Origin of the sequence: Aureimonas sp. AU20 (assembly GCF_001442755.1) — a bacterium.
Taxonomy (GTDB): domain Bacteria; phylum Pseudomonadota; class Alphaproteobacteria; order Rhizobiales; family Rhizobiaceae; genus Aureimonas.
In genome coordinates, this window is record NZ_CP006367.1 from 2,214,487 (window position 1) to 2,271,312 (window position 56,826).

Genomic DNA, 56,826 nt, shown 5'->3' on the forward strand with positions numbered 1-56,826 from the left:
GTCCGGGTCCTGATGTCAGGGCTGGATTATGAGCGCGTCGTCCTGTCGGGCATCGGCCTCGGCGTCATGGCCGCCTGCATGGACGAGATCATGCCCTACATGGTCGAGCGCCGGCAGTTCGGCCAGCCGATCGGCTCGTTCCAGATCATGCAGGCCAAGATCGCCGACATCTACACCAAGCTGAACTCGGCGCGAGCCTATGTCTACGAAGTGGCGCGCGCCTGCGACCGGGGGCGGGTGACGCGCCAGGACGCGGCGGCCTGCGTCCTCTATGCCTCCGAGGAGGCGATGAACGTCGCGCATCAGGCCGTGCAGGCCATGGGCGGCGCCGGCTACATGAACGAGATGCCGGTCTCGCGCCTGTTCCGAGACGCCAAGTTGATGGAGATCGGGGCGGGAACCAGCGAAATCCGCCGGATGCTGATCGGCCGCGAACTGGTCGGAGCGCAGCGCTGATGGGCGTTCTCCGATCGAAACTCGTCGCCGGCTCGGCCCAGTTCGCCGCCAACCGGGCCGCCCATCTCGCAAGCATCGCCGAGATCGAGCGGGTCGCCGAGACGGTGCAGGCCGGCGGCAGCCCCTCCGCCCGCGCGCGACATGTCGAGCGCGGCAAGCTCCTGCCGCGCGACAGGGTGAACCATCTTTTAGACCCCGGCTCGCCCTTTCTCGAAATCGGCACCTTCGCCGCGCACGGGCTCTATGACGACGCCGTTCCCTCGGCCGGAATGGTCGCCGGCGTCGGCCGGGTCTCGGGTCGCGAGGTCATGGTTCTCGCCAACGACGCCACGGTTAAGGGCGGCACCTATTTCCCGCTGACCGTGAAGAAGCATTTGCGAGCGCAGGAGATCGCGGCCGAAAATCGCTTGCCCTGCCTCTATCTCGTGGATTCGGGTGGCGCGAACCTGCCCAACCAGGACGAGGTCTTCGCCGATCGCGATCATTTCGGCCGCATCTTCTTTAACCAGGCGCGCATGTCGGCGGCCGGCATTCCGCAGATCGCGGTGGTCATGGGCTCCTGCACGGCGGGCGGCGCCTATGTCCCGGCCATGTCGGACGTCACCATTATCGTGCGGGAGCAGGGCACGATCTTCCTCGCCGGGCCGCCCCTGGTGAAAGCCGCGACGGGCGAGTTGGTTACGGCCGAGGATCTCGGCGGCGGCGACGTTCACACCCGCCTGTCCGGCGTTGCGGACGCTTTGGCCGAAGACGACCGGCACGCGCTGGCGCTGGCGCGCCAAGCGGTCGCCAGCCTCAACTCCGAGAAGTGGGCCGCCCCTGCGCTTCAAGCGCCCGAAGAGCCGGCCTACGACCCGGAGGAGATCCTGGGCGCCGTGCCCGCCGATCTGCGCACCCCCTACGACATTCGCGAGGTGATCGCTCGGATCATCGACGGCTCGCGCTTCGACGAGTTCAAGGCGCGCTATGGCGAGACGCTGGTCTGCGGCTTCGCCCATGTGTTCGGCATTCCCGTCGGCATCGTCGCCAACAATGGCGTTCTCTTTTCCGAAGGCGCGCTCAAGGGCGCGCACTTCGTCGAGCTCTGCTCCCAGCGCTTCATTCCGCTGGTCTTCCTCCAGAACATCACAGGCTTCATGGTCGGGCGCAAATACGAAGCGGGCGGCATAGCCAAGGACGGCGCCAAGCTCGTGACCGCCGTCGCGACCACCGCCGTGCCGAAGGTGACCATGCTGGTCGGCGGCTCCTTCGGCGCCGGCAATTACGGGATGGCCGGTCGGGCCTATTCGCCCCGCTTCCTCTGGACCTGGCCGAACAGCCGCATCTCGGTGATGGGCGGCGAGCAGGCGGCGGGGGTTCTGGCAGATGTGCGCCGCGCCGCCATGGCGAAAGCCGGACGCGACTGGTCCACCGAGGAGGAGGAGGCGTTCAAGCGGCCGACCGTCGATATGTTCGAGACGCAGTCCCGCCCGCTCTACGCCTCCGCTAGGCTTTGGGACGATGGGATCGTGGACCCGCGCAGGAGCCGCGAAGTCCTGGCTCTGTCGCTGTCGGCTTCGCTGAACGCGCCGATCGAGCCGACGCGCTTCGGCTTGTTTCGGATGTGAGGAAAGGCGCGATGTTTCACAAACTCCTCATCGCAAACCGGGGCGAAATCGCCGTTCGGATTATCAAGACGGCCCGGCGTATGGGTATTCGCACGGTCGCCGTCCATTCCGAGGCCGATCGGAACGCGCTGCATGTGCGCGCTGCCGACGAGGCCGTGCTGATCGGCCCAGCGCCCGTCAGTGAGAGCTATCTTAAGGGCGAGGCCATCATCGAGGCCGCGCGCCGGACAGGCGCAGAGGCCATTCACCCCGGCTATGGCTTCCTGTCCGAAAATCCCGGCTTCGTGGAAGCGGTCGAGGCGGCGGGCCTCGTCTTCGTCGGGCCGCCCGCTTCGGCTATTCGCGCCATGGGCCTGAAGGACGCGGCCAAACGCTTGATGGAAGCTGCGGGGGTGCCGGTGGTTCCCGGCTATCACGACGCCGACCAGCAGACGGAGACCCTACGACGCGAGGCCGCCGCGATCGGCTATCCCGTCCTCATCAAGGCGCGGGCCGGCGGCGGCGGCAAGGGCATGCGACTGGTGGAGTGGCCTGAGGATTTCGCGGCCGCGCTCGACGGCGCGCGGCGGGAGGGGCAGGCGAGCTTCGGCGACCCGGCGGTTCTGATCGAGCGTTATGTCACCGCGCCTCGCCATGTCGAGATCCAGGTCTTCGCCGATGGCCATGGCCATGTCGTCCATCTTTTCGAGCGCGACTGCTCGCTGCAGCGCCGGCACCAGAAGGTCATCGAGGAAGCGCCGGCGCCGGGCATGACCGAGGAAGTTCGCGAGGCCATGGGCCGCGCCGCCGTGGAAGCCGCGCGCGCCATCGGCTATCGCGGCGCCGGCACGGTGGAGTTCATCGCCGACGGCTCGGCGGGGCTGAGGCCGGACAGATTCTGGTTCATGGAGATGAACACGCGGCTTCAAGTCGAGCATCCCGTCTCCGAGGCGATCACAGGGCTCGACTTCGTGGAACTCCAACTGCGCGTCGCGGCCGGAGAGGCGCTTCCCTTCCGGCAGGAGGATTTGCGCATTCGCGGCCATGCCATCGAGGCGCGGCTCTACGCCGAGGATGCCGCCAAGGGCTTTCTGCCCGCGACGGGTTGGCTCGACCATCTGCGCTTTCCCCCGGCCACAGCTTTCGAACCCGGCCCCTTGCGCATCGACAGCGGCGTCGAGGAGGGGGACGAGATAACGCCCTGGTACGACCCGATGATCGCCAAGGTGATCGTTCACGGAAGCGATCGGCCGACCGCTCTCAGAGCACTGGCCGATGCGCTGGACGGGATCGAAGTCGCGGGCACGGTTACCAACATCGCTTTCCTCGCCCGCCTCGCGCGGGAGGCGAATTTCGTAGCGGGGGATGTGGATACCGGATTGATCGGGCGCGCCGGGGAAGCGCTGCTTCGAGCGGGCGAACCCTCATTGGACGCGCCCATCGTGGCCGGCCTGGCGCTCGCCGGGCTGCTCGAACCGCCAGACGGAAACGATCCCTGGTCGCGCCTGCGCGGCTTTCGGTCCTGGGGCCGACCGGACCTTGCCTTGCGGCTGGTGCGGGACGGGGAGGAGATCGAACTCTCGTTGAAGTTGATCGAAGGAGGCGTGCGTCTTCCCGACGGTGCAACGGTCCAGCTTCACCGCGACGGCGCGCGGGTCGTGGTGGAACGCGAGGGCCATTGCCGCTCCGTCGGGCTCGTGGTGAAGGGAAGCCGCGCGACGGTCTTCGAGGCCGGGGGTGCGGCGACCTATTCGCTGCCCGACCCGCTCGACAGAACCACGGGGAACGCTGCGGGCGGAAACGCCATCTTGGCCCCGATGCCCGGCCTTGTGACGAAGCTGTGGGTTTGCGCGGGCGAGCGGGTCTTGGCCGGCGATCCCGTTGCGGTGGTCGAGGCCATGAAGATGGAGCACACGCTTAACTCGCCTCGTGACGGGGTGATCGGCGAAATCCTCGTTGCCGAAGGGGTGCAGGTCAGCGACGGCGACAGTCTCGCGATTTTGGAGCCGGCGGCGGATGGGTGAGCGGGTCACACTGTTCGAAATGGGGCCGCGCGACGGGTTGCAGAACGAGGCGCGAGCGAATCCCACAGCGGACAAGATCCGCCTGATCGATCTCCTCTCCGCCACAGGCCTCCCGAAGATCGAGGTGACGAGCTTCGTCAGCCCCAAATGGGTGCCGCAGATGGCGGATGCGGCCGAGGTTCTCGCCGGTATCTCCCGACGCTCCGGCGTCACCTACGCCGCGCTGACGCCCAATCTGCGCGGTCTGGAGAGAGCCATCGCGGCCGGGGCCAATGAGGTCGCGGTCTTCGCCTCCGCCTCGGAAGGCTTTTCCCGCGCCAACATCAATTGCTCGATTGCCGAGAGCCTGGCGCGCTATGCCGGCGTCATCGAGGCGGCGAAAGCGGCGGGGCTGCCGGTGCGCGGCTATGTCTCCTGCATCACGGATTGCCCCTATGACGGGCTTGTAGAGCCAGCGGCCGTAAGCGCTGTCGCGACGGCGCTTCTCGATCTCGGCTGCTACGAGGTGAGCCTTGGCGATACGCTCGGCCGGGCGACGCCGGAGAGAGTCGGCCGGCTCCTGCATCACCTCCTGTCCGAGGTGTCGGCGGCGCGGCTGGCGGGTCATTTCCACGACACGTCGGGCCGGGCGCTCGACAATCTGGAGGTTGCCTTGGAAGTGGGGCTGCGCAGTTTCGATGCCTCCGTGGCGGGGCTGGGCGGCTGCCCCTTCGCGCCCGGGGCCAAGGGCAATGTGGCGACCGAGGCCGTTGTGGCGCGCCTCGCCAAACTCGGTTTCGAGACTGGCATCAACACTTCTCGGCTGGCCGAGGCCGCCGCCTTTGCGCAGAGCTTGAGGAATCCGGCATGAGCTACGAGACCTTGGCCGTGGAGAAGGGCGCGCACGGCGTCGTGACGCTCACCCTGAACCGGCCGGAAAAGCGCAACGCGCTGTCGGCTGCGATGATCGGCGACCTGACGCGGTTTGCCGCCGAGTTGAACGAGGAAACGGGCGTCCGCGCCGTTGTGCTGCGTGGGGCCGGCGAGGTGTTCTGCGCGGGCGGGGATCTGGGCTGGATGAAGGCGCAGGTCGAGGCGGATCGAGCGATGCGCATGGCCGAGGCGCGCAAGCTCGCCGGCATGTTGAAGGCGCTGAACGAGTTGAAGGCTCCGCTGATCGGCGCGATCCACGGCGCGGTCCTGGGCGGTGGCGCGGGTCTCGTCAGCGTCTGCGATGTCGCGGTCGCGACCTCCGACGCGCGCTTCGGCTTCACCGAAACCCGCCTCGGCCTCATCCCAGCGACGATCGGACCCTATGTCATCGCACGGCTCGGCGAAGGCAGGGCGCGGCGGGTTTTCATGTCGGGGCGGGTGTTCGACAGCGAGGAGGCGCTGAGCCTCGGTCTCGTGGCACGCGTGGTCGAGCCTTCGTCGCTCGATCAGGCCATCCGTGAGGAGGTCGCACCCTATCTTGCGGCCGCGCCCGGCGCGGTGGCTCGCGCGAAGGCGCTGGCGCGGCGGTTGGGCTCAGCCATCGACGAGACTGCAATCGAGGCTTCGATCGCGGCTCTCGCGGATTGTTGGGAAACGGAGGAAGCGCGGGCTGGAATCTCCGCGTTTCTGGAGAAGCGTTCGCCGCCTTGGGCGATCGCCTCGGCGGAATAGTCGGGCGGCACCGCCCAACCATCCCGCCTTACGCGTCAGGCCGCCTCGTAGTCCTTCGCGCCCGTCTTGACCGCTGCTGCGCCCCGATCGCCCCGCCAGCCCAGCGCCGGCGCGACATGGGTCAGGATGCTCTCGATCACATGCGCGTTGTAGGCGACGCCGAGCTGGTTCGGCACGGTGAGAAGCAGCGTGTCCGCCTCGGCAATGGCCTCGTCCGCCCTCAAATGCTCGATCAGGCGATCGGGCTCCGCCGCATAGGACCGGCCGAACACCGCGCGCATGTTGTCGATGACACCGACCTGATCGGTGCTGTCGCCGCGACCAAAATAAGCCCGGTCCTCGTCGTTTACGAGCGCGAAGATCGAGCGCGAGACGGACACGCGCGGCGTCCTCGCATGGCCGGCCTCCTTCCACGCTTCGCGATAGGCCCTGATCTGCCGCGCTTGCTGGACATGGAACGGCTCGCCCGTCTCGTCCGCCTTCAGCGTCGAGCTTTGGAGGTTCATGCCCTGCTTGGCCGCCCAGATGGCGGTGGCGTCCGACGCCGAACCCCACCAGATGCGCTCGCGCAGGCCGTCTGAATGCGGTTCGATCCGAAGGAGGCCCGGAAGGTTTGGGAACATCGGACGCGGGCTCGGCTCGGCGAAGCCTTCGCCCTTGAGGAGTTCGAGGAAGACTTCCGCATGGCGACGGCCCATGTCGGCGTCGCTTTCGCCCGGCGCCGGCTGGAAGCCGAAATGACGCCAGCCGTCCACGACCTGTTCGGGCGAGCCCCGGCTGAGGCCGAGCTGAAGCCGGCCGCCGGCGATGAGGTCGGCCGAGCCCGCATCTTCCGCCATGTAGAACGGATTCTCGTAGCGCATGTCGATGACGCCGGTGCCGATCTCGATCCGGCTCGTCTTCGCCCCGACCGCCGCAAGAAGCGGGAAGGGCGAGGCGAGCTGGCGCGCGAAGTGATGGACGCGGAAGTAAGCGCCGTCCGCACCCAGTTCCTCCGCCGCGACGGCGAGGTCGATGGACTGGAGCAGCGTGTCGGCGGCGGAGCGGGTGCCCGATCGCGGCGAGGGCGACCAGTGGCCAAAGGAAAGGAAGCCGATCTTTTTCATGCGATGGTCCTCGCGACAAATCGGGACCGATGCGCAGGCGCTCCGATCACGATGGGAGAACGGACGCCCCGGCGTGCAGATGCGCAGCCAAGACCTCGTCCGTATGCACCGCAACTTAAGCTGCCTCTGGCCCGATATGAACGGCAACCGATGATGAAGCAGTGTTCAGTTCTAGTGAACGATCAACCGGTCATTTGACATTTCGATACTCGTCATTCGTTCGCAGAAGAGCATCACCAACGGCGCGCCCGGCCTCGACCGATCAAGCCGTGTCTTATGCGTCGTCGCCATTCTGGTCTGTCGAGTTTGCCGTGTCGGACTCGCCATTTCGCCGTTCGACCATCGCGGCGTGAATGCCGGGTCGTTTCGCAAGCCGAGCGACGCTGTTGCGAACGCTGTCGGGAGACACGCGGACGAGCTGCACCACGAGATCGTTCTGGCCGTTTTGGCCGATCGTTTCTCTGACGCGCCGGATCTGTCCGCCCCGGACCTGAAGAAGGCTTTTCAGGTCTCCGGGCGAAACCGCATCATGGTCGGCCCGGATGCGCACGACGCAGCTTTGAAGACGCGTGCGATAGGCGTCCTCGAGCGGTTTCATTCCGGCGAGGATCACGAGAATGATGACCGTCGCGGCGCCTGCTGCGAAATACAGCCCGCCGCCTGCGGCAAGCCCCAGCGCCGCCACGGCCCAGATGCTGGCGGCCGTGGTCAGGCCTCGCACGATGTTTCCCTTAAGGAGGATCGCGCCGGCGCCAAGAAAGCCGACTCCGGAGACGACCTGCGCCGCGATACGGGAGGGATCGAGCGTCACATGCTCCATCTCGGTCGCGTGCTGGAAGCCATAGGCCGACACGATCATGAAGAGACATGCGCCGACGCAGACCAGCATGTGCGTGCGTATGCCGGCCGACCAAAGAAGCCGCTCGCGCTCGAAGCCGATGAAACTGCCGAGGGCTGCGGCGGTCAGAAGCCGCAGGACGATGTCGCCATTCGAGATCATGGCCGGCTAACGATCACGCGCGCGTGAGGTTCCCATGGGCGGACTTGAGGGCCGCGTCTGAAGCAGGGCAGCGCTCTCCCACACGATAAGCCAGACCCTCGGCTCTCTCGAAGCCGATGCATTCCCTCAGCCCCGCCGTGCCGCCTCGATCGCGGCGACATCGATCTTGCGCATGGTCATCATCGCCTCAAACGCGCGTCGCGCTTGCTCTCCGCCGGCTGCCAGGGCCTCGGTCAGAACGCGCGGCGTGATCTGCCAGGACAGGTCCCACTTGTCCTTACACCAGCCGCAGGCGCTTTCCTGGCCGCCATTGCCGACGATCGCGTTCCAGTATCGATCGGTTTCCGCCTGGTCCTCCGTCGCGATCTGGAAGGAGAAGGCCTCGCTGTGCTTGAACGCCGGCCCGCCGTTGAGCCCAAGGCACGGCACGCCCGCGACCGTGAATTCGACGGTCAAGACATCGCCCGCCTTGCCGGACGGAAAGTCGCTCGGCGCGCGATGGACGGCCGTCACCGCGCTGTCGGGAAAGGTCTCGGCATAGAAGCGCGCCGCCGCCTCGGCCTCGCGGTCGAACCAAAGGCAGATCGTGGTCTTGGGGCTCATGCGCTCTCCTCCATAACCGAGCCTGAAGGTTAGGCTTTTCCCGTCACGCCGGCCAGATCGTCAGGTCAGATACCGGCGGAACCAGTCGATCGTGCGGGTCCAGGCGAGCTCGGCCGCCGTCTGATCGTAGCGCGGCGTCGAGTCGTTGTGGAAGCCGTGGTTCACGCCGGGATAGATATGAGCCTCATAGGTCTTGCCGTTCGCCTTCAGGGCCGCCTCGTAGGCGGGCCAGCCCTCATTGATGCGCGTGTCGAGTTCGGCATAGTGGATCAGAAGCGGTGCCCGGATGCGGGGCACGTCCTCCGCCCTCGGCTGGCGTCCATAGAAGGGCACGGCGGCGCCGAGATCAGGACGCGCCACGGCCGCCGCGTTGGCGACCCCGCCGCCATAGCAGAAGCCCGTGATGCCGATCCGTCCCGTCGTCGCCTCGTGCGTGGTCAGGAAATCCACGGCCGCGAGGAAGTCGTTCATTAGCTTTTCGGGATCGACCTGCGCCTGCAGTTCGCGCCCCTTCTCGTCGTTTCCGGGATAGAGGCCGACCGACGTGAGCCCATCGGGCGCGAGCGCGACGAAGCCGGCCTTGGCCACGCGGCGCGCGACGTCCTCGATATAGGGGTTGAGTCCCCGGTTCTCGTGCACCACGACAACGCCCGGCACCTTGCCGGTCGCCTTGGCCGGCTTCACGAGATAGGCCCGCACCTCGCCATGCCCGTCGGGCGAGGGGTACATGATGTATTCGGGGACGATCTCGGGATCGGTGAACTCGACCTGAGTGGCCAGCGCGTAGTCCTGGCTGAGAGCCGTGAGGATCGCGGCCGCCGTCAGCCCGCCGACCGCGAACTTGGCCGCTCGCTCCAGAAACTCGCGCTTCGTGACGCGGCCATGGGCATAGCCGTCGTAGAGCTCCAGAAGCTCGGGATGGAAGTCCTTGGCCGTCAGGCGTTGGGTCATGAATCATCCTCCTGCCGAGACTTGAGCATCCTTCGCAATGCTTAGCAACGACGGGAGCGGGGTCGCCGCGTCGCGACCATGCGCGCAATTGTCTCGGAAGGGTTCGGGCGATTCGCCGTCGAAGCGCTCCGAACTTCCATCGCGAGCGGGGCAAGCTCAAGTGTGGAAGTACGCCACATGGAATCTTAAACCGTTTCATTCCGGGTTCTGCGCCTCGTGTGAAGCCGACCCTCCTGACAGGATGGCTCGGTTCGGCCAAAAAAGGGGCCGGGGCTGGCCGTTCGGGAACAGCCGTGCTCAGTTCGTTGCTGGCGAGCCGTCTCGAGGAGGCCTTCCGCAGCCGATGTGCGGCGGGGGATAAGGTGACGGTTCGCCTGATGCGGACGAGGCATCGATCCAAGGTTCGCCTCACCCGGTGGGTCGCGCAGGCGGATCGTGCCGCGTCATGCGACGGCTCGGCGGAGGCTGGTTGCAGGCTTCGCCGCCGGCCGGTTTCGCGCCTGCCTGTGATCCCTGCCGGATCGGGGCCAGCTCGAATGCTATCGACCGCCATTGCGGTCCAGTCTGAGGGAGTGGGAGAGACATGAAATTCGGTGTGCCCCGGGAGGTCCGGGCGGGCGAGCGGCGCGTGGCGCTGACGCCGGAAAGCGTCGGGCGGCTCGGCAAGTTGGGTTACGAATGCCTGGTGGAAACCGGCGCCGGAGACGCCGCGCGCTTTTCCGACGAAGCCTATGCCGCAGCGGGCGCTACGGTGGTGCCCGATGCCGCCGCGCTTTGGGCCGATGCCGACATCGTCGCCAAGGTCCGCCCGCCGGAGTCGGAAGAGGTCGAGAAGGCCCGCTCCGGCCAGATCCTCATATCCTTCCTCTACCCCGCTCAGAGCCCCGAGCTTCTGGAAAGCCTTCGCGAGAAGGGCATCACCGCTCTCGCCATGGACATGGTGCCGCGCATCAGCCGCGCCCAGAAGATGGACGCTCTGTCCTCCATGGCCAACATCGCCGGCTATCGCGCGGTGATCGAGGCGGGCAACCAGTTCGGCCGCTTCTTCACCGGGCAGATCACGGCGGCCGGCAAGGTGCCGCCGGCCAAGGTGCTGGTGATCGGCGCGGGCGTCGCGGGCCTCGCCGCCATCGGCGCCGCGCAGTCGCTGGGCGCGCAGGTGCGCGCCTTCGACGTACGGCCGGAGGTGGCCGAGCAGATCCAGTCCATGGGCGCCGAGTTCCTGTTTCTCGATTTCGCGGATGCCGCCGACGGCGCGGCGACCGGCGGCTATGCCGCCCCCTCCAGCCCGGAGTTCCGCGCCAAGCAGCTCGAACTCTTCCGCGCCCAGGCGCCGGAGGTCGACATCGTCATCACAACGGCCCTCATTCCCGGCCGCGACGCGCCCAAGCTGTGGCTCGCCGACATGGTCGAGGCGATGAAGCCCGGCTCGGTCGTGGTGGATCTCGCCGCCGAACGGGGCGGGAATTGCGATCTGACCGTGCCCGACGAGGTGATCGAGACCGCGAACGGGGTTCGGATCGTCGGCTACACCGACTATCCCAGCCGGATGGCGGCCCAGGCCTCGACGCTCTACGCCACGAATATCCGCCATATGATGGACGATCTGACGCCGAACAAGGACGGCGTGCCGGTGGTCAACATGGAGGACGACGTCATTCGCGGCGCGACGGTGACGCACGCCGGCGCCATCACCTATCCCCCGCCGCCGCCGAAGATCCAGGCCATCGCCCGGCAGCCGGCCAAGAAGGCGGTCGAGGAAACGGCGGGCGAAAAGGCATTGCGGGAGGCGGCAAGCGCCAAGAAGGCGGGCCAGCGTCAGGTCATGCTGCTCGCGGCCGGCGCCGTTCTTCTCATGCTGATCGGCCTCACGGCGCCGCCGAGCTTCCTGCAGCATTTCGTGGTCTTCGCCCTGTCCTGCTTCGTCGGCTACCACGTCATCTGGAACGTCAGCCATGCCCTGCACACGCCGCTGATGGCGGTGACCAACGCGGTCTCCTCCATCATCATTCTCGGCGCGCTGCTGCAGATCGGCTCGTCCGGCTGGATCGTGACGATCCTGGCCGGGCTCGCCATCCTCATGGCGTCCGTCAACATCTTCGGTGGGTTCATGGTGACCCACCGGATGCTGAAAATGTTTCAGAAGAGCTGAGCGGGGAGCCGATCATATGAGCCAAGGTCTCGTCGGCGCGTCCTATATCGTCGCCTCCATCCTCTTCATCCTGTCGCTGGGCGGCCTGTCCAACCAGGAAAGCGCCAAGCGCGCCGTGTGGTACGGCATCGTCGGCATGGCGCTGGCGGTCTTCGCCACCATTACCGGGCCGGCCGTCGGTGCGCTCTGGCTGGTCGTGCCGCTCGTCGTCATCGGCGGCCTCACCGGCGGCTGGCTCGCCGGCCGCGTGCAGATGACGCAGATGCCAGAGCTCGTCGCCGCGCTCCACTCCTTCGTCGGACTGGCCGCCGTGTTCATCGGCTTCAACGCCGATATCGAGGCGGCGCATGTCGCTCATGCGCTGGCCACAGGCACGGGCGACCTTCTCACCGGCTTTGCCGCGACGCTCGCCCACAAGACGCCGGTGGAGCTGTCGATCATGCGTGTCGAGGTGTTCCTCGGCGTGTTCATCGGCGCCGTCACCTTCACCGGCTCGGTGGTGGCCTATGGCAAGCTCTCGGGGCGTCTGGATTCCAAGGCGCTGGTCCTGCCCAATCGGCATGCGATCAATCTGGCCGGCCTCGTCGTCAGCCTGATCCTCGGCCTTCTCTACCTGAACGGGGCCGGCATCTGGACGCTGATCCTCGTCGCGATCCTGGCCGGCGCGCTCGGGTGGCATCTCATCATGGCGATCGGCGGGGCGGACATGCCCGTCGTCGTTTCCATGCTGAACAGCTATTCCGGCTGGGCGGCGGCGGCGATCGGCTTCACCCTGTCGAACGATCTCCTGATCGTCACCGGCGCACTGGTTGGCTCGTCGGGCGCCATCCTCTCCTACATCATGTGCCGCGCAATGAACCGGAACTTCGTGTCGGTCATTCTGGGCGGCTGGGGCGGCACGTCCGGCCCGGCGCAGGAGATCACGGGCGAGCAGGTCGCCATCGATGTCGACGGCGTGGCGCAAGCGCTGGAGGATGCGGACTCGATCGTCATCGTTCCCGGCTACGGCATGGCGGTGGCCCAGGCCCAAGGCTCGATCTCGGAGCTGACCCGGCGCCTCCGGGCCAAGGGCAAGACGGTGCGCTTCGCGATCCACCCCGTCGCCGGGCGCCTGCCCGGGCACATGAACGTGCTTCTGGCTGAAGCCAAGGTCCCCTACGACATCGTTCTGGAAATGGACGAGATCAACGAGGACTTCCCGACCACGGACGTCGCGATCGTCGTCGGCTCGAACGACATCGTGAACCCGGCGGCGGAAGAGGACCCGAACTCCCCGATCGCCGGCATGCCGGTGATCGAGGTTTGGAAGGCACGCCGGGTGATCGTCTCCAAGCGCGGGCAGGGCACGGGCTATTCCGGTATCGAAAATCCGCTTTTCTACAAGGAGAACACGCGGATGTTCTACGGTGACGCCAAGAAGTCCATCGACGACCTGCTGAAGCTGGTCTGAGCCAATAGGGCGGAGCGCCGGGCAACCGCGCTCCGCCTTCTCTTACGCGCTGGGGCGTCTTGACGTTGGCTGGTTCAGGCTCGCGCTACGCTTGCCGGGACGCCAGCGGTAGAGCCGAAATTCGATGGGAGGGGAACGCGGATCGATCGGCAGCCGCTGAGAAGCTGCTTTAGTCCCGAACAGCCGCCATCCCATTACGGAGCAAACGCCTGCCCGCACGGCAGTCCGTCATGAGACAGAACTCGCATTCGTCTGAAGGCACCGAGGAGACGACGCGCAAACCATCGATCGCCTGAAATCAAACGCGGCGCAGCACTCGCGATCGTTTTAGTTACGAGCCGAACGCGCAAGTCCAGCAAACCGCCACGACACTTGCATCTTCGTCGTAAGTGATTGATTGAATGGTGGGCGCGACACGGATCGAACCTGTGACCCCCTCGGTGTGAACGCGGGGGCCGCAACCTGAAATGCCCGCGTGGCCTGGGTTCCCGCTCTCCACTCGATACCATGGATGCCCTTTTGTTCCCGGGCGGCAATTCGCGGTGGTTTCTGTGTTCATGCCGGAGAAAGGCTTACGCGTCATGGTGCCCGTTCCTACATTTGCGAGGAATCATGGCAGACGAAAAAGCCTCGTTTTGGGAGCACCCGGATATCTGGCCTGACGAATATCTCTATATGCAAGCCGTCGCGGAGAGCATGCAGCAGCACGCCCTTATGGATCGCCTTGCCGCCGTCGCCGCCGATCCGGTCTACGAGCTGAAGAGCCTGTTCGGCGTGAACCACCGCACCGCGGAGAGGTGGATCAGCGGGAACACCACGATGCGCCGTCCGCTGCAGCTGAAACTCGCCCATGCTCTAGTCGGAATCGCCGAAGCGCAGGCGAAATTGCAGGCGATGGACGCCCGCGAACGCCTTTTTTTCCGGATTGCGAGCACACGCGTACAATTGAACTCACTCCCTAAAGACTAGGCTCAGGACCTGTTAATTTGTTTTGACCTCTGATTCAGTTCGGCTTTGGGACGGAGGTTTCGATGGCCGGACTGTTTCTGCTGAGCGAGCGTCAGATGGCACGGATATCGCTGTTCTTCCCGCTGTCGCATGGGGTGCCGCGGGTCGACGACCGACGGGTGGTGAGCGGGATCATCTACGTCATCCGCAACGGCTTGCAGTGGAAGGATGCGCCTGCCGGCTACGGTCCGGCGAAGACGCTCTACAACCGCTTCATCCGCTGGTCGCGGCTCGGCGTCTTCGATCGCATCTTTGCCGGGCTCGCGGGTCAGGGCCCCGGACCTGAGCGCATCATGATCGACGCCACGCACCTGAAGGCGCATCGTACGGCGGCGAGCCTTCTCAAAAAGGGGATGTTCCCCGTCGTATCGGGCGAACCAAAGGCGGCCTGAACTCCAAGCTGCACACCGTCTGCGACGGCGACGGACGGCCAATCGTCCTGCTCCTGTCCGAAGGGCAGATGAGCGATCACAGAGGCGCACGCCTCGTGCTCGACGCCCTGCCGCCCGCCATCCACCTGATCGCGGATCGGGGCTACGACAGCGCCTGGCTCCGCACCGAACTCGAAGCGCGAGGCATTCAGCCCTGCATCCCGTCGAGCCGGAGCCGCAAGGTTCCGTTCCCCTATGACGCAGCCCTCTACCGCCAGCGCCATAAGGTCGAGAACCTGTTCGCCAAGCTCAAGGACTGGCGCCGCATCGCCACTCGCTACGACCGATGCGCCCACACCTTCTTCTCGGCCATCTGCATCGCAGCCGCCGTTATCTTTTGGATCTGATCAATGAGTCCTGAGCCTAAGGTCCACCTCTCTGTGTTCTTATCCTTCGCAAGTCGGCACAGGCCGCACTTTGAAGGAATTGAACCGGATGCCCGACCCCACCGCAGAAGACCTGCTTGCGAACGCACGCGCCCATAAGCGCGACCTGACGCACCGCGCCGAGCGCCGCGAGGCGATTCTCGCAGGCGAATTTCCCCGCGACGAGGACTACGTCTCCGGCCTGCCTCCTCTCGGCGGCTCGCTATCCCGCGACATCCGCGCCGCGGCGACGCTGTGGTCCGAGCACCTGGCGACGAAGTCGCACCACACCATCGCCGGCAAGCTCGCGCCGGCCGTCGAGAAGCTCGAGCGCATTCCATCGGCGGTGACCCTGAAGGCCGTGTGGAAGCTCGTCTCCGCCCTTCCGCCGCGCCATGTGGCCTTCCCCCAGACCGGCCACCTGAAGATCCGTTTGGCGTGGTACATGGCGCTGCAACGCGACGTCGCCGCGATCGAGCAGCTCGTCGTCCTGATCGGCCCGACAAGCGACTTCTTCCGCCGCGCCTACCTCGCGGGCGTCACCGGCGCGCAGATCCACGTCGACCCGATCGACCCGCCCTTCGCCTTCCAGGCGGACATACTCGCCTACGGCGTCGCCGAACTCGCAGTGCTCGACGACATGCTCGACCGCTACCTGCCTTTCGCGACGGACAAGTTGAGCGCACGGGACATCCTCGAAGCCGACGAGCAGGGCGCCGGCGAGGTCGAGCATGAGGTGAAGAGCTTATTCGACGACCTGTGCGTCGCTTCCCCGGTCGTCGCGACGCCGACGCCGTTCACGCATCAGGTCCTCCACCGCACCGAGGGGCACAAGACGAGCGAGAAGCGCGACGTCTCGAAGATGTACGAAGCGCTGACGTCCCCGATCCCGCTGCACCGCATGATGTATCAGCATCTGCGCGACTTCGAATGTGCATGGCCGCATGCGGTCGATGTCGTGCGCGCCATTGGGGCTGACCTGCGCTTCGGGAAGCCCATCCGATTCCGCCCGGTCCTCCTCGTCGGCGGCCACGGCACGGGCAAGACCTCGATGGCGATCGCGCTCGCGGAGACGCTCGGGCTGCGCTCCATCGTGTACCCTTGCGCGTCGTCGGCCGACAATTCGTGTGGCGGAACCCAGAGCCGCTGGTCGACGGCGTCGGTCTCGACGCCGCTGGAGCTCATCCGCCAGAGCGGTATCGCCAACCCCGTCGTCATCCTCGACGAGCTGGAGAAGGCGGGTCACCATCATTCCGAGAATCTCGAGGCTGCACTTCTCCCGTTCCTGGAGCCGCATACCGCGAGCCGCTATCACGAGGCCGCACTCGACACGTCGGCCGACCTGTCGATGGTGAACTACGTCGCGACCTGCAACAGCCTCGAAGGGCTGACGAAGCCCCTTCGCGACCGCTTCCGCATCATGAAGATGCCGGATCCGGGACCGCAGCACATCGGCGCGCTCGCCCGCCGCATACTGCTCGATATCGAGGAGGAGACAGGACAGGAGGGCATGATCCCGCCGCTGGCGCCGGACGAGGAGGACGTAGTCCGCCAGGCTTGGGGTGGTGGCACCCTGCGCGAGCTCCGCCGTGCCGTCGAAACGCTTATCGCGGTCCGCGACCGTCTGGAGGTGCGTCAATGATCCTCGCGCTCGCTCCCGACGTCGCGGCCCGCGTGGCCGAGATCGAAGCCCGCGAGGGCATCCCGGCCGTCGAGTTCTGCCATCAAGCAATCTCGGTCTGGAGCCGGCTCCGCACCGACGCGCAGCGGGCCGGCATGGGCCTCTGCATTATCCAGTCGACCATTCGCGAGATCATGAAGGATCGCGACGCGGCCGCCCCGCAGGCCTGAAATCTTTCTACGGCGTAGCTCCCCAACATCGGCGACAGGAGGCCGGCCCATGCGCAACGTGCGACTCTGGATACAGTCCGACATCCACAACGACGTCGTCCCCTACACGCTCCCTCGCGGCGTCGAGGCCGACGTCGCCATCGTCGCCGGGGACGTCGGCGGACGCCTGTCCGGGCAGGCCCGTCTCTGGCTCGAGGCGAATGCACCGGAGGGCATGCCGATGCTCGTCGTCGCGGGCAACCACGACTTCTACGGCGCCTCGCTCGACGACGAGGTCGACCGCGTCCGTCGCAAGACGAGCATGGGCGACCGCATCCAGGTCCTCGACGGCTACAGCACGATCATCGGCGGCGTCCGCTTCGTCGGCGCCACGCTCTGGACCGACGTCAACAGCTACGGCGACGGCTACACGTCGCAGCGCGACTTCATGGCCTACATGACGGACTGGCGGGCGATTCGTTGGCAGGGCCGCAAGCACACGCGGCACATTCGCAATTTCATCGATGCGCACCACCGTCAGATGCGCGCCTTCGAATCTGTCTTGGCGACGCCGTTCGACGGCCCGACCGTCGTGATCACACACCACGCGCCGAGCGCGCGGTCGCTCGAGGACGGCAAGGCGACGAAGCCGTTGGATGCGGCCTACGCCAGCTATTTGGAGGATCTGATTCACAAGCACGAACCTGATCTGTGGGTGCACGGACACGTGCACCACAACCTCGACTACATGATCGGGCGCACACGGGTCGTCTGCAATCCGCGAGGCTACGTCATGCGCCACCAGTCGCCGCGCAGCCTGCCGACGATCGAGAACCACGCCTTCAACCCCGGCCTCGTCCTCGACGTCGCTGTCGATCCGCGTCCGCGCTACGAAGCGGCGAGCGTCGATCACGCATCGGAGCATCCGGACGTCTTCCTGTCCCGCGTCGGGCCCGCCATCGCCTCGACGCCGGCGGACCACGCGGCCTGGCTGCGCGAAGCCGCCGAGGTCCACGACGAAGACGAACCGAAGGGGCCGTCGGTCTGATGCGCGTCCACGTCCTCTCCGACCTGCACCTGGAACACCGTGCCGGCGCCGGTTGGGAACCGCTCGTCGTCGACTGCGACGTCGTCGTGGTCGCGGGCGACGTCGCGTCCCCGCCGGCGGCGTCCCTGCGCTGGCTTTCGGAGCGCTTTCAGGCGCCCGTGATCTTCGTCGCCGGCAACCACGAGTACTACGGCTGCGTGAAGGCCAGAGTGGAAACGCCGGACCCCGTGCCCGGCGTCCATCACCTCGAGGATCGCGCCGTCGTCCTCGGCGGAACCCGCTTCCTCGGCTGCACGCTCTGGACCGACTACGAGCTCTACGGCCCGGCGACGACGAGCTTCGCGATGGAGATCGCGGAGCGCGGGATCAACGACCACCGCATGATCGCGGCGTCGGATCCGGACGAGCACCGCCGCATCCTCCGCTTCATGCCCTAGCATGCGCGCACGCTGTACCTGGCGTCGCGGATCTGGCTGGAGGAGGAGCTGACGAAGCCGTTCGACGGCCCGACGGTGGTGGTGACGCACCATGCGCCGACGCCGCGGTCGATCCATCCGCGCTACGAAGGCGACGTGGCGAACCCCGCGTTCGCGTCCGATCTTACCGACCTTGTAGCCCGCGTCGGCCCGGACCTGTGGATCCACGGGCACGTGCACGACAGCTTCGACTACCGGATCGGGCGGACCCGCGTCCTCGCCAATCCGAAGGGCTACGGCGACGAGAACAAAGCGTTCGATCAGAGCCTGGTGGTGGACGTCCGGTACCATCCGAACTGGCGTGCGCGGATCCAGGACGCGCAGGAGCCGAAGCCGTGAGCCGCGAGGACCACGTCCGTCGGCGCGCCGCGTCGCTCGGCTACGACCGCACGATTCGTGGGACCGGCGTCCTCCCGTCCGACCTCCACGAACTCTATGCGCTCGGAATGATCAGCCGGGAGGACCTCGTCTTCCGGCTGGAGCGCCTGGGCGCGCCGATCCCCGCCGTCGACTGAACCCAACAACACGGAGACGACCATGCGACTGATCCTCGCCACCCTTTCGCTCGCCCTTGTCACGCCGGCGGCGGCCGCGGACCGATACTCCGGACACTACCAGCGCGAATGCGACGACCTGGTCTGCGAGCTGCGCATGCTGCCGGCCGGGCGCGACGCCTGGCATCTGCGCTGGACGGCGACGGACCCGACGGACTTTTCGCTGACGCCGGTGTGCGAATTCGAGACGGAAGTGGAGCTCGGGATCGCGACGATCGGCGGGGCGATCGTGCGCGGCATCGCGGTCGGGAAGGCGGCGGGACGGCCGTTCGGGGTGTTCGATCTCGACCCGGGCCGCGTGTCGGTGTCGGCGGGGTGGGAGGCCTGTGCCGGCATGGGGCCGAAGGGCGTCTACGAAAGCGTCAGAGACCAATAAGGGGCCTCCTCAGAGAGAAGGAGGCCCGAGCGGTGCGCAAAGCGGTGCGCAAAAATGCGCTCATGACCCGTCCGAGGAAGGTCCCGTTAAAGCGAACGATATGACGTGATCGTTCGCTCCGACCCCTTCAGCCGAATGGCGGCCGCTGCTGCGGCTGCGCACCCCCCGCCATCGGACCGCCCGGAGCCGCTGCCGGACCACCTGGCGCGCCCGCGAACGGCACTCCCGGCTTCGGCGGCATCGCCCCGGCCTGACCCGTCGAGCCCGGCATCCCCTGACCCATGGACGGGCCGCCCATCTGCTGAAAAGGCATACCCGGAACGCCACCGGCGGGCGGCTGCGGCTGCTGCATACCCGGCGCCGGCATGCCTCCGGGCATCGCGCCCGGCATGGCCGGAGCGGGCATGAAGCCGGCGCCGAGCGGCGGGGCCGAGCGCATCGCGGCCGGGCCCGGGCTGGCGGTCTGAATCGGGGCCATCAAGCCTTCCTTGGCGAGGGCTTCGGCGAGCGGGGAGGCGGTGCCGCTGGCGGGCGCGGGCGGGGCGGACTGGAACGGCATCATCGTGATCTACTCCTAGTTCTGGAAAGGTGCGCGGGAACGGGGCTCGGCGCCGCTCTCGATGTTGGTGGTCGTCGTGCCGGCGCGGGCGAAGGCCTGCGCCAGCTTCTCCCACTCGACGGGAGACGCGTTCGGGTCGAGGCGCTGCAGCAGGATCTTGGCGCGGTCGGGGTTGAGGACTGCGTCCTCGAGGATGTCCTCGACTTTCGACAGCCCGTTCGCCTTCATGATCGACAGCATCTTCGCAGTGCCGGCCGCGAGACCGCCCGCGACGGCGCCCGGCAGCCCGCCGGCGAGGAAGCCCACGCCGCCGAGACCGAGTCCACCGCCCTTCGATCCGGACGCCTGCAGGACGCGGGACAGCACCGAGCCGACGTCCTGCGCCGTGTTCGACTGGCTCGGGATCTTCACGGCCGCCAGGGACCGGTTCGACCGCTGGATGTCCGCTGCGATCGCGCCGAACGTGTCGAGCTCCGCGTCCGTAAACCCCGCGGCCTTCAGCGTGGCACGGTTGCTGCCGACGAACGTCTGGAAGGCGTCGCCCTTCAGGAGCGCCTCGCCCGACGTCGCCGCCTCGGTGTTGGAGACCAGCCGCTGCTTCATGTGGTCGACCACCGCACGGCGTAGACCCTGCTGCGCGTCCGGATCGCCGGCGACGGCTGCCGAGATTTTCGACATCCTGGAGACGCCGTCGCGGGCGTTGAAGATCCCGCCGATCGTCTTCGTTACATCGGCCGGGTCGTCGAGCTTCATCAGCGTGCCGAGGACGCGAGGTTGGCGTCGCCGAGGATCTCGTCGATCGTCCCCATCACGGCGTCCGCCGCGATGATGGACTTCGGCGCGTCCGCGATCGACTGCGCGGCCAGACCGCCGGCCTTCTTGCCGCCTTCGGTCTCGAACGCCTTCTCGTAGAGCGACGTGGGATTCACGCCCTCCGGCGTCGCCAGGCAACGGAGCTTGCCGTCCTTGGTCTGCTGGAGCGCGACGGGGTTGCCGTTCTCGTCCTTCCCCCACACGGTCTGCAGGCCGCCGGCGTCGCCGGAGGAGGCCGTCGCCTTCGACGCCGCGATCTGGGCGCGGGCCACGTCGGGTCCGAGCAGCAGGGTGTCCAGGCGGGCCTGGTAGGAGTCGCGGTTCAGCATCCGCTCCATGTCGGAGTTCGCCAGATCGGCGGACTTCCCGGCGAGGCCAGCCTCCGCCGAAGCGATCTTCGAGATCTTGTCCGCCTGGACGTTGGCGACCTTCTCGTCCGAGCCGAACCGCTTCTCTGCCAGCCCGAGGTCGCGGGCCTGACGGGCGATGTACCCCTTGCCGATGCTGGCGAACGGCGAATTTTCCTTCGCCACCAGCTGATACATGAGCGCGTCGTACCGCTCGTCTCCCGTGCCCTGGCCGAATTTCGGCGTCGACATGGGATCGAACGAGAAGCCGTCGAGATCGATGTCCACGAGGCTCCGCGTCGTGTCGGCCGCGTCGTCCAGGAACGTCGTGCCCTGATCGAACAGCGCGTCGCTGTCGGAGAAGCGCGACGTCGGATCCGCACGCGGGATCTCTGACCCGGGCGTCTTGGGCGACTTCGCCGAGGACATCAGCCCGTCCTCGGGGATCTCCATGAGGTTCGCTCCGCCTGCGGTTACCCGGTTGACGGCCTGCCCCATGCCCTTCTCCAGAGCCGCGTCGACGTCGATGCGCGACGCCGGCGAGGAGATGGCCGCGAGGATGTCGGTGTCGGTGAGCGACGGCTTCCTCGTGGGGCGCCGACGGAAGGCGTCGACCCGGCCGAGGTAGCCGGAGTCCATCGGCAGGCCGAGCGTGTTGAAGCCAGGGCCGACGAGACTGCCATCCGCGTAGCCCACCAGGCCGCCGTTCCGGTACGACGCAGCGATAAGGGCGAGGGGATCGTCCCCTCGCACCACGCCGCCGTCGGCGTAGCCGGTACCGCCGGTGCCCGTCGTCCTCGCATAGATGTTGCGGGCCACGGCGGCGAGGCGCGCAGCCATGGCTCCAGAGATCGAGACGCCGTTGCTCGACGACAGGACCTGGCCATCCATGCCGACGGTGTACGTCGCCTGCGTCGAACCCGGGAATGCCGTACCGCCGTCGCGCACGGTGATGAAGCCGGTACCGTCGCCGCGGACCGTGAACTCGTACTGGCCGCGGTCGACCGGCTGCCCCTGCATATCGACGATGCCGGACCCGAACACTGACCAGGAGCCGTCCGCGCGTGGGACGGGGGCCTGGAACTCGACGCTTCCTGACAGCAGTCCGAGCGAGGCTGCGGCCGCGTCAGAGGCGACGTTCCACGGCTTGTCGTCGGTGTCGTCCCAAGGATCGCCGTAGCCGAAGCCCGCCGCGAACGTCGCCAAGTCAAGCAGCGTACCGGTGCCTGAGAAGCCGCCCGAACCGTTCGGCTCCAGTCCGTTGCCGATACCGCCGGACGGGTCGTTCGGATTCGTCCCAGTGCCCGGGTTCGTTCCGGTTTCGGGGTTTGTGCCCGTGCCTGGATTGGTGCCGGTGCCGGGAGTGTTCGGATCGGTCGTCCCAGGGATGGTCGTGCCGGGCGTGGTGGTGCCGGCGACGGGCTTCCAGGAGCCGTCCTTGAATTCGTATTCCTTGCCGTCCGTGCCCCACACGTGGCCGTTGCCAGGATTCTTCCATCCATTGACGGTCGGATCCCAGACAGTGCCGGCAGGGATGCCGGGCGGCTTCGTCGTGGGTTCGGGTGAACCCGGAGCCTGGCCGCCGATGGTGGTCTGGCCGGTTCCGTTGGTGATCTTGGTGCCGGACTGATTGTAGACGTTCCCCGTCGACGGGTCCTTCCACGTGCCCTGCGTTCCCGAGGGCGAACCCGAGGGGGGGCGTCCAGACAGCTTTGTCCGGCACCGCCGACGGTTTCGTCGGCGCGGGATACGGCTGCTCGTGGCCAAGAATGTTGCCGCCCGTCGTCGGGGTGGTCGTGCCCGGCGTGGTCGTGCCACCGGGCGTCGTGGTTCCAGGCGTCTTGGTGCCGCCGTTCTCCAGCTCCTCCTTTTCGGCGTCGCACAGCCCTTCCTGTTGCGTGCTCTTCTCTAAAGCCGTCTTGCTCTGCTCGTTCGACTTAGAGCTAGGGACAAAACCGTCTGATCTGCCGAATGCAAATGATGGCGCAGGCGAGTTTGGTGAAGGCGATGTTGATGTCGGCGCGGCGCTCGTAGCGCACATCGAGATGGCGGAACTGCGCAAGCCAGGCGAAGGTGCGCTCCACCACCCAGCGATGGCGACCGAGCTTCTGGCTGCTCTCGACGCCGCGCCGGGCGATGCGTGGCGTGACCGAGCGAGCCCGGCACTCCTGGCGGCAACGCTTGTGATCGTAAGCCTTGTCGGCGTGCAGCTTGTTGGGGCGACGACGCGGTCGGCGACGACGCGGTCGGCCACGACCGTTGCGAACCGTTGGAACGGCGTCCAAGGTCGGCGCCAGCATCATGCTGTCGTGGCGGTTGGCGCCTGACAGCGTCAGGCCGAGCGGCGTGCCCTGCCTGTCGGTGACGAGGTGGCGCTTGGTCCCCGGCTTGCCGCGGTCCGTCGGGTTCGGCCCCGTCTCAGAGCCCCCCTTTTGGCGGGCAGGCTGGAGGCGTCCAGGGCCGCCCGGCTCCAGTCCAGGGCATGGGCCTCGGACAGCCGTTCCAGAAGCACACGATGCAGCCGATCCCAGACCCCGGCCGCATGCCACGCGCAAAGGCGCCGCCAGCATGTCTTGCCCGAGCCGCCCAACTCGCCCGGAACGTCGCGCCACGGGCAGCCGGTGCGAAGAACGAACACGATGCCAGCCAGGGCCGCCCGATCGTCGATGCGCGGACGCCCGCCCTTCGGCTTGGGCGGATCAGGTGGAAGAAGCGGCTCCACAGCCGCCCAGAGGTCGTCGGAAACAAGATGGGCCATCCCAGACCAACGATCTCAATGCAGTTTCGTCCCCGGCTCTAAATCTAACTAGGTCCTGTTGACAGAGTGGGTTCACGGATTGGCTAAGGCGTGATTCAAGGCTTCCTTTTGGGAGGCGAGATTGATGCGAGGCGATCTGTCGGACGAGGAATGGGCCATTATAGGCGAGCTTTTGCCGAGCGAGCGAGGTCGCAAGGCTCGTCCCTCGCATGACAACCGCCGTTTCCTCGACGGCATGCTGTTTGTTCTGCGTGCCGGCTGCCCATGGCGCGACATGCACGAGCGCTACGGCAAGTGGAACTCGGTCTATGTCCGGTTCCGGCGTTGGGCCGAACAGGGCGTTTGGGATGCGCTCTTGGAGACGCTGGTCGAGCTCGGGCTGACCGACGACTGGCGGCACATGATCGACTCCACCACAGTTCGCGGCCATTCTCAGGCTGCGGGCGCAAAAGGGGGACCTGTGCGCAGGGCATTGGTCGAAGCCGCGGCGGCTTTACGTCGAAGATCCATGCCCGCGCTGACGGTCAGGGACGCCCTCTTGGCTTTGTGCTGACCGGCGGCGAGGTGTCCGACTACAAAACCGTTTCCGCCCTTCTCGCCATGCCAGTCGGCAAGCCGCGTCTCTTGCTGGCCGACAAAGGTTATGATGGTGACGACGTTCGTCAATCACTGCTGCTCAAGGGCGTCCTGCCGGTGATCCCATCCAAGGCCAACCGCCGGGCGCCCGCAGCTTGCGACTTCAAGCAATACCGGGACCGCAATCGCATCGAGCGCATGTTCAACCGACTGAAGCAGGCTCACCGCATCGCCACCCGCTACGATAAAACCGCCAGTTCCTTCCTGGCTTTCCTATGCCTCGCCGCCTCTCGCATCTGGCTGAAGGACTATGTCAACACGTCCTAAGAACGAAGGGCGGATGGCAGGTTCATTCTCCCATTTGCGGCAACAGGAACGACGTGGCGGTTATCCATAGTTCTGGACTCCACCCTTATTCTAAAAGGGGGTGTGAGGGATCTGGAGTGGACCCCGTTTCACCGGACAGGCGGCGCGTGGGTTTGCGTTCGCGACGGATGAGCCAGGAATTCGAGCATCGCATGGCAGTCCTGCACCGCTTGGTGGCCTTTGTGGAAATAGCCGCACTGGCCCACGAGGTAGCCGAGCTCGGTCCCCTCGAAGAGGCCGGTCGGTTCCGAGTCGTGGCTAAGCGCCGGGCGTGCGCTCAGTCGGGCGATAGAGATGAGGCTTGGCCTCGCGTGGGACGAGCTTACGCAACATGCGGTAGCGACCGGTGCGTTTCAGACGCTCGACCATCGTCGTCTGGTCGTCGAGCTGCGGAGCCGTGGATGCCGTTCTTTTTGGGGGCCGCCACGCGGCACACGGTCATTAGCAGGCGGACAATCACACGCGGCAGGGTAGGAGAAGAAGCCGCACCGAACAGATCGATCTGAACAGTCCGGTCGCTGGCCGCTGACGCCTTGTGTCTCGTCATTCCATCATCGCTTCGTCACGTCGGCTCAACGGACGAGTTCGACTTTTATCCCGGCAGACTTAGCGATGTCCTTCCAGGCGCGGTCCGTGGTCACGGCTGGGACGCCAAGGCCGCGGGCCAGCGCCAGACAGAACCGATCGCCGAGCGACAGCCCGGCCTCCTTTGACAAGCCGCGCAACCGAGCCGCCTCTTCCGCGACCTCCTGGCCGACTGGCAGAACGGTGATGTCGAGATCCGACAGATCCCGGATCGCCTCCTCGGCGTCGAGACCGCGATCGACGAGCTTGGACAGAACCTCGGTGTAGTTGACGACCGAGATGCTGGCGTCGCCGAGACGGGCTTCGACCATATCGGCGCCCTTCTCGGAAAACAGGAGACAGAGGACGGCGGACGCATCGAGAACGCAGGGCATGTTCTATTCACCAGCCGCTTCCTGCCGACGATCGGCGATCAGCTCGTCCGCGACCGATCCGCTCTCGGGGGCATATTCCCTCAGCTTGTCTTGCAAACGGCGAAGGGCGGATCTTGCGGGACGAATGCGAACTTCCTCGCCATGCAATTCGATGAGTACGGTATCGCCCTTTGCCAAGCCCATCGACTTGCGAAAGGCGGCCGGGAGAATCACTCGTCCGCCTTCCACAATCTTACCTTTTGCAGCTACCATCGATGCCACCCCCAATCCATACAAGACTTCTATTCCTTGAATTTTGATATTTATGCCAGATTGTCCGCATGGTGCACAAGGATGCCCTTAGCGTTAAGATAGGCGGAGCCAAGCGGTGCCCTGAATGCCCTATCAGGCTCAAAGCAAGGTGTGCAAAATCGATCGGTTAAGGACAGTCTCGTGCGCTCCTGACCAAATGATAGGTATCGGACCTTTCGGACATGCTCTATAAGATTGAGACGATTTCGGTCGGTTTCGAGCCCCAATGTCCCGAACTTTTGCCTATGTCCGCGTCTCCACCAACGGCCAGACCACTGAGAACCAGATCGGCGAAATCCAACAGGCCGGTTTCGACATTCACGCGCGGCGGGTTGTCTCCGAAACGGTCTCCGGTTCTATGGCCGCCGCCCAGCGCGAAGGGTTCGCTCGGCTTCTCGATCGAATGGAGGAGGGCGACATCCTGGTGGTTACCAAGATGGATCGGCTCGGCCGCAACTCGATGGACGTGCGGACGACGGTCGAGTTGCTCGCAGGCATGGGCGTGAAGGTCCACTGCCTGGCGCTCGGCGGTGTTGATCTGACAAGCTCGACCGGTCGCATGACCATGAGCGTCATCAACGCGGTCGCCGAATTCGAGCGCGACCTTTTGATCGAACGCACTCAGGCAGGCCTGATCCGGGCAAAGGAGCAGGGAAAGGTCCTCGGGCGCCCGCGGAGCTTGACCGTTGCGCAGAAGCAAGTGGTTTGCGAGAAGCTAGGGGAGGGGGCCTCGGTCTCCAAGCTCTCGCGCGACTATGGCGTCAGCCGGCAGACCATTCAAAGGGCTCGAGACGAAGCCACGGGTCTGAGGGCCAGTCCCGAAATGGATGAGGTGGCGGAGGGATAGGCAAGGTTCTGCGATCAGGTAGGGACGGCGGCTTTGCGCCCATCTCAGCCGTTCGGATTGATCCCGCGCGATCCTGAAACCTGCCGTTCGTGAACTGAGTTCAGAACGGCGGTCAAGGCCGCCTTCGCCCATGATGGTCCGGCGCTGGTGGACGTGGTGACGGAAACGCTGGAACTCGCGCTGCCGCCCAAGATCCAGCTCGCGCAGGCCGCAGGCTTCAGCCTCTACTCACTGCGGGCCATCATGAGCGGGCGGGGCGACGGGGTGGCGGAACTGGCCGACGCCAACCTGTTCCGTCGATAGATCAGCCCGTTAACTGCAACCAAGAGTTATGCTTTCGTCTGGCTACCTTCCTTCCCGGGTCTGCCTATGCTCGGCAGGTGCGAGCGCGCAGGCCTGTGACCTGTCATCGCCCCGTCCCGGTTGATCCGTCGCGATCCAGGTTCGGGCGGTGACAGGCTCCTGGCGCGGGAAAGGGGAGAGGGGCATGGCGGATCGGACCTACGTGACGGGGCTATGGCGCAACGTGGAAGCTGCCACGGGCACGGCCAACCGCGGCTTCCAGTTCGTCGGCCTCGTGCAGCCCGATCCGTCGGGCCGGGGCTACGAGCTGACGCCGGAAACCGCGCTGGCCGCCTCGCAGTCGGTGGAATGGATGCGCGACCCTGCGATGGGGTTGGTCCACTCCTACGCGCAGTTCCAATACGATCAGCTGACCGCCGCCGTTCGCGCCAAGGGGCTGGCGGCGGACGACGAGGCGATCGGCAGCGATGCCGGGGATCGCTTCGTCATGGCGGGCGGCGACGACAAGGTCTATGCGCGGGCCGGCCACGACTGGATCGACGGCGGCGCGGGCAACGATCTCCTGTTCGGTCAGGACGGCGACGACACGATCATCGGCGGCGCCGGTTCGGATCGCATCGACGGTGGCGCCGGCACGGACCGGATCGTGCTGGACGGGTTGGACGGGGCCGGCTTCCAGCTCTTCCGCAGCGCCAACACGGTCTATGCCATCGATCTCCGGCATGGGTTCGTTGATACGATCGTGGAAGCGGAGATCTTCGCGGCGCCGGAGCAGGCCGTCGATCTCGCATCCGTGGCACGGTTCGACCCGCTGACCTACGCCGCGGGCTACAACGATCTCGCCCAGGCGCTACGCACCGACGGCGAAGCGGCGACCGCCCACTATATCGCGCATGGCGCGGCCGAGGGGCGCCATCGTCAGGGCTTCGACGCCGCGCAGTATCTGAAATCCTACGGTGATCTAAAGGCTGTCTTCGGAGACGATCTCGCCGGGGCGACGCGGCATTTCCTGTCGCATGGGGTGGACGAGCACCGCCTTCCCGAAAACCCGCTCGTCTATATCGCGAGCTTTGCCGACCTCATCGCCGCCTTCCATGGCGGCTCGCGCGAGACCCTGGCGGCCAGCGGGCTCGGCCATTACCAGACGAGCGGCTTTGCGGAAGGGCGGCGCGACGCCATCACCTTCGAAGCCAAGCAATATCTCGAAAACTACGCCGATCTGCGACAGGCTTTCGGCGCCGACACCGAGGCGGGCACCGCGCATTACATCAACCGCGGCTCCGCCGAGCACCGCCTCGCCAGCGATCCGCTTCTCTACGTCGCCTCGTCCGAGGACCTCACGCGCGCCTTCGGCGGGGCGAGCGCGAGCCATGAAAGCGTCGCGGCGGAGGGGCTCCAACACTACGAGGCGATCGGTTATCGCGAGGGGCGGGCGACGCAAGGGTTCGACGTCGACGCCTATCTCAACCGCTACGCCGACCTGCGCGCCGCCTTCGCGGACGGGCAAGGCGGTTACGACGAGGACGCGGCCCTGCTTCACTACATCCGCAACGGATTTGGGGAAGGTCGAAGCGACGACTGGCTGATCTGAGCCGAGCGGGGACAGCGCACGACCGCGCCTTTCACACGCCTGCTTTGGCAGCAGTGAAGACCACGCCTTAATCCCTGCGCCGCACGGCTATGCCAGTGGCGGGAGCAGGTGTCGCGCGCTCCTTGTCCTTAGTTGAGACTCCGCAGCCAGTGATAGAATGGCGGCTGTCCGGCTTCGCTGGGCAGGGGTTCGCCCTGAGCGAGGCGGAAGCGGCCCGGGGTGGTGCCGTAGACCTCGCAGAACGAACGGTTGGCATGGCTGGCCGAGGCGAAGCCCGCCTGGAAGGCCAGTTGCGCGATGCTGGAGCCCTGGTTTTCCGGGCTTTGCAGAAGGCTGCGCAGCCGCGTCACGCGCCGCTCCTGGATATAGCGGGACACCCCGCCGACCGGCTTGAAGGCGGCGTAAAGCTGGGTGCGCGACACGCCGGCAAGCTTGGCCACGAGCGCGGGCGTCAGGTCGCGCCGGCCTAGATGAGCTTCCACGACGACGCGCACGCGGTCCAGCATGGCCGGCGTGTCGATCGGGGGGTCGGCGGCGTCCCTGTCGAACCGCAGCGCCAGCGCCAGTGCCGTTTCGAAGATTCGCACGACGGACGCGGGATCGGTGCCCGCCTCGTCCAACCGGCGCGAGACGATCGACATCATGATGTCGGCAAGGAGGCCGGACTGCTGCTGCCCGAGCACGGTGCCGTGCAGGGCGGCGACATGGATCGTGGCGCGCTCCATCAGGTGGCGTGGCACCGCGAAAGTCAGGATGCGGGCGTCCTGGGCCAGCGTTCGCTGCGGCCGCGTCAGGTCGAACAGGACGATCTCGCCCGGGCCCGCTTCCGCTTGGCCGCCGGGATGCTCGATCCGCATCCGGCCTGACACCACGAGTTGCAGCGTGAAATGCGAAAAGCCGTCGCGCCGCGCGCCGTCGATCGTGCGCTCATGCAGGACATCGTCGAGCCGACGGTCGAACACGACCAGCGGATCGAGACGACACACCTCGATGCGCGCGCGAAAACGCGGACCCGCCTGCCGGACATCCGTCCCCCCGGCATAGAGGTCGTGATGCTGTCCGACCGGGTCGAACACATCCGCGCTGGCACTGTCGAAAACGTATCGCATGGGCAACCGATCGCTGACACGCGATCCTATCGCTCAATCCCGAAAAAGGGGAAGGCGGAGTCGATCGGCTAGACTGTCGAAGTTGCAAAAGGGCGACGATTTTCACTTCTGGAGCAACTGCGATATTTTGTATTTAAACTTCAGATCATGGAAGATAACTGCGAGGATCACGTAAGTTGTGCAAGTCTTCTCGCTGTCACGTCGATTGTCATCAGCATTTCTTATAACATCCGCAGCTCGAAATGGACGTATAACCTTCAGTTCTGATTTTATCGTTAGCCGGGAAAATTTCTTGGTCCCCCACACTCTCGCCCGTCCACGCTGCCCATTGACGCTAGAGCTCGGTGAGGGAGGCCGCCGGCTCAGCTACCACTGTGCTGCCCTATAGAGGCGAACACGATTTGCCAGTCGATACCTCTCAGCGCGTTGACGCCGCCGGAGATCCCCTCCGATCAGAAGCGCCTGTTATCCCTAACGCAGGGATAACAGGCACAAGTACTTACTATTAACGAGCGCTTAAATTCAATGCGAAATTGAGAATCAATATTTCGAAGTCTGCGTCAAATACTGCATGGTTCCAACATATCAAGCAGTTCTGTACGTTCAGGCAATTATCCGGGACGCCCAGGCTATACGAAATAAGCCTAGTTAACCCAGGGTCACATTGGAACGCTTATGACTTCAGGACGTGCTGCACGGATCGAACCCGGTGCCAGCCCAACCCCTCGGAGATCATTGAATGCGTACCATGGCAACTGGCGCATTGTGGCTGTTCACCGCCGTCTTGAGCCTTTTTCTGATCGCCCAACCCGTGGGCGTGGATACGCAGCTCGCCTTGGCGGCCTGCGCGATTTCCGTCTCGCTGGCGATCTACCTCCTGCGCCTGCAAGGCGTCTGGCGCACGGTGTTCCTCGCCATCGCGACGGTGGTCGTCCTGCGCTACGCCTACTGGCGCACCACGACGACGCTTCCCTCGCCCGACGACCTCCTCAACTTCATCCCCGCCATCATCCTCTACCTCGCCGAGATGTATTATATCGTGCTGCTCGGCACGAACCTCTTCGTCGTGGCCGATCCGATGAAGCGTCCGCCGGCGCCCCAAGTTCCCGACGACGCCCTGCCGCGCGTCGATATTTTCGTGCCGTCCTACAACGAGAGCGCTGAAATCCTGGCGCTCACCCTGTCCAGCGCCAAGGCGTTGGACTATCCCGCACACAAGCTGCAGGTCTATCTCCTCGACGACGGTGGCACGCAGGAAAAGCGCACGGCGCGCGATCCCGCAAAGGCGGCCGAGGCGCAGGCCCGGCATGTCGAGCTTCAGGCCCTCTGCGCCGGGCTCGGCGTCACCTACGTCACCCGCTCGCGCAACGTCCATGCCAAGGCGGGCAATCTGAACGCGGGCCTCGCCGCCTCGGACGGCGATCTCATCGTGGTCTTCGACGCCGACCACGCCCCGGCGCGCGAGTTTCTGCGGCAGACCGTCGGCTACATGGTGGCCGATCCCAAGGTCTTCCTGGTCCAGACGCCGCATTTCTTCTCCAATCCCGACCCGATCGAGAAGAACCTCAAGACCTTCGATCGCATGCCCTCGGAGAACGAGATGTTCTACGGCACGATCCAGAAGGGCCTCGACAAGTGGAACGCGGCTTTCTTCTGCGGCTCGGCGGCGGTGCTGCGCCGCGCGGCACTGGTGGAGGTCGGTGGCTTCTCCGGTATCACCATCACCGAGGATTGCGAAACCGCGCTCGACCTGCACTCGCGCGGCTGGAAGAGCATCTATGTCGACCGGTCCATGGTAACGGGCCTGCAGCCGGAAACCCTGTCCAGCTTCATCGGTCAGCGCTCGCGCTGGTGCCGGGGCATGCTGCAGATCCTGTTCCTGAAGAACGCCGCGCTCATTCCCGGCCTCTCGCTCGCCCAGCGCATCTGCTACCTCTCGTCGGCCCTGGTCTGGTTCTTCCCGATCATGCGCGTCGTCTTCATGGTCGCACCGCTGCTCTTCATCTTCTTCGACCTGAAGATCTACGACGTGTCGACGCAGGAATTCGTCGCCTATGCGCTGACCTATCTCGCGGTCTCCTCCCTGATCCGCAACTATCTCTACGGTCAGGTGCGCTGGCCCTGGATGTCGGAACTCTACGAATACGTCCAGTCGGTCTATCTCTTCCGCGCCGTCCTCAGCGTCATCGTCAATCCGCGCCGCCCGACCTTCAACGTCACCTCAAAGGGCGACACTCTGGCCGAGGATCGCCTGTCCGAGATCGCCTGGCCCTATTTCGCCATCTTCGCCGTGCTGCTCGGCGCCACCGGTTACAGCCTCTATCGCTACCAGACCGAGCCGGAGATCGGCGGCATCCTCTTCGTCGTCACGATTTGGAACGTCATCAACCTCCTGCTTGCCGCCGCCGCGCTCGGCGTGGTGACGGAGCGGCGCGAACGGCGCGGCGCCCCGCGCATCCTGACCAACCGCGTGGCCGAACTGCAGGTCGAGGGACGCTCCCTTCCGGTACGCGTCACCGACATCTCGACCGGCGGCGTGCGCGTCGAGATCGAAGGCTCGCTCGACACGCTCGCCCCCGGCAGCAAGGCCTCGCTCCGGGTCACGCGCCTCGACGGAACGCTGGCCGGGCTGCTGCCGGTCGCGATCCGCGCGGTGGAAGGCCAGGGCCATGCCTCGACCGTGGTCGGTCTCGGCTATCGCGCGGCCTATAGCGACTATCCGCTGATCGCCGAGTTGATGCTCGCCGACATGAGCCCGGTGCGCGACCAGCGCTCGGCCCGCCAGCGCCGCCGCGCCCTGGTCCTCGCCAATGCCAATCTTCTGGTCTGGGCGCTCGCCTACCCCCTGCGGGCGTTCCGCCACCTCCTGTTCGACAAGCCCTCGGCCGCGCCGGTGGCGGTGGCCGCTCAGGATGTGCTGGCCGTCCCGCCGGTGCCCGCCCTTTCGTCCGTGTCCGTCGACGCGCAGCCCGCGCAGTCCTGATCCTAGGGAACCCTGCTCATGACGCATCGCCCGACACCCCGCTGGAAAGCCCTTCTCGGCGCCTCCGCCCTCGCTCTTCTCGCCCCCACCGCAGCCCCGGCGCTGGCCGGGGCCGCCCAACCCTTCGACCTATCAGTGGCCCCATCGGGCGCCGACACCGCGCGGCCGGAGGGTGCGCCGGGTCTGGTGCGCCTGCCGGCCGGCGCCTCGGAACTCGCCTTCAACCAGGAGAATCCGCACCGGACCTATCCCGTCTTCGTCACCGGCGAGGAAAGCACCAAGCCGGCGGAGCTGACGGTGGGCTATTCCAGCACCGTCACCATCGCGCCGGAAAGCTCCTCAATCACCGTTCTGGTGAACGACGAGGTCGTGGCCGAGCGTCCGCTGACGGTGGGCAGCGACCAGCGCTTCAGCGTGGCGGTTCCCGCCGGCCTGCTTCAGGCCGGGTTCAACGCCGTCCAGATCATGGTGCGCCAGTTCCACCGCGTCGATTGCAGCGCGGCGGGCACCTACGAACTCTGGACACGGCTCGACCCGGCGACCACGGGCCTGCGCTTCGCCCAGACCGCCTCGCGACCGTCCGATCTCGGCGAGTTGCCGGCGCTCGCCCGCAGTCTCGACGGCGAGGTCGCGCTCAACGTCCTCTCGCAGCCCGGCGCGACCACCGAGGCGACGGGGCGCGCCCTTTCGGCGGTCCAGTCCCTGGCGCTACTCGGCCGCTTCGCCAATCCGCGCGTGCATCTCGGGGGCACCCCTGCGGGCGGGATCGACGTCATGGTCGGCACGTTCGAGGAACTGGCCTTCCTGTCGCCGACCAAGCTTGCGCCCAACACGCCCTGGTCCGGCGTTTTCTTTCTTCCCACCGCCCCCTCCACCGGCCGTCCGGCCCTGGTGGTGACGGGCGCGGGGCAGGGCGATGTCGACTCGGCGCTCGCGGCGCTCGCCAAGGGCGCACGGGAGGCTCGACCCAACGGGTCGGTGCCCGGTCTCACGGCCCTCGCCAACAGCCGAGGCAGGCCGATCGACGCCGGCCAGTCGGCGAGCTTCGCAGAGTTCGGCGGCGACACGCGGCCCTTTCCGGGGCATGTCTACCGCGACGAGGTGGCGCTGACGCTGCCGGCCGATTTCTACCCCGCCAATTACGACACGGCGACGGTGGTGCTGAACGCTGTCTATGCGGCGGGTCTCTCCTCCGAGGCCATGCTCTTCGTGCGGGCCAACGATCAGATCGTCGCGACGCTCCATCTTTCCTCGCCGCGCGCCGGCCAGATCAAGGACCAGCGTCTGCGCCTGCCGCTGGAGGTGCTGAAACCCGGCGCCAACCGAATCTCTTTCGAGGCTCTGGTTCCCCGCGCCGGCGACGCGACCTGCGAGGGCACGGCCAGCAACGAGGCGCCGCGCTTCGCGCTTCTGGGCACGACGCGGATCGACATTCCCTCGCTCGCGCGCATCGGCCATTATCCCAACCTGTCCGCCACGCTGGCCGGCCTGTCCGATAAAGGCGAGGCGCAGCAGCCCTTGTCGGTCTACGCGCCGGGCGGCGACGCCGTGGCGCTGGAGGCGGCGGCGACCATGCTCGCCCGCATGGCCGGCGCCTCCGGCACGGTGCGCAAGGTGCAGGTCGTGCGCGCCATGCCGCATGAGGAAAGCGGCGATCTCCTGGCCGTCGGCACCTATTCCGCGCTGCCGCCTGAACTGATCTCGGCGGTGGAGCGGCGCGGCGCGAGCGCGGACGCAGGCTCGGCCGGGCTCTTCGCCAGCCTCGCCTCGATCCTGCCGGCGGAGGCCGCCGGCGGCGGATCCGAGCCCTCGCCAATGGACATCCTGAAGAGCATGGACAAGGCCCCGCCCGGAGCGGACGGGTTCCTGTCCGCCTTCTCGCAACCGGGCGACCTGCTCGGGCGCGCGGGCGAGATCGTGCAGCCCTTGGTCGCGCCGATCGCCAGCGCGGCGCAGAAATGGTCGGCGGCGGCCTCGCCGCAGGCCCTGCCGCTGCCGGGCGACGCGTTCGTGCTGGCCCAGGTCGCGGCGCCCATCGCCCCCGGCGCTGCCTGGACGGTGCTCGCCGCGCCGACGCGCGAGGCGCTGGCGGAGGGCTCGCGCCGGCTCGGCGAGCCCGGCGTCTGGCGCATGGTCGCGGGCGCGCGCACGGAAATTCCGAGCGCGGCGGACGGCGCGCTGCGCATCGCGCAGGGGCCGGACGAGCGCCTGTTCGAGACGCAGGGCTGGACGGTCGGCAACGCCCGTCTGGTGCTGGCCGGCTGGTTCTCGCGCCACAGCGAGCGTTATGCGGGCTCGGTCATGGGGGCCTCGCTCCTACTGGCGCTTTCGACCTTTCTCCTGCTGCGCCGCGTCGGGGAGAAGAGCAAGTGAGACGCCGGATGAGCGCACTCCTGCTCGCCGCCATGGCGGGCATGGCCACCTTGACCGGCGCGGCCTCGCCCGCTCTCGCCGCCGCGCCGCAAGCGGCGCTGACGGTCGAGCCGCAGGACTATCTGATCGGCGCCTGGGAGTTGTATCGCAGCCGCTTCGTCTCGCCCGAAGGGCGGGTGGTGGACGATGACAACGGCTCGATCAGCCACAGCGAAGGCCAGGGCTACGGCATGCTGCTGGCGGTCGCGGCCGGCGACCGGGCGAATTTCGACAAGCTCTGGTCCTGGACCCAGCAGGAATTGTTCATCCGCGAGGACGGGCTCGCCGCCTGGCGGTGGGACCCCGCCGCCTCGCCCCACATCACCGACCGGAACAATGCCAGCGACGGCGACATGCTGGTCGCCTGGGCCTTGCTGCGGGCGGCCGAGCGCTGGAACGTGCCGGAGTTCCGCAAGCGGGCCCGCACGATCAGCGATGCGCTGGCGGCCCATTCGGTCTCCGACGTGCGCGGGCGCAAGATGCTCATGCCGGCGGCGGAGGGTTTCGCCAAGGGTGAGCAGCCGGACGGGCCGGTGGTCAACGCCTCCTACTGGATATTTCCCGCGATCGCGGAGCTCGCCACGATCTCGCCGGCGCTGGCCAAGGCCAAGCTAGGCGAAAGCGGAACCTGGCTCCTGCGCAAGGCCCGCTTCGGCCCGGCAAAGCTCCCCAGCGACTGGGTCTCGCTCGGGGCCTCCGACCCCGCGCCCGCCCGGTCCTTCCCCGCGAGCTTCGGCTACAACGCGGTGCGCGTGCCTCTCTATCTTGCCTGGAGCCAGGACGCCGATCCCGCGCTTCTCAAGTCCTATGCCGACAGCTGGTCCGCCCAAGCGCCGGGCGCGCTCGGCACGGTGGACCTCCCGACGGGCGCGACGCTCGAACCGATGACGGCGCCGGGCTACGGCGCCATCGCCGATCTCGTGGCCTGCGCCAGCGGCGAGAGGCCGGCGCGCGCCGAGACCCGCAACTTCGTGCCGACCACCTACTATCCCAGCACGCTTCACCTCCTGAGCCTCTTGGCCTTTGCAGAAAGGTATCCCCGATGCCTGTGAAATCGCTTCTCCTGGGCTCCGCCGGCCTGCTCGTCGTCTTCCTGACGCCAGCCCATGCTCAGATATCGGTGCCCGATTTCGGCGGTGCCTCGCCCATGGCGCGGGCAGCGCCGGGCGGCGCCATGCCGGTTCTGGCGAGCGGCGCGCCCGCCGCGCCGAACTTCACAGCCGCACCCGCGCCGACCGCGATCCCCAGCGCCACCACGCCGGCCCGCCCTGGCGCCAATCCGTTCGAGGCGGCCCCGGTGGCCGCGCCCGTGCCGCAGCCAGCCGCCGGCGGGGCCTCGCCCTTCACCCTTCAGGCGCCGGACGCGACGGCCAAGGACGTCGGCGCCGCGCCGAGCGGCCCGGACGAGAGCGGCCTTCGCTACTACGCCTCGCAGCGCGACATGGCGCGGGTCGGCACTGAAATCCGCCGTTTGAAGTCGCTCTACCCCAATTGGCAGCCGCCGGCCGATCTCTTCGCCACCGGCGTCAAGATCAACGAGCAACCGATCTGGGACCTGTTCGGGGCCGGCGACTATGCCGGGGCCGACGCCCTGATGCGCAAGCTGCGGGCCGAGAATGCCGGCTGGGAGCCCTCCGCCGATCTCACCGAGAAGCTGGGCGACGCGCAGGCACGCGCGGCGATAACTGCAGCTGCCGATAGCGGACAATGGCAGGTGGTGGTGGATCAGGCGCGCCAGCGCCCCGGGCTTCTCACCTGCGCCCATATCGACATTCTCTGGACGCTGGGTGAGGCCCTGACGCGCAGCGGCGACCCCGCCCATTCCTACGAGGCCTATTCGTACATTCTCGGCAATTGCGACGGCGAGGCCGAGCGCCTCGCCACCGTTCAGAAGGCGAGCGCCGTTCTGCCGCCGCAGGGGGCCGAAGCGCTGGCCGCGCTGGGCCGGCGCATGCCCGACGGGCGGGGCGAGTTCGACACGCTGCGCTTCGACAATCTGCGCGGGCAGATGGGCCGCGTCGCCTCGCGCGAAAGCGCCTCGCTTCCCGACCCCGCCAATCTGAAGGCCTTCGCCGACTATATCGGCAAGAGCCGCTCGGCGAGCGACGCGGCGCTGTTCGGCTGGTACTTCTTCGGCCAGGGCCAGTGGAAGGACGCCAACGGCTGGTTCAAGGCCGCCGCGCAGCTCGACACCGACCCCAAGCATGTCGAGGGTCAGATCCTCTCGCTGCGCAACGACGGCGCGCTCGATGCGGCGACGAGCCTTGCCTACGACAATCGCGACCGCTCGCCCGAGATCGCCAAAATCTTCGTGGAGATGGTGTCGGAGCGCCTGACATCGGACAAGCTGACGCCGCCGGACGCCGACATGCTGGCGCGCTTTTCCGCCGTGGTGGAGGCGAGCCGTTCCGCGCTCGGCGCGCAGTCGCTCGGCTGGTACAAGCTGGGCCAGGCCGACACGGACGGCGCGCGCAGCTGGTTCCGCAAGTCGATCGACTGGGAGGCGACCAGCGAGGGCGTCATGGGCCTCGCGGTGGTCGCCGCGCGCACCAAGGACAAGGCGGCGCTGGACGCGGTGCAGACCGCCTATGCCGAGCGCTTCCCCGAAATCCGCGAGCTGAAGGCGATGGAGACGGCAACGGCCCCGCGCGAGAAGGTCAAGGTTCGTCAGGTCGGCAAGCGGAGCGGGGGCGGGCGGGACAAGCTGCTCGCCCAGGCGCAGAGCCAGTTCGACGCGGGCGACTACACTTCGGCGCTGGCGACGCTCGACCAGCACGAGAAGACGCACGGGCACAATCGCGGCGCCGAGATCCTCAAGGGTTGGACCAATCTGAAGATGAGCCGCTATTCCGAGGCGCGCGCCATCTTCAAGGCCGAGGATAAGCGGGGTTCGAGCCGCGACACCCGCTTCGGCATCGGCGCGACCTTCAACTCGCAGTACAATAGCTGGCGCTGAGCAAGACCCCGAGACGCCCGGTCTCCCTCCCTTCGGGGACGGGGCCGGGCGTCGCCCGCCCTCAGCCGGCCCGCATCGCAGCCCCTCGCGTCTCGATGGACGTGCCCATATCAGCGCGCTCCAGGAAGGCGAGGCTGGCTTCCAAAAGCGCGGTCGCGCCTGCCGCCACGAAGCGCGGCTCCACATCCTCCGCCTCGTTGTGGCTGATCCCGCCGCGGCAGGGGCAGAAGATCATCGCCGTCGGCGCGCAGCGCGCGACATGAAGCGCGTCGTGGAAGGCGCCCGAAATCAGGCGCAACGTGGGAAGACCGGCGCGGCCAGCGCCCGTCTCGATGACCTCCAGCATGGCCTCGGGGAAGGCGAGCGGCGGCATGTGGGCGAGAGGGCGGAAGGAGGCCGTGCATCGCGCCCGCTCGGCCTCGCGCATAGCGGCCTCCCGCACCCGCTGCTCCAGCGCCGCCAGACGCGCGGCGTCGGGATGGCGCAGATCCACCGTGAAGGTCACGCTTTCCGGCACGGCGTTGACGGAGCCGGGCGAGGCCTCGATCCGCCCCACCGTGAAGCGCGCTTGCGGATCGCTCGGCATGACCTCGCCATGCAGCGTGGCGAGAAGCCGTGTTGCCGCCGCCAGCGGATCGCGCCGGAAGTCGAGCGGCGTCGTGCCGGCATGGGCGGCCTGCCCGGTGAGCGTGACCTCCAGCCAGACCGTGCCCTGGATACCCGTCACCACGCCGACCGGCACGTCCTCGCGCTCCAGGATCGGCCCTTGCTCGATATGAAGTTCGAGATAGGCGGCGATCGGGCTGCCGAGCGGCGCGAGCGGAACGAAGGGCCGCGCCGCTAGATGTTTAGTCCCGGCATTTGCTGGGGCGATGATCGTGGCGGGAACGTTCGCGGGGCTCCTGGCCGACCGCAGGGCGGGGTGAGGGCCGACAGTCGTCCCACAACCATCACTTGGTTGATCGTCCCGACGGGCGCGAACAGAGCTCTCGATCCCCATGCCATGCTTCCAGCCGCCTACGTCGCGGAGGGGGTCGACACGCTGGAGCGCGCAGACCACCCGTGCGGCGAAGCGCTGCTGGAGCGGAACGAGACACTGCGCTGGGCTGAGCGCAATGGTTCGTTCGACCAGTTTTTCGCGGCCATAGACCCAATCTTAAGCGGCGCTCTGAGCCGGCTGCGGATCAGAGCGCCAGGGCGCGCCGCAGATCCGAGACGTAGCGGTCCGGCTGCTCCCAGGCCGCAAAATGACCGCCGTCCGGATGCTCGACATACTCCTGGATGTTGACGAAGTGCGAGGCGAAGCTGCGCGGCACCACCTTGATGTCGTTCGCAAAGACGCCCAGCACCGTCGGTGTCGGAACGTACGGCACGGGATGCACGAACTCGATGTATGGAGCGAAGGAGGTGCCGATGGTGCCGCTGAACCAGTACGCGCTGATCCAGGTCAGCACGTCGTCATTTGGGAACGGCGTTTCAGACCAATCGCGCAGCTTCTCTGCCAGCCAGGCGGCAAGCCCGGCCGGCGAGTCCGCAAGGGCGACGGCCAGGGTGTGCGGCTTCGTCGACTGTTCGGCGATGTAACCTCCCTCCTTGCGCTGCCAGACCGCCACGCGATCGAGGTAGGCAAGGTCGTCCGCATCGAGCTTCGAGCGGTCCGCGAAGACGGCATGCAGGGGCGAGATGTTGGTCAGATGCAGAGCGGCGACGCAGTCGGGCTGCAGCATGGCAAGCTGCTCGGCTATATCGGCGCCCACATCGCCCCCCGACACCACGTAGCGCCGATAGCCCAGCGAGCTCATCGCCTCAGCGACATGCGCCGCCATGTGCTTGACCGTCATGCCGGGCTTTGTCAGCGCAGGGGCGAAGGGAAAGCCCGGGAGTGCCGGCACGACCACGTTCACATCGCGTAGCAGGGGCAGGACACGCTCGAACCGCAGGATGGAGTCCGGCCAGCCGTGGAGAAGCAGCACGGTCGGCGCATCTTCGATCGAGGCACGCTGATGCACGACCCTTAAGCCATGATCACCGCAACTCACGGTCTCCCACGGCAGGGAGAGGATGCGTGCTTCGTGGAGCCGCCAGTCGTAACCGTCGCGCCAGCGATTCAGCAGGGTTGCGAGGTAGTCGGCATCTATCCCACGGGTGGAACCCATACCGCTTGGAAGGCGCGCCCATCGTGTTGACGAAAGCCGATGGTGCAGGTCGATGATTTCGGAATCCGGGATAGGGAGCAGGGCGAGTGTCATGTGTACGATCATACACAGTAGAATGTGTATGTCCATATACACTGGTTGATGTATGGTCCTTGGCATGGCTTTTCGACCCGCAAGACCCAAAGACTCCGCGATGACGCGCGAGCGCATTCTCTCGGCGGCGCGCCGGGAATTCGCACGCGAGGGGTTCGGCGGTGCCAAGGTCCACGCGATCGCGGCGTCGTCGGGGGTGTCTCCCAACTTGATCACACGCTACTTCGGCAGCAAGAACGGCTTGTTCATTGCCGCCACCGATGTACGCTTGAATCTTGATGCGCGTCTCGAAGGCCCACGCGAAACGTTTGGAGAACGTCTCGCCAAGGCCATCGTTGATCGGTGGACATCCCAGGAAGGGGAGGATCCGCTTCTCGCCCTCCTGCGCGCGGCCGGTGAACACGCTCAAGCCGGAGCCGTGCTATCGACCTTCCTTGACGAGCAGTCCCTAGCGCCTTTGACACGCAGGCTCCTCCTCTACGGAATGAGCGAGGAGGAGGCCAATGCGCGTGCCCGATCCATAGACATCTTCGTTGTCGGGGTGACCACGCGCTATCGAATGCTGCGTGATCAGTTAGACGATGTGGATGCCTTGGAGCGTTGGATTGCCGGATCCATTCAGGCTCTCATTGACGTTGAGTAGTGGCATCTTGGTATTTGATTCACTCTGGATGGGTCAGCCCGTCGGCGTACCGTCCCAAGGGCCACTCGACCCCGGCCAAGTTCGCAGATCAACTCAGGAAGGCCCAGGAGTTCTTATGAAGCCAGGACCAGCAATGTCGAGACCCACAACACTCATCCAGTCGGAGGCTCTTTCAGGAAGAAATGTTCGCGTAAGGCGTTCCCTGAAGGGCCTCGATCGTTCCGGCGACCCCCCGGTCAACGAGGCGGAGGAAGACGCTTTTCGCCAGTTCAGCGTCACCTGTTGCACTCAGCTCGGTATGGGCTTGCACGAACGCGATGCTCCATGTCGCGGCGATCAATCCGGCGGCAAGGTGGGCGTCGGCATCGTCGTCGGGACGGCCTGCCTCATCGGCTAGCAGACCCGCCAACGCGCGGACGAAATCATCGCGCATCTGCCGCGCACGCGCTTTCAACGCCTCGCTTGCCAGCGCCGTTTCGACGAACATCCGGGTGTCCGTGAAGAGTGGGAAGGCGGCTTGTGGGCGTTCGACCATCCTGTGAGCGAGCCTCCCCAGAGCCTCGATCGGAGAGGTGTCAGGCGAGCGTGATCGGATGGCTTCGAAAGCCAGACTGCGCGCGTCCTGCTCGCGGTCGAAGAACATGTCCTCCTTGCGCGGGAAATGATTGAACACGGTCATGCGCCCGACATCTGCCGCCTCCGCGATCTCGTCGACCGTTACCCGGTCGAAGCCTCGCTCCATGAACAGGCGCGTCGCGACGTCGGAGATCGCCTGACGGGTCGCGAGACGCTTCCGGCTTCGCCGATCCAGCCCGGCGCTACGCATATATTGAAAACATAATTATACTCGGTATATCTATATCTCTCATCCAAATTGGAGGTGTTCTCATGGCGTCGTCAACCACTAGGCTAGCCTCAGTCGTCTCGGATGACGCTGTGCTGGTCAGCGGTGCGGGTTTCGCTGGCCTTGCCACCGCCTATTGGCTGAGCCAGCTCGGATACCGTGTCACCGTGCTGGAGGCAGCACCGGGATTGCGGCGTGGGGGAACGCCGGTCGATATCGAGGGGGAGACGATCGACATCCTGACGCGCATGGGACTGGCCGACGCGGTACGCGAAAAGGCGCTTCCTCCTCGCCGCTTCGAGTTCAAGGACGCGAACGACATAACCTTGGGCTCGGTCGGTGGCGGTGAGGAGACCTCGCGCGAGCGCTACGAAATCCACCGCGACGATCTGCTGGACATTCTTTTCAGTGCGGTGGCCGGCAAGATCGAGCTGCTGTTCGACCGGTCCATCGCTACCCTCGAGGAGGGGCCGGATAGCGCCGCCGTCACCTTCAATGACGGCGACCAGCGCGAGTTTGCGATGGTCTTCGGGTGTGACGGCAACCGATCGAACACGCGCAGGCTGTTGTTCGGCGAGAGCGACCAGTTTGTCCACTTCATGGGCGGCTATATCTTCCTGAGGGTGGTTCCAAGCACCGGGCTGCTGCCCGAGAACGTGTCGCAGGTCTTCAGCGTGCCCGGTCGAATGGCGATGCTCAACGGCTATGACGACCGTACCGACATCGGGTTCTGCTTTCGGACCGAAGGCGAGATCGCATACGATTATCGCGACAAGGGGCAACAAGCCGGCCTGATCCGTGACCTGTTCGACGGGATAGGCTGGAAGGTGCCGGCCATGCTCGCAAGCGTTGAAGGGAACGACGATTTCTACTTCGACCGGATCAACCAGATCAGGATGCCGCGCTGGTCGCGCGGCCGCGTCGCGCTGGTAGGCGATTCGGGCTATTGCGTCTCACCTTTGGCGGGCTTCGGCGGTTCGATGGCGATCATCGGCGCAGGGCGCATGGCGGCCGCGCTGGAGCGGTATCCAGGCGATCATACCGCAGCCTTCTCCCATTACGAGGAAGAGCTGCGGCCGTTTGTCGAAGAGGTGCAGGAAAGGGCGGCTTTCGACGGTCTGTCGATGATGTGCCCGGCCGACGAGGCCGAACTCGCCGAGCGCGATCGAAAGATCGCTGCGGGTGACATCGGGTTTTAGGCTGTTCCGATCGGCGCTTGTGCTTTCGAAAGCCTGCCATCCGTCTTGACCGGGCGGTGTGTTTCGAAGCTTCGCGGCGATCAAAGCTCCGGTCCCAAAAGCACTGAACACGTTGGTAGAATCGATAGGATCGAAGGAATCCATCACGGTCGCATTCGCTAGATCGTCTAGCTTCTCCGGAAGGAAGGGATCGCTCGCCGCGACACGCCTTAGGTCTGCCAAATCCCAGAGGTCAATATCCAATCCACAGGCCTTTGAAGCGAGCTCACGCTCCCTGGCGTTGAGCTCGACAAACACGATGAGCAGCCCCGCTCATAACGCCCGCCCGATAGCAGCTCTCGGACGTTAACGAGGCTAGCACCAATACGACCGATCAGATCGCTCCGCCACCCGTCAGCCGCCACAGCAGGAAAGTGTCGACCGTTCCGAATGCGAGCCTTCCTCCCTCGGCGCTGGCTCGCGCACCTTCAACGTTGTCCAGGATCCAAGCGATCTTCGTCGCCGAGAAATAGGGGTCGAGCAGCAGGCCGGTCTTCTCCGAGACCATCGGCTCCAGCCTGTCGTCCTTCAGCGCCCGCCACCGTTCGGCGGTCCGGCGGTCCTGCCAGACGATCGCGGCATGGATCGGGACCACATGTAGCCGGTTGTGTCGATCGCCCTTGCGACCTCGAGTTCGTTGTCCTGCAGGTCGGAGTAGCCGTCGTGCAGGGCGTTCTCGAACCGCTCCACCTCGTCTGGCTTTACGAGGACAGAGGGCACGACGTAGAGGTTGGCGTCCTCGAACGATAGTTCCGAGTGATCGAGGTAGGTGTCGACCAAGCGCTCGGCTGCCTCCCGAAGGGCCGTTGCCGCGACACTGGTGATCTCGATCCGAACCTCGAACTTGGGATCGGCCCAGTCGATCGTCTTGGTGGCCTCTGGATAGATGGACTGCATGTGCCGGCGAACCAGCCAGCGTGCCACGATGCGGTTCGAATGGTCCTTGCGGATGGTCTCGATCTGGGTCGGGGTACGCTCACCCACGATCTGGACCGCCCGGCTGAGTTCGCCAGGACCCGTCGTGTTGACGTCGTCGGATGCGTAGTCGTGAATGCCCGCCACGGCGTCGGCGAGCTGGTCCACGGCGGCGTCCGCATCGATATGGATTTCCGGGACGGTTCGGCGTTCCTTCGGCTCCAGACGCGACCGGGTCCTGTCCCGCTGGTCCGAGTACCCGTCGATCCGGACATCCGGCGTTTCACCGGATATGCGCCGTCTGACTGTATCCAGGATCGTCTGGAACTCCTGCCGGCTACCCGTCCGGATGTAGAAGTGCGCGGTGTTCAGGATCGGGTTGGCATAGTGCTGTACGCCTGGCTGACGCAGTGCACGACCAATGACCTGCTCGACCTGCGTCGCCGATGCCATCGACTTGTCGATGTACGCGAACCCGCAGGTCGGGTCGTCCCAACCTTCCTGGAGCGCTTGGTTGAAGATGATGTGCCGGAAGTTGCCGGCCGTGAACGCAGCGAAGTCGTCGTCGCCACCGGAGAACAGCCGAAAGTCCGCGGGGAGAGGGAAGTCCCGCTGGTCGACCTTGAGGTCGCCATAGACCGCGATCTCGGCAGCGGGAATGCCCTTCTGTTCCGTCAGATATCGCCAGATCAGGATCGGTGGCGCCTTCCGTTTTACGAAGGGGGCATGCGGGCTGTCCATGACACCGTCCTCCTGGGCCATGCATAGGGTCCGGCAGCGCACCGTAGAGTCCGCCGCCGGATCGACGCTCAAGAACCGCGCACGTCGCGACCAGATCCGCTCCGCCGTTCTCGAAAGCTTGTCGTCCGGTGGATCGATCGCGGGCGTGGTCAGAAGCCTAAACTGCTCGCAGAAGGTGGCGGCGGTGATACGGGACGACCTCGTGGCCGAGGGGCTTCTACCGGTCGTTCAGGAAAGGCCACGATCCGCACCGGTCGAACCGAAGCCCGTCGCCACCGCGCCCGTCGCTTCAACCCCCGTCGTCCCATTCCCGTCGGCCTTCTTCTTCCGCACCGTCCCGACCGTCTCGACGCGCCGACCCAGACCCGTTCAGCGGAACTTCTGGACCGATGGCGAGGTCAGGCGTCTGCGGGAACTGGCCCTGACGGAGCCGTCCCTCAGGAAGATAGCCGTGGCCCTCGATCGGCGGGAGAGCACCGTCGCTCACAAACTCGCCGAACTGCGGATCACGCCCGTCTACCGGCTCTCGTTCCTGACACGCGGTGCGATCGACCGCCTGCATAGGGAAGGCCAGCCTGCTAGACGCATCGCCATCCGGACGGGCATCCCGATCCCGCTGGTCGAGCGTCACCTCGATCGAATGGGCCATCACCTGCGTTCTACGGAAGTTCCGACGGGACGGTCGTAGTAGGCAGGCTGACGGCGCACGATCCAGACGACGTTCCAGACTGAGAGTGCGACGAAGATGCCAAGCGGAACCAACCCGAAACCGATGAAGGACGCGGACAGGTTGGAAAACAAAACCGGCTGGGAGCCGGACATCACATACAGATAGCCGAGACCAATCGGGATGGAGAAGAGGAGGTAGCGCTTCCACAGTGACGAGAATGGCGCTCGTCGACCGCTTCCCCTTTCTACGATCGCGATACCGCAGACGCGTCTTCCCGGACTACGGCCGAAGGTATCGAACAGCAGACGGAACAGGATCAGCAGTTCCTCGGTGGGCCCTTTCTTCACGCCGCCGCCCCACGCCATGCCATCGGCGTCTACGGTCAGCTTCATATTGACGTTGGTCGTGAAGTTTCCTTCGACTGTTCTTTGCGTCAGCGTGAGCACATGTGCCGCAGGCAAGCCGAAGAGTGTGTAGATGCACGACTTGGCGACGTTGGGCACGAAATCTGCTGGCAGTCTCAGTTCGGATGGGATCGGATCCACGTCCTGGCACCATGCGGGTACCGGGTTGGGAATGAATTGTAAGCGTCCTCCTGTCGCCGCGAACAGCAATACGGCAACACAGGCCAGGATCAGAGAACAGATCGCCCAGTCGATGACGAGGGCGATCGCACGTCGCCAGAAACCTGCAGGTACGGCTGGTGCCGAATCATCCATTCTTGTCCGCACCTATCGATCCCACTTCGTCAATTTGGACATGGGGAAACCGATGACGCAACGTCAGACGGGTTGCACGTCGGCAGCCGGGAACCGTCCGTCAGTTCGGGTGTGGTGTAATATGGGGGAAGTTCGCCCTGAGATGTGGGGAAACTTATCACAGGGTTCGAAGATGGGTGCCCCCTCGTCTGCACTACCCCTCGGTCGGCCGAGGTATAGGTTTCCGCACGGAGCCAACATGGAGAGCATCGAATGGAAGCAAGATACTTGGAACCGCCTGAGGACAACGTGGACGAAGCAGGTTGGTACGTCTGCACGCCGGGAGGCGAGATCCTCGCAGGTCCGTTTGTCAGCGAGAATGCTGCGCAAAACGAAATTGAGCGTCGTACCCCTCGCGGTCCTAAATGACGCCACGCAAGCGATAGACAGGGTTCGCGGCCGGGAGGGAAACCTCGCCGGCCGTCTTCGTCAGACCTCGACGACGAGCCGCGGATCGAAGGCCGCGTTCTCGTGCTCCTCGACGCCCTGACCGAAAACCATCTTCGTGCGCACGTACCCCCGAGGATTGCAGATCACCTGTGTGTCGCCGACGAGGTAGTCGCGCTGGCAGTGGACATGGCCATGGATCCAGAGCGCCGGCCGCCCGTCGTGCATGACGTCTTCGAGGTGGCTGGCGTACGCGGCGTCCAGCCGCTCCCTGACCTCGCCGTGCCTCAGCGACCGGGCTGACGGCGCGTGATGAGTCACGACGACGGTCGGCCCGTCGAACGGCGTCGCCAGCGTATCGACGATCGCCTTCCGGTGCCTCGCGTGGATGCCGACGAGGTGCTGAGGCGTGAGCCGGGGCCGCTCCGAGCCGGTGTCCGACCGGGTGTACCGAAAGTCGTTCATGGCCGCCAAGGCCTCGAGCTGGCCCTTATGCGTGCCGTCACGGCAGATCCCGTAGTCTGTCCAAAGCGTCCCGCCGACGAAGCGGACGCCACCGATCTCGACCGTGTCGCCGTCGAGGACGTGGATGCCGCCGACCTGCACGCGTTCACGGAACCGGGGGATCTCGCGATCGACGCTGCCGCTCAAAAATCGTGGTTGCCGGCCACGACGACGATGGGGATGCCGAGGCGGCGGACCTGGTTCTCGAGCCAGTCCCGCCCCATCGTGCTCAGGCGACCCGCGATGTCCCCGGCGACGACCAGGACGTCCGCCTGGACGTCGGTCGGGGGCTGCCAGACGCCGATCGCCGAGCGGCTGAAGTCATCGTGCAGGTCGGACATGATCCAGATCCTCACCTGCGGTCTCCCTGCAAACGCCGGTGGCGATCAACGACGATACCCATAGCGAACATGCCCATCCGGTGCCGCTCGTCGGCATCGAGGTGCGAGTAGATGTCGACAGCCTGAATGACGACCTCGGACGGCGGAATGCCTTCCGACCGCTCCAGATGCTCCAGGCGGGCGAGGACGGGAGTGGGGAACACGACGATCACAGCGGCCTCCCACGCAGCACCGTTTCGCGAGCGTCCAGCGTGGCCTGAACCGCCGTCTTGAGCCGCCTGAGGGAGCCGCCCTTCCACATCTTCCGGATCACGCCGAGTTCGTCGTGAGCCAGCGGCGGGGTCCAGGCGAGGTCCATACCGCCGTCGATCGCGATGTCGGCGACGATCCGGCGAGCCAGATCGCCGAGGTGTTCGGGTCCGGCGTCCGGCATCTCGACGACTCTGAACCGATCCCGCAGGGGCGCGGGCACGCCGTCAAGGCTGTTCGCGGTCGCCAGGAAGCTGACGTAGGACAAGTCCGCGTTCCTCTCGATGCCGACCTCGAAGTACTGGCTCGCTGTGTGCCGTTCGAGCATCGGCAGAAGCGACGTCAGCAGCGAACCGTGTCGATCTCCCGTGCCCGTCTTCTCGATCTCGTCGAGCACAAGGATCGGGTTGGCAAGGTTCGCCACCCGGATCGCCTCAAGGGGCGTGCTGGCTCGTCGAGTGCCCCACTGTGACGGCGTTCCCCCGAAGCTGTTGTCCGACACCGCGGCGCACGGGTACACCGTCGTGTGCAGACCAAGGGCCGTCCCGATCTCACGAGCTAAACTCGTCTTGCCGGACCCGGGCTTGCCAACGAGCAGCGTCGGACGGAACCGGACAGGCTCGCCCGGACGGACGTCCTGAAGGATGCGGTCGACGACGGTCCGGGCGTGGGGCCAGGCGTCGCCGAGCGAATGGGCGATCCCGGCCACGTCCTTAGGCGCACAGGTGAGGTCGAGGTGTCGACCCGATATCGGCGCGAGGTGCCGGATCAGATCGTTGTCGTCACCACGAGCCTTCTTGTCGCCGTCCGAGGGCTGCAGGTCGGCGAGGACGACAAGGTGCGGATACGCAGCCGTCGGGCGGTCAGGCAGCGACGCGATTCGTTCCGCCGTCACGTTCGCGACGTGTGCGCGGATCCTAGCAGTCCGTTCGTCCGGCGGCTCGTCCGAGGTCTCGTCGACGATCACGTTGAGATGGTTATCCCACAGCAGGCCGGAGCCCGACCTGAAGAATCGGTTCGGGTCTTCCGGTACGACGAACTCCTCGACGACAGCCTTCGTCTTTTCGAGTTCGCGCTCATGGGCTCGCGTCCTCGCGATCGTCACGAGATCGCGCAGCCATGATTTCTCCGACGACGCATACGACTCCTGCATGCTCGGACGCTTGATCGCATCCCGCCAGCCACAGACCGCGTTGACGGCGCTCGACTGCAGATCGATGCGCCTGGCGAGTTCCTGCGCACCACGGATCAGGATCCGGATCTCGACACCGGGATACCACGTCCAAACGTGGCTCTTAGCGGTGGCGGTCGCGTGGTACATCAGTCCGATCACGAACGCGGCCCGCAGATCCGCCGACTTATGGTACCGGCGGTAGAGTTCATTGGCTGCATCGACGTCGCCGTGGATCGCGAGCCAGTACTGTACCCGCTGCAGTTCGTGGCCGGCCGGCATGTGATCCCGCAGATCGGTCAGGATCGCACGCGTCGGCAGGTCGGTGCACGCGACCAGGAGCCGGAGTTCGCCGTCGTCGGACAGCAGCCGGCGGCGACGGATGGACTCGGCCCACAGGTTGAAATCCGTGAGGATCGAGCCGTCGGCAGGCGGGCCACCGCGGAGTAGGAAATCAAGGGAAGCATGCTCTTTGCCCGCCAGGACGGGCTGAAGGCTATCTTCATGGATCTGCTTTTCGGAAATCAGGACGTCGTAAAGCGACGTGTCGGCATGCGAGGGCACGGGGCCACCTTGCGGATCAGGACTCGGGGGATCGGCGGGTGGGTGCTGCGACGCTACCCGCGGTCACCAGGATTTCAGACCTGGGTTATTCGGCGGACGTTGCACCCTGCTTTGGGGTCGAGGAGAAGACTAGCGCGTCTCGATCCCGTCCAGCAGTCCCGATCGGGACCGATCCGCGATCGCGGTTAGCGAGAAGTTTTCCTAAACACAGCAGACTGCGGGTCGGGTGAAAAAACCGGTCATCCGGCGGAACGAGGGCGGTTCGCGGCGCTCTCGACGACGTAGTCGCATAAGGCCAGGGCCGAGTTGACGGCTAGCTTGGCGTGCCGACGGGCGGGGGCGTAGGTCTTCGCGTGACGGTTGGAGGCCTTGTTGGAGACCTCGAAGATGCCCGCGACAAGCTTCTGCAGGCCGTCCAGAATCGGCTTCAAGGGTTGGTCGATCGTCTTGTCGGACGGTGCCAGACCGAGTTCGTTCGATACCAGGGTGTAGAGAGCGCGGATGTCGCCCTGGTTCTGGTTGAATTCTACGCCGCGGTCCCGCAGGACGATCTTGAGAAGCTGCTCGACCAGCGTGTAGCAGTGGGTGATGGCATCGGCGTACTCACCGGCCGCAAGATGCTCGTTCGCCTTGGCGATGTGCTCGTGGACGGCTTCTTCGGTGGCGGAGGTCAGGTCCCGAACGTCGATCGTCCGAACGTCCATCTTAGGCGACGTAAGGCGACCCTTCTCCCGTGCGAAGCCGTCGCGTTCCAACCGTGACATCAGGTCGTCGTAGGCCGTGGCGACCTCGGGGGACGACGGACGTTCCAGATGGAACAGCACCTCCTCGAAGACGAGCAGGAGGGGTTCGACAGACTTTGCGGACGTGAAGTCGATGGTCGCATAGTAGCCCTCGACCCGTGATCGCCGCTCCCCGACGAAACCGCCGACGTCTCGGTACGCGATGCCCCCGATCGAGAAGGCGTCGTCGATCGTCCGAAGGTTGAAGAGCCCGACGAAGACCTCGCGGAACGTGTCGCGGTTCCTTTTCCGATCAGGTCGCGGGGCATTAGAGTGAGGTTTCCTCCGCGGTTTTCTCCGCGGGTCCAACGGGGTGTGGTCTGGAAGGCCTGTAAAACATGGTGGGCGCGACAGGGATCGAACCTGTGACCCCCTCGGTGTGAACGAGGTGCTCTCCCGCTGAGCTACGCGCCCGCTCCCTCCGGTCAATGCCGGCTAGCGGATGGAGGGTCGTATAGAACCGAATGGCCGGGGCGTCAATCGAAGATGCGTGCCATCGTCAAAAAGAGCGCCAAGATGTTGATATCAAATCGCTTTGACGTGACGTTCCGGTTTCGCCAGCATCGAATCGATCAGCTCCGGCGTCAGGTCGGCGAAGCGCTCGATGCTGCGCGACGCGCCGGAGCGGGCCGTGGGGCCAGGGTCGTAGCCGAACAGCACGAGGATCGAGGGCAGACCGGCAGCACGGGCTGCCTGAATGTCAGTGTCGGTGTCACCGACCATGATGGCGCTGCCGACCTCTCCTCCGGCGCGCTCGACTGTGCCGAGAAGGTGCACGGGGTCGGGCTTGCGGGCGCTGAACGTATCGGCGCCGCAGATCGCGGCGAAGCGCGCGGCGAGGCCCATCTCGTCCAGCAGGCGACGGGCGAGATGCTCGGTCTTGTTGGTGCAGATCGCAAGCCGCAGTCCGGCTTGCGCCAATCGGTCCAGCATCGCGAGACCGCCTGGGAACAGGGCCGACTCGACGGCGATATGCGCTTCGTAATGGGCGAGGAAACAGCGCGTCTGCTCCGCAAGCTCCTCCGTCGAGAGCGGCCGGGCGGCAAGACGATAGGCCTCGCGGAGCATCGCCTGCGCGCCGTGGCCGGCATGCGGGCGAACCACGTCCAGCGGCAAAGGGGGAAGGCCCACGCGCGACAGGCAGTGATTGAGACTGGCGGCGAGATCGGGTGCGGTATCCACCAGCGTGCCGTCGAGATCGAACACGACGGTCGGATTCGAGTCGCCCGATTGGTCGGCGGAAATGGCCCGCGCACCGGCGAAGGTCTGAAGCGGGATCGGACGAACTGCGCTCATCATCGGACTTTGGCTGGAGAACGGACGAGGTCAAGCCGATCGGCTCGGGCCTCACCCCTTTGAGACGCCTCGGCCGCCGTTCCATCGGCGGGCTGACGCGTCCCAGCCACAGTTTAACGGTTCGAAAACCAACAAACCCTTTATCGCCGCTCTCTTCCAAGCCCCTCCCGTTTGGCGCAGCCGCCGCAATGGCGTAAAGCGGCGGGCAGCAAAAGGGCGCATCGGAGGAGACGGCATGGACGCGGCGGCAATGAAGGACGAGGTGGGCCGCGCGGCCGCCGCCCAAGTGGAGCCTGGCATGCGGCTCGGGATCGGCACGGGCTCGACCGCCGAAGCCTTTATCCGCGCGCTCGCCTCCCGAGTGTCGGACGGGCTGCGCATCGTCGGCGTGCCGACATCGGAGCGCAGTGCCAAACTCTGCGCCGAACTCGGCATTCCGTTGGCGACGCTGGAAGAGCTGCCCGAACTCGACCTGACGATCGACGGTGCGGACGAGGTCGATCCGCAGCTGCGTCTGGTGAAGGGCGGGGGCGGGGCCTTGCTGCGCGAGAAGATCGTCGCCGCCGCCTCGGCGCGCATGCTGGTAATCGCCGACGGCACCAAGAAGGTGGCGCATCTCGGCGCCTTTCCGCTGCCGATCGAGGTCAACGGATTCGGCTTCGTCGCCACCACGCTCGCCATCGAGAAAGCGAGCGGAATGCTCGGTCTTTCCGGGCCGATCCAGCTTCGAATGGCGGGCGAGAAACCGTTCATCACCGATGGCGGACATCTCATCATCGACGCATCATTTGGCCTTATTCCCGATCCAGAAGCACTGTCAGCTGATTTGAACGCCATTCCGGGCGTGGTCGAGCATGGGCTCTTTCTCGGATTGGCCAGCTCCGTGCTTCTTGCCGGACCGGACGGACTCGAGCGCCTCGGCGCACCGTGACGCCTGCGGGCCGCGGAAGCAGGTGGGGGCTTGCGGCTCGAACCGGAGTTTGGCACGGGTGCGCCGACCAAGAATTGATGGAGAAGGAAGTCCGATGGTTTTCAGCCGAACGCTGCGTGGCGGCCTCTATGCCGCCGTTGCCCTCGTGGGTCTCGCGGGCACGCCCGCTCTGGCGCAGGAGATCAGCCCGTCCCATCTGGCGGCCGCGCGCGAGGCTGTCGACTCGATCGACACGACCGAGCAGTTCGACCAGATCCTTCTCAACGCCGCGACGCAGATCAAGGCCGAGCTGATCGTCAACAACCCGGATCTTCAGTCGAAGATTTCCGAGATGGTGGACGACAGCGCCATCGGCCTGGCGCCGCGCCGCGCCGATCTCGAAAACGAAGTGGCGCGCATCTACGCCAAGATGTTCACCGAGCAGGAGCTGCGCGAGATCTCGCAGTTCTACAACTCGGAAGCCGGCCGCAAGCTCATCAAGCAGGGCCCGCAGGCCTCGCGCGAGATGATGGCCGCTGCCGACGTCTGGACCAACGGCATCGTGCGCGACCTTCGCGAGAGCGCTCAGAAGGGCATGCAGAAACTGGCGCCTGCCGGTGCGGCGCCCGCCAAGACCCAGTGACGACGACCGATCGTCCGCTATAAGACCTCGAGGGCGGCCTGTCGGCCGCCCTTTTGCTTGACGGGAGAGACGTGTTGGCTACGTCCGGTTTCGACTACGACCTGTTTGTCATCGGCGGTGGTTCGGGGGGCGTTCGCGCCGCGCGGCGAACGGCAGCCCTCGGTCGAAAGGTCGCGATCGCGGAAGAGTTTCGCTATGGCGGAACCTGCGTCATCCGGGGCTGCGTCCCCAAGAAGCTCCTCGTCTACGCGTCGCAATATTCCGAATCCTTCGAGGACGCGGCAAGCTACGGCTGGTCGGTCGGGGAAACGAAGTTCGACTGGCCGAGCCTCATCGCCGCCAAGGATCGCGAGATCGATCGGCTCGAGCAGATCTACCGCCGCAATCTGGAAAAGGCCGGCGCGGAGATCCTGAAGAGTCGCGCCGTCTTGGAAGGACCGAACGAGATCCGCCTGCTCGCGACCGACAAGGTGGTGACGGCGGAGCGCATTCTGATCGCCGCCGGCGGCCGTGCCAATCCCTTCGCGGACATGCCGGGCGCCGAACATTGCATCACCTCGAACGAGGCCTTCCATCTCAAGCGCCTGCCGGAGTCCATCATCATACTGGGCGGCGGCTATATCGCGGTGGAGTTCGCCAATATCTTCCTCGGCCTCGGCTCCGAGGTGACGCTGGTCTATCGCGGCAAGGAAATCCTCCAGGGTTTCGACGATGACCTGCGCCACGAGTTGCATCAGGCCATGGTGCGCAAGGGCTGTCGCATTCGCTGCGAAGACACGCTCGTTCGCGTCGACCAGAAGGCCGATGGACGCTTCCAGGCCCATCTCAAGGGCGGCGAATGCCTGGACGCTGACGAGGTCATGCTCGCGGTGGGGCGCCAGCCCAACACGATCGATCTTGGATGCGAGAAGGCCGGCGTCGAGCTGGACCACAAGGGCTCGATCAAGGTCGACAGCTATTCCAAGACGACGGCCGAGAACATCTGGGCGATCGGCGACGTGACGGGTCGCATCCAGCTGACACCGGTGGCGATCCACGAAGCCATGTGCTTCGTCGACACGGAGTTCTTGGGCAAGCCGACCGAGCCGGACTTCGACCTCATTCCCACGGCCGTCTTCTCGCAGCCCGAGATCGGAACGGTCGGCCTGACGGAAGCCCAGGCCGCCAAGGAGCTTGGCGATCTCGACATCTACCGGGCGCGCTTCAAGCCGATGCGCCACACGATGACGGGCCGCGAAGAGTTTATGCTGATGAAGCTCGTCGTTGACGCCAAGTCCGGCGTGGTGGTCGGCGCGCATGTGCTGGGGCCTGATGCCGGCGAGCTCGGCCAGATGCTCGGCATCTGCGTGAAGGCGAAGTTGCGCAAGGACGATTTTGATCGCACCATGGCGCTGCACCCGTCTGCGGCCGAGGAACTGGTGACGATGTACGAGCCGAGCTACCGAATTCGGGAGGGAGCCCGCGTGGATGGCTGACGCGGAGTTTCCGATCCACCCGGACGATCCCGATCTCGAACGGCTCGCCCGCGAAGGGCGGGTGATCGCCTATTTCGGATACGGCTCGCTGGTGAACAAGCGGACGCTGCGCACCAAGTTTCTCGGCATTCGCCGCGCCGAGGTGCGCGGCTGGCGCCGCGCCTGGCTGCCTCGCAAGGGGCAGTCCATGGCGCTCCTCTCGGTAAGGCCGGAGGACGAGGCGGTGACGCAGGGCGTCGTCGTCTACGATCTGGCCGATCATCTGCCGGCGGTGGACGAGCGCGAAGCGGCCTATCACCGCCGGGTGGTGATGCCCGGCCATATCGCCGTTCGCGGCCATGCGCTGCCGGATGTGCCTTTGTTCATCTACGAGGGCAAGCCCGAGGAGCCGGACGCCGCCGAGGCAGGGGCCGCGATCCTGCAATCCTATCTCGACGCCGTTCTCCAGGGCTTCCTGTCTCTTTATGGCGAGGAAGGACTTCAGCGCTTCGTGGAGGAGACGGAAGGGTTCGAGACCGCCATTCTGACGGATCGCTCCGCCCCGCTCTATCCCCGCCCGGTCATGCTGGCGGAAGGCGAGGCCGCCCTGTTCGATCGGCTCGTGTCAGCGCGCGGCGCGCGCTTCGTGGCGGTGTCCTGACGGGCGCGCGATAAACCCTTTGGTGACAAATCCTTCGGTTCGTGTCACACCGCCCCGACCGAGCGTCGATGGCCCTAGTTCGGCCTGCCGCGAAGCCGTCCCGAGAAACGCGAAACCCAAGGGGAGACGGCCGGACGACGTTCGGGTGAGGAGAGGTTCATGGCCAAGGATTGGAACCCCGCGAGCTGGCGCAGCAAGGCGATCGAGCAGGCACCGGCCTATCCCGACGCAAACGCTCTTGCCGAGACCGAAAAGCGCCTCGCCTCCTTTCCCCCGCTTGTGTTTGCAGGTGAGGCGCGGAAGCTGAAGCGGGCGCTCGGCGAGGTGGCCGAAGGGCGCGCTTTTCTGCTGCAGGGCGGCGACTGCGCCGAAAGCTTCGCCGAACACGGCGCCGACAACATCCGCGACTTCTTCCGTGCCTTCCTTCAGATGGCGGTGGTGCTGACCTTCGGCGCCTCGTCGCCTGTGGTGAAGGTCGGCCGGATCGCCGGCCAGTTCGCCAAGCCGCGCTCGTCGGGTATGGAAACGAAGAACGGCGTGTCGATGCCGTCCTATCGCGGCGACATCGTCAACGGCATCGAGTTCGACGAAGCCGCGCGCATTCCCAATCCCGAGCGGCAGGAAATGGCCTATCGCCAGTCGGCGGCGACGCTGAATCTCCTGCGCGCCTTCGCCCAGGGTGGCTACGCCAATCTCGACAATGTCCACCAGTGGATGCTAGGTTTCGTGTCGGGCTCGCCGCAGGCGGAGCGATACGGTCAGATCGCCGATCGCATCTCCGAGACCATGGCTTTCATGCGCGCCATCGGCATCGATTCGGAAACCCACCCCTCGCTGCGCGAGACGGATTTCTTCACGAGCCATGAGGCGCTTCTGCTCGGCTACGAGCAGGCTTTGACGCGCGTCGATTCCACCAGCGGCGAATGGTACGCGACCTCAGGTCACATGATCTGGATCGGCGATCGCACGCGTCAGATCGACAATGCCCATGTCGAATACTGCCGTGGCATCCGTAATCCGCTCGGCCTCAAGTGCGGACCTTCGCTGTCGAACGACGATCTCATTCGTCTGATCGACATCCTGAACCCGCAGAACGAGGCGGGCCGCCTGACCCTCATCACCCGCTTCGGGCACGACAAGGTCGGCGAGCACCTGCCGCGCCTCATCCGTGCGGTGGAGCGGGAAGGGCGCAAGGTCGTCTGGTCCTGCGATCCGATGCATGGCAACACGATCACCGTGAACGACTACAAGACGCGGCCCTTCGATCGCATCCTCAGCGAAGTGGAGGCCTTCTTCGCCGTCCACCGTGCCGAGGGCACCCATGCCGGCGGCATCCATGTCGAGATGACGGGCAAGGACGTGACCGAGTGCACGGGCGGCGGCTCACGGCCAGTTTTGGCTGAAGACCTGTCGGACCGCTACCACACGCATTGCGACCCGCGCCTCAACGCCGATCAGGCGCTGGAGCTGTCCTTCCTCGTTGCCGAGCGCATCAAGAAGGAACACGAGGCGCGCCAGCCGAAGGCCGCCGTCAACTTCTGACGCTTCGGCACGTTCAGCAGACAGGAAAGGCCGGGCTCGCGAGAGCCCGGCCTTTTTCATGGGGGATTGAAACGAAGAGCGAAATCTCAGCGGCGCGGCTTGCGGTCCGTCGGGCGCTTGCCCGAGCCGGACCCGGCATGGGCTTCCGCAGGCTCGCCGCGCTTGGACGAGCCCTGTCCCTTGCGGTCGCGGCCGAGAAGCCGGTCGCGCAGGACGGAGCCGCCCTGCTGCCAGGCGAAGAACCCAAGAAGCGCCAGGGCGAGAACGGCTAGGAAGATCATCATCCCATGTTCCATCATCTCCAGATGCTGGAACACCGAGGCGATGGAATAGC

53 protein-coding genes, 1 tRNA gene and 3 pseudogenes (2 of these 57 cut by a window edge) are annotated in these 56,826 nt (G+C 65.9%); 32 read left to right on the top strand and 25 right to left on the bottom strand.

The annotated features are described in order from the left end of the window. The 5 genes in view from M673_RS09740 to M673_RS09760 are tightly spaced (at most 11 nt apart) and all read left to right on the top strand, a layout consistent with a single transcriptional unit that may run on beyond the window. Positions 1–456, top strand: the final stretch of a protein-coding gene (locus tag M673_RS09740) for an isovaleryl-CoA dehydrogenase (protein WP_061975737.1). It extends 708 nt beyond the left edge of the window; only the last 456 of its 1,164 coding nucleotides appear in the window; the start codon falls outside the window, past its left edge; its stop codon occupies positions 454–456. After that, complete coding sequence (locus tag M673_RS09745; protein ID WP_061975739.1) at positions 456–2,063, top strand: carboxyl transferase domain-containing protein; 1,608 nt, start codon at positions 456–458, stop codon at positions 2,061–2,063. The genes M673_RS09740 and M673_RS09745 overlap by 1 nt, the downstream gene beginning before the upstream one ends. A gap of 11 nt (positions 2,064–2,074) precedes the next feature. Continuing rightward, the gene (locus tag M673_RS09750) at positions 2,075–4,066 is read left to right on the top strand and encodes an acetyl/propionyl/methylcrotonyl-CoA carboxylase subunit alpha (RefSeq protein WP_061975741.1); all 1,992 of its coding nucleotides are present in this window, start codon (positions 2,075–2,077) and stop codon (positions 4,064–4,066) included. Beyond that, the gene (locus M673_RS09755; RefSeq protein ID WP_061975743.1) at positions 4,059–4,916 is read left to right on the top strand and encodes a hydroxymethylglutaryl-CoA lyase; all 858 of its coding nucleotides are present in this window, start codon (positions 4,059–4,061) and stop codon (positions 4,914–4,916) included. The genes M673_RS09750 and M673_RS09755 overlap by 8 nt, the downstream gene beginning before the upstream one ends. Then, positions 4,913–5,710: a crotonase/enoyl-CoA hydratase family protein gene (locus M673_RS09760; RefSeq protein WP_061975746.1), complete on the top strand. Its 798-nt coding sequence runs from the start codon at positions 4,913–4,915 to the stop codon at positions 5,708–5,710. The genes M673_RS09755 and M673_RS09760 overlap by 4 nt, the downstream gene beginning before the upstream one ends. A 35-nt stretch (positions 5,711–5,745) precedes the next feature. Here M673_RS09760 and M673_RS09765 read toward each other — a convergent pair whose 3' ends face one another. The 4 genes from M673_RS09765 to yghX all read right to left on the bottom strand — a co-directional run bounded on the left by M673_RS09765 (position 5,746) and on the right by yghX (position 9,370). After that, positions 5,746–6,816 carry an LLM class flavin-dependent oxidoreductase gene (locus M673_RS09765; RefSeq protein ID WP_061975748.1) on the bottom strand — a complete coding sequence of 357 codons (1,071 nt, stop codon included), beginning with the start codon at positions 6,814–6,816 and terminating at the stop codon, positions 5,746–5,748. 274 nt (positions 6,817–7,090) lie between these two features. Then, positions 7,091–7,816, bottom strand: a complete 726-nt coding sequence (locus M673_RS09770) for an MgtC/SapB family protein (RefSeq protein WP_061975750.1) — start codon at positions 7,814–7,816, stop codon at positions 7,091–7,093. A gap of 126 nt (positions 7,817–7,942) precedes the next feature. Next, complete coding sequence (locus tag M673_RS09775) at positions 7,943–8,419, bottom strand: VOC family protein (RefSeq protein ID WP_061975752.1); 477 nt, start codon at positions 8,417–8,419, stop codon at positions 7,943–7,945. A 60-nt stretch (positions 8,420–8,479) separates the two neighbouring features. Continuing rightward, entirely contained in the window at positions 8,480–9,370 is an 891-nt protein-coding gene (yghX, locus tag M673_RS09780; RefSeq protein WP_061975754.1) for a YghX family hydrolase, read from the bottom strand. Positions 9,371–9,953: 583 nt separating this feature from the next. On the opposite strand from yghX, the gene M673_RS09785 reads away from it, so the two are divergent. The 11 genes from M673_RS09785 to M673_RS09840 all read left to right on the top strand — a co-directional run bounded on the left by M673_RS09785 (position 9,954) and on the right by M673_RS09840 (position 19,060). Beyond that, on the top strand, positions 9,954–11,522 hold the full coding sequence (locus M673_RS09785; RefSeq protein ID WP_061975756.1) for a Re/Si-specific NAD(P)(+) transhydrogenase subunit alpha: 1,569 nt from the start codon (positions 9,954–9,956) through the stop codon (positions 11,520–11,522). Between the two features lie 16 nt (positions 11,523–11,538). After that, a complete protein-coding gene (locus M673_RS09790) occupies positions 11,539–12,972 on the top strand; it encodes an NAD(P)(+) transhydrogenase (Re/Si-specific) subunit beta (RefSeq protein ID WP_061975758.1) in 1,434 nt (477 codons plus the stop codon). 612 nt (positions 12,973–13,584) lie between these two features. Continuing rightward, on the top strand, positions 13,585–13,941 hold the full coding sequence (locus tag M673_RS09795; protein ID WP_061975760.1) for a hypothetical protein: 357 nt from the start codon (positions 13,585–13,587) through the stop codon (positions 13,939–13,941). Positions 13,942–14,003: 62 nt separating this feature from the next. Further along, a protein-coding gene (locus M673_RS23620) for an IS5 family transposase (RefSeq protein WP_148640015.1) occupies positions 14,004–14,758 on the top strand; the annotation gives its coding sequence in 2 pieces (ribosomal slippage) (positions 14,004–14,337 and positions 14,337–14,758; 756 coding nt in all). An 88-nt stretch (positions 14,759–14,846) separates the two neighbouring features. Beyond that, positions 14,847–16,418, top strand: a complete 1,572-nt coding sequence (locus M673_RS09810) for an AAA family ATPase (protein WP_061975766.1) — start codon at positions 14,847–14,849, stop codon at positions 16,416–16,418. Then, positions 16,415–16,627 (top strand): hypothetical protein, encoded by a 213-nt coding sequence (locus tag M673_RS09815; RefSeq protein ID WP_061975768.1) that lies wholly within the window; start codon positions 16,415–16,417, stop codon positions 16,625–16,627. The genes M673_RS09810 and M673_RS09815 overlap by 4 nt, the downstream gene beginning before the upstream one ends. Before the next feature lie 49 nt (positions 16,628–16,676). Then, complete coding sequence (locus M673_RS09820) at positions 16,677–17,654, top strand: metallophosphoesterase (RefSeq protein ID WP_061975770.1); 978 nt, start codon at positions 16,677–16,679, stop codon at positions 17,652–17,654. Next, a complete protein-coding gene (locus tag M673_RS24790; protein ID WP_061975772.1) occupies positions 17,654–18,091 on the top strand; it encodes a metallophosphoesterase family protein in 438 nt (145 codons plus the stop codon). The genes M673_RS09820 and M673_RS24790 overlap by 1 nt, the downstream gene beginning before the upstream one ends. A 36-nt stretch (positions 18,092–18,127) precedes the next feature. Further along, on the top strand, positions 18,128–18,469 hold the full coding sequence (locus M673_RS24795) for a hypothetical protein (protein WP_274534676.1): 342 nt from the start codon (positions 18,128–18,130) through the stop codon (positions 18,467–18,469). Continuing rightward, the gene (locus tag M673_RS09835) at positions 18,466–18,645 is read left to right on the top strand and encodes a hypothetical protein (RefSeq protein ID WP_061975775.1); all 180 of its coding nucleotides are present in this window, start codon (positions 18,466–18,468) and stop codon (positions 18,643–18,645) included. Before M673_RS24795 ends, M673_RS09835 begins: the two co-directional genes overlap by 4 nt. A 22-nt stretch (positions 18,646–18,667) precedes the next feature. Continuing rightward, entirely contained in the window at positions 18,668–19,060 is a 393-nt protein-coding gene (locus M673_RS09840) for a hypothetical protein (protein ID WP_061975778.1), read from the top strand. A 127-nt stretch (positions 19,061–19,187) separates the two neighbouring features. On the opposite strand, the gene M673_RS09845 is transcribed toward M673_RS09840, so the two are convergent. The 4 genes and pseudogenes from M673_RS09845 to M673_RS23630 form a co-directional block, all read right to left on the bottom strand. Then, entirely contained in the window at positions 19,188–19,622 is a 435-nt protein-coding gene (locus tag M673_RS09845) for a hypothetical protein (protein ID WP_061975780.1), read from the bottom strand. Positions 19,623–19,634: 12 nt separating this feature from the next. Further along, positions 19,635–20,372 (bottom strand): hypothetical protein, encoded by a 738-nt coding sequence (locus M673_RS09850; protein WP_061975782.1) that lies wholly within the window; start codon positions 20,370–20,372, stop codon positions 19,635–19,637. Further along, positions 20,372–22,546, bottom strand: a complete 2,175-nt coding sequence (locus tag M673_RS24605) for a hypothetical protein (protein ID WP_187301247.1) — start codon at positions 22,544–22,546, stop codon at positions 20,372–20,374. Before M673_RS24605 ends, M673_RS09850 begins: the two co-directional genes overlap by 1 nt. 176 nt (positions 22,547–22,722) lie before the next feature. Beyond that, positions 22,723–23,537 (bottom strand): annotated as a pseudogene (locus tag M673_RS23630) (IS5 family transposase). A 124-nt stretch (positions 23,538–23,661) separates the two neighbouring features. On the opposite strand from M673_RS23630, the pseudogene M673_RS24155 reads away from it, so the two are divergent. Next, a pseudogene (locus M673_RS24155) lies at positions 23,662–24,440 on the top strand (IS5 family transposase). A gap of 611 nt (positions 24,441–25,051) precedes the next feature. On the opposite strand, the gene M673_RS09875 reads toward M673_RS24155, so the two are convergent. Together M673_RS09875 and M673_RS09880 are read right to left on the bottom strand one after the other, a co-directional pair. Then, positions 25,052–25,438, bottom strand: coding sequence for a PIN domain-containing protein (locus M673_RS09875; protein ID WP_061975789.1), 387 nt, complete (start codon positions 25,436–25,438; stop codon positions 25,052–25,054). A gap of 3 nt (positions 25,439–25,441) precedes the next feature. Then, the gene (locus M673_RS09880) at positions 25,442–25,690 is read right to left on the bottom strand and encodes an AbrB/MazE/SpoVT family DNA-binding domain-containing protein (RefSeq protein WP_061975791.1); all 249 of its coding nucleotides are present in this window, start codon (positions 25,688–25,690) and stop codon (positions 25,442–25,444) included. A gap of 265 nt (positions 25,691–25,955) precedes the next feature. Between M673_RS09880 and M673_RS09885 the strand changes: the two genes are divergently transcribed. The 3 genes from M673_RS09885 (at position 25,956) to M673_RS09890 (ending at position 28,470) form a co-directional block, all read left to right on the top strand. After that, a complete protein-coding gene (locus M673_RS09885; protein WP_061975793.1) occupies positions 25,956–26,576 on the top strand; it encodes a recombinase family protein in 621 nt (206 codons plus the stop codon). Between the two features lie 147 nt (positions 26,577–26,723). Next, entirely contained in the window at positions 26,724–26,879 is a 156-nt protein-coding gene (locus tag M673_RS23635) for a hypothetical protein (RefSeq protein ID WP_202814316.1), read from the top strand. A gap of 184 nt (positions 26,880–27,063) precedes the next feature. Beyond that, positions 27,064–28,470, top strand: coding sequence for a calcium-binding protein (locus tag M673_RS09890; protein WP_061975795.1), 1,407 nt, complete (start codon positions 27,064–27,066; stop codon positions 28,468–28,470). Between the two features lie 128 nt (positions 28,471–28,598). Here the strand turns inward: M673_RS09890 and M673_RS09895 are convergent, their stop codons facing one another. Beyond that, positions 28,599–29,579: a helix-turn-helix domain-containing protein gene (locus M673_RS09895; protein WP_061975796.1), complete on the bottom strand. Its 981-nt coding sequence runs from the start codon at positions 29,577–29,579 to the stop codon at positions 28,599–28,601. Between the two features lie 739 nt (positions 29,580–30,318). Between M673_RS09895 and bcsA the strand changes: the two genes are divergently transcribed. The 4 genes from bcsA to M673_RS09915 are packed head-to-tail and all read left to right on the top strand — an operon-like array spanning position 30,319 to position 37,930. Beyond that, a complete protein-coding gene (gene bcsA / locus M673_RS09900) occupies positions 30,319–32,562 on the top strand; it encodes a UDP-forming cellulose synthase catalytic subunit (protein WP_082639299.1) in 2,244 nt (747 codons plus the stop codon). 18 nt (positions 32,563–32,580) lie between these two features. Continuing rightward, positions 32,581–34,935, top strand: a complete 2,355-nt coding sequence (locus M673_RS09905; protein WP_061975800.1) for a cellulose biosynthesis cyclic di-GMP-binding regulatory protein BcsB — start codon at positions 32,581–32,583, stop codon at positions 34,933–34,935. Between the two features lie 8 nt (positions 34,936–34,943). Beyond that, positions 34,944–36,026 carry a glycosyl hydrolase family 8 gene (locus M673_RS09910; RefSeq protein ID WP_061975802.1) on the top strand — a complete coding sequence of 361 codons (1,083 nt, stop codon included), beginning with the start codon at positions 34,944–34,946 and terminating at the stop codon, positions 36,024–36,026. Beyond that, positions 36,017–37,930, top strand: coding sequence for a hypothetical protein (locus M673_RS09915; RefSeq protein ID WP_061975804.1), 1,914 nt, complete (start codon positions 36,017–36,019; stop codon positions 37,928–37,930). Before M673_RS09910 ends, M673_RS09915 begins: the two co-directional genes overlap by 10 nt. Before the next feature lie 61 nt (positions 37,931–37,991). On the opposite strand, the gene M673_RS09920 is transcribed toward M673_RS09915, so the two are convergent. Continuing rightward, positions 37,992–38,930, bottom strand: a complete 939-nt coding sequence (locus tag M673_RS09920; RefSeq protein ID WP_082639305.1) for a hydantoinase/carbamoylase family amidase — start codon at positions 38,928–38,930, stop codon at positions 37,992–37,994. A gap of 184 nt (positions 38,931–39,114) precedes the next feature. Continuing rightward, a complete protein-coding gene (locus tag M673_RS09925; protein ID WP_061975809.1) occupies positions 39,115–40,179 on the bottom strand; it encodes an epoxide hydrolase family protein in 1,065 nt (354 codons plus the stop codon). Between the two features lie 100 nt (positions 40,180–40,279). Here M673_RS09925 and M673_RS09930 point away from each other — a divergent pair, with 100 nt between their 5' ends. Continuing rightward, entirely contained in the window at positions 40,280–40,822 is a 543-nt protein-coding gene (locus tag M673_RS09930; RefSeq protein WP_202814317.1) for a TetR/AcrR family transcriptional regulator, read from the top strand. A gap of 172 nt (positions 40,823–40,994) precedes the next feature. Here the strand turns inward: M673_RS09930 and M673_RS09935 are convergent, their stop codons facing one another. Then, positions 40,995–41,648: a TetR/AcrR family transcriptional regulator gene (locus M673_RS09935; RefSeq protein ID WP_061975811.1), complete on the bottom strand. Its 654-nt coding sequence runs from the start codon at positions 41,646–41,648 to the stop codon at positions 40,995–40,997. A gap of 110 nt (positions 41,649–41,758) precedes the next feature. Between M673_RS09935 and M673_RS09940 the strand changes: the two genes are divergently transcribed. Beyond that, complete coding sequence (locus M673_RS09940) at positions 41,759–42,865, top strand: FAD-dependent monooxygenase (RefSeq protein ID WP_061975813.1); 1,107 nt, start codon at positions 41,759–41,761, stop codon at positions 42,863–42,865. Positions 42,866–43,250: 385 nt separating this feature from the next. Here the strand turns inward: M673_RS09940 and M673_RS24890 are convergent. After that, positions 43,251–43,490 (bottom strand): annotated as a pseudogene (locus M673_RS24890) (FGGY family carbohydrate kinase); the annotation flags it as partial. Then, positions 43,433–44,560, bottom strand: coding sequence for a hypothetical protein (locus M673_RS24895; RefSeq protein ID WP_061975817.1), 1,128 nt, complete (start codon positions 44,558–44,560; stop codon positions 43,433–43,435). The pseudogene M673_RS24890 and the gene M673_RS24895, both read right to left, overlap by 58 nt. On the opposite strand from M673_RS24895, the gene M673_RS09955 reads away from it, so the two are divergent. Further along, positions 44,559–45,248, top strand: coding sequence for a hypothetical protein (locus M673_RS09955; RefSeq protein ID WP_061975819.1), 690 nt, complete (start codon positions 44,559–44,561; stop codon positions 45,246–45,248). The two genes, M673_RS24895 and M673_RS09955, sit on opposite strands and share 2 nt — an antisense overlap. On the opposite strand, the gene M673_RS23645 is transcribed toward M673_RS09955, so the two are convergent. From M673_RS23645 to gph, 8 genes are all read right to left on the bottom strand, one after another. Further along, on the bottom strand, positions 45,209–45,949 hold the full coding sequence (locus M673_RS23645; protein WP_082639317.1) for an RDD family protein: 741 nt from the start codon (positions 45,947–45,949) through the stop codon (positions 45,209–45,211). The two genes, M673_RS09955 and M673_RS23645, sit on opposite strands and share 40 nt — an antisense overlap. Positions 45,950–46,417: 468 nt before the next feature. Continuing rightward, positions 46,418–47,026 carry a hypothetical protein gene (locus tag M673_RS09965; protein WP_061975823.1) on the bottom strand — a complete coding sequence of 203 codons (609 nt, stop codon included), beginning with the start codon at positions 47,024–47,026 and terminating at the stop codon, positions 46,418–46,420. Then, positions 47,023–47,220: a metallophosphoesterase gene (locus M673_RS09970; protein WP_148640016.1), complete on the bottom strand. Its 198-nt coding sequence runs from the start codon at positions 47,218–47,220 to the stop codon at positions 47,023–47,025. Before M673_RS09970 ends, M673_RS09965 begins: the two co-directional genes overlap by 4 nt. Positions 47,221–47,231: 11 nt before the next feature. Next, positions 47,232–47,432: a hypothetical protein gene (locus tag M673_RS09975; protein ID WP_061975828.1), complete on the bottom strand. Its 201-nt coding sequence runs from the start codon at positions 47,430–47,432 to the stop codon at positions 47,232–47,234. Continuing rightward, positions 47,429–49,204 (bottom strand): AAA family ATPase, encoded by a 1,776-nt coding sequence (locus tag M673_RS09980; protein ID WP_061975830.1) that lies wholly within the window; start codon positions 49,202–49,204, stop codon positions 47,429–47,431. The genes M673_RS09975 and M673_RS09980 overlap by 4 nt, the downstream gene beginning before the upstream one ends. A 239-nt stretch (positions 49,205–49,443) precedes the next feature. Continuing rightward, positions 49,444–50,295 carry an abortive infection family protein gene (locus M673_RS09985; protein ID WP_061975832.1) on the bottom strand — a complete coding sequence of 284 codons (852 nt, stop codon included), beginning with the start codon at positions 50,293–50,295 and terminating at the stop codon, positions 49,444–49,446. Positions 50,296–50,325: 30 nt separating this feature from the next. After that, positions 50,326–50,400 (bottom strand) — tRNA-Val (locus tag M673_RS09990). Positions 50,401–50,511: 111 nt separating this feature from the next. Further along, a complete protein-coding gene (gene gph, locus M673_RS09995) occupies positions 50,512–51,282 on the bottom strand; it encodes a phosphoglycolate phosphatase (RefSeq protein ID WP_061977774.1) in 771 nt (256 codons plus the stop codon). Between the two features lie 235 nt (positions 51,283–51,517). Here gph and rpiA point away from each other — a divergent pair, with 235 nt between their 5' ends. The 5 genes from rpiA (at position 51,518) to M673_RS10020 (ending at position 56,492) form a co-directional block, all read left to right on the top strand. Then, on the top strand, positions 51,518–52,213 hold the full coding sequence (gene rpiA, locus M673_RS10000; protein ID WP_061975834.1) for a ribose-5-phosphate isomerase RpiA: 696 nt from the start codon (positions 51,518–51,520) through the stop codon (positions 52,211–52,213). Between the two features lie 94 nt (positions 52,214–52,307). Then, positions 52,308–52,835, top strand: a complete 528-nt coding sequence (locus M673_RS10005; protein ID WP_061975836.1) for a DUF2059 domain-containing protein — start codon at positions 52,308–52,310, stop codon at positions 52,833–52,835. A gap of 74 nt (positions 52,836–52,909) precedes the next feature. Next, positions 52,910–54,310, top strand: a complete 1,401-nt coding sequence (gene gor / locus M673_RS10010; protein ID WP_061975838.1) for a glutathione-disulfide reductase — start codon at positions 52,910–52,912, stop codon at positions 54,308–54,310. Then, a complete protein-coding gene (locus M673_RS10015; protein WP_061975840.1) occupies positions 54,303–54,950 on the top strand; it encodes a gamma-glutamylcyclotransferase family protein in 648 nt (215 codons plus the stop codon). Before gor ends, M673_RS10015 begins: the two co-directional genes overlap by 8 nt. 159 nt (positions 54,951–55,109) lie before the next feature. Next, positions 55,110–56,492: a class II 3-deoxy-7-phosphoheptulonate synthase gene (locus M673_RS10020; protein WP_061975842.1), complete on the top strand. Its 1,383-nt coding sequence runs from the start codon at positions 55,110–55,112 to the stop codon at positions 56,490–56,492. 86 nt (positions 56,493–56,578) lie between these two features. Here M673_RS10020 and M673_RS10025 read toward each other — a convergent pair whose 3' ends face one another. Further along, positions 56,579–56,826, bottom strand: partial view of a DedA family protein gene (locus M673_RS10025; RefSeq protein ID WP_061975844.1) — the 3' end only. The gene runs 439 nt beyond the window's last position; the window shows 248 of its 687 coding nt (coding positions 440–687); its start codon lies off the right edge, out of view — the gene reads right to left on this strand; its stop codon occupies positions 56,579–56,581.

Coding starts and splice junctions, on each gene's coding strand:
- M673_RS09750 (WP_061975741.1), top strand. CDS start 2,075: ATGTTTCACAAACTCCTCATCGCAAACCGGGGCGAAATCGCCGTTCGG.
- M673_RS09785 (WP_061975756.1), top strand. CDS start 9,954: ATGAAATTCGGTGTGCCCCGGGAGGTCCGGGCGGGCGAGCGGCGCGTG.
- M673_RS09850 (WP_061975782.1), bottom strand. CDS start 20,372: ATGAAGCTCGACGACCCGGCCGATGTAACGAAGACGATCGGCGGGATC.
- M673_RS09755 (WP_061975743.1), top strand. CDS start 4,059: ATGGGTGAGCGGGTCACACTGTTCGAAATGGGGCCGCGCGACGGGTTG.
- M673_RS09840 (WP_061975778.1), top strand. CDS start 18,668: ATGCGACTGATCCTCGCCACCCTTTCGCTCGCCCTTGTCACGCCGGCG.
- yghX (WP_061975754.1), bottom strand. CDS start 9,370: ATGACCCAACGCCTGACGGCCAAGGACTTCCATCCCGAGCTTCTGGAG.
- M673_RS09820 (WP_061975770.1), top strand. CDS start 16,677: ATGCGCAACGTGCGACTCTGGATACAGTCCGACATCCACAACGACGTC.
- M673_RS09910 (WP_061975802.1), top strand. CDS start 34,944: ATGAGCGCACTCCTGCTCGCCGCCATGGCGGGCATGGCCACCTTGACC.
- M673_RS24790 (WP_061975772.1), top strand. CDS start 17,654: ATGCGCGTCCACGTCCTCTCCGACCTGCACCTGGAACACCGTGCCGGC.
- M673_RS09875 (WP_061975789.1), bottom strand. CDS start 25,438: ATGCCCTGCGTTCTCGATGCGTCCGCCGTCCTCTGTCTCCTGTTTTCC.
- M673_RS09925 (WP_061975809.1), bottom strand. CDS start 40,179: ATGACACTCGCCCTGCTCCCTATCCCGGATTCCGAAATCATCGACCTG.
- M673_RS09920 (WP_082639305.1), bottom strand. CDS start 38,930: ATGGGGATCGAGAGCTCTGTTCGCGCCCGTCGGGACGATCAACCAAGT.
- M673_RS23645 (WP_082639317.1), bottom strand. CDS start 45,949: ATGGATGATTCGGCACCAGCCGTACCTGCAGGTTTCTGGCGACGTGCG.
- M673_RS09770 (WP_061975750.1), bottom strand. CDS start 7,816: ATGATCTCGAATGGCGACATCGTCCTGCGGCTTCTGACCGCCGCAGCC.
- M673_RS09935 (WP_061975811.1), bottom strand. CDS start 41,648: ATGCGTAGCGCCGGGCTGGATCGGCGAAGCCGGAAGCGTCTCGCGACC.
- M673_RS09955 (WP_061975819.1), top strand. CDS start 44,559: ATGACACCGTCCTCCTGGGCCATGCATAGGGTCCGGCAGCGCACCGTA.
- M673_RS10005 (WP_061975836.1), top strand. CDS start 52,308: ATGGTTTTCAGCCGAACGCTGCGTGGCGGCCTCTATGCCGCCGTTGCC.
- M673_RS09905 (WP_061975800.1), top strand. CDS start 32,581: ATGACGCATCGCCCGACACCCCGCTGGAAAGCCCTTCTCGGCGCCTCC.
- M673_RS10015 (WP_061975840.1), top strand. CDS start 54,303: ATGGCTGACGCGGAGTTTCCGATCCACCCGGACGATCCCGATCTCGAA.
- M673_RS09795 (WP_061975760.1), top strand. CDS start 13,585: ATGGCAGACGAAAAAGCCTCGTTTTGGGAGCACCCGGATATCTGGCCT.
- M673_RS09930 (WP_202814317.1), top strand. CDS start 40,280: ATGACGCGCGAGCGCATTCTCTCGGCGGCGCGCCGGGAATTCGCACGC.
- M673_RS09880 (WP_061975791.1), bottom strand. CDS start 25,690: ATGGTAGCTGCAAAAGGTAAGATTGTGGAAGGCGGACGAGTGATTCTC.
- M673_RS09970 (WP_148640016.1), bottom strand. CDS start 47,220: ATGTCCGACCTGCACGATGACTTCAGCCGCTCGGCGATCGGCGTCTGG.
- M673_RS09845 (WP_061975780.1), bottom strand. CDS start 19,622: ATGATGCCGTTCCAGTCCGCCCCGCCCGCGCCCGCCAGCGGCACCGCC.
- M673_RS09895 (WP_061975796.1), bottom strand. CDS start 29,579: ATGCGATACGTTTTCGACAGTGCCAGCGCGGATGTGTTCGACCCGGTC.
- M673_RS09885 (WP_061975793.1), top strand. CDS start 25,956: ATGTCCCGAACTTTTGCCTATGTCCGCGTCTCCACCAACGGCCAGACC.
- rpiA (WP_061975834.1), top strand. CDS start 51,518: ATGGACGCGGCGGCAATGAAGGACGAGGTGGGCCGCGCGGCCGCCGCC.
- M673_RS09890 (WP_061975795.1), top strand. CDS start 27,064: ATGGCGGATCGGACCTACGTGACGGGGCTATGGCGCAACGTGGAAGCT.
- M673_RS10020 (WP_061975842.1), top strand. CDS start 55,110: ATGGCCAAGGATTGGAACCCCGCGAGCTGGCGCAGCAAGGCGATCGAG.
- M673_RS09760 (WP_061975746.1), top strand. CDS start 4,913: ATGAGCTACGAGACCTTGGCCGTGGAGAAGGGCGCGCACGGCGTCGTG.
- M673_RS09915 (WP_061975804.1), top strand. CDS start 36,017: ATGCCTGTGAAATCGCTTCTCCTGGGCTCCGCCGGCCTGCTCGTCGTC.
- M673_RS09765 (WP_061975748.1), bottom strand. CDS start 6,816: ATGAAAAAGATCGGCTTCCTTTCCTTTGGCCACTGGTCGCCCTCGCCG.
- M673_RS09815 (WP_061975768.1), top strand. CDS start 16,415: ATGATCCTCGCGCTCGCTCCCGACGTCGCGGCCCGCGTGGCCGAGATC.
- bcsA (WP_082639299.1), top strand. CDS start 30,319: ATGCGTACCATGGCAACTGGCGCATTGTGGCTGTTCACCGCCGTCTTG.
- M673_RS24895 (WP_061975817.1), bottom strand. CDS start 44,560: ATGGACAGCCCGCATGCCCCCTTCGTAAAACGGAAGGCGCCACCGATC.
- M673_RS09790 (WP_061975758.1), top strand. CDS start 11,539: ATGAGCCAAGGTCTCGTCGGCGCGTCCTATATCGTCGCCTCCATCCTC.
- gph (WP_061977774.1), bottom strand. CDS start 51,282: ATGAGCGCAGTTCGTCCGATCCCGCTTCAGACCTTCGCCGGTGCGCGG.
- M673_RS09810 (WP_061975766.1), top strand. CDS start 14,847: ATGCCCGACCCCACCGCAGAAGACCTGCTTGCGAACGCACGCGCCCAT.
- M673_RS09745 (WP_061975739.1), top strand. CDS start 456: ATGGGCGTTCTCCGATCGAAACTCGTCGCCGGCTCGGCCCAGTTCGCC.
- M673_RS09775 (WP_061975752.1), bottom strand. CDS start 8,419: ATGAGCCCCAAGACCACGATCTGCCTTTGGTTCGACCGCGAGGCCGAG.